A 51,159-nucleotide genomic window follows, 5' to 3' on the forward strand; every position below is an offset into this window, starting at 1 on the left:
GGAAGGGATGGGGGTCCGGGGGAAGGGAAACCCCTCTTGCAAGAGGGGTTTCCCTTCCCCCGGCCGCCGGAGGCAAATCAATGAATCAACCAGGCACATTCACTCTTAGGGCCACCGACGGCCAGGCCCGCCGCGCGTCCCTCGTGACCGCCCACGGCGTTATCGAGACACCGGTGTTCATGCCCGTGGGCACTGTAGGCAGCGTCAAGGCCGTCTCGCCCGAGGACCTCAAGGCCGTGGGCGCACAGATCATCCTGGGCAACACGTACCACCTCTACCTGCGCCCCGGCGACGAGCTGGTGGCCAGGATGGGCGGATTGCACCGCTTCGCGCGCTGGGACCGGCCCATCCTGACCGACTCGGGCGGCTTCCAGGTCTTCAGCCTTTCGGGGCTGCGCAAGATCACGGAACAGGGCGTGGAGTTCCAGTCGCATCTCGACGGTTCCAGGCACTTCTTCTCGCCCGAGAAAGTCGTATCCATCCAGAAGAACCTCGGTTCGGACATCATGATGGTCCTGGACGAGTGCGTGGCCTGGGGTCAGGACCGCGACTACACGGCCAAGTCGCTGGAGTTGACCACGCGCTGGGCGCGGCGCAGCCGCGAGGCCTACCCGCGCGGTTCGGGCGGCCAGATCATGTTCGGCATCGTGCAGGGCGGTTTTCACGAAGATCTGCGCGAGGAGAGCTTGGCCCAGCTGTCGGAGATCGACTTCGAGGGATTCGCCATAGGCGGGCTGTCCGTGGGCGAGTCGCCCGAGGAGATGCGCCGCCAACTCTACCATATCGGTCCCAAGCTGCCGGCGCACAAGCCGCGCTATCTCATGGGCGTGGGTGCGCCCATGGACATCCTTGACGGCATCATGGCCGGCATCGACATGTTCGACTGCGTGCTGCCCACGCGCAACGCGCGAAACGGCACGCTGTACACGAGCCAGGGCAAGGTGAACATCAAGCGCGCCGAATACCGCGAGGACGAACGGCCCCTGGACTCCAATTGCAACTGCTACACCTGCCGGACCTTTTCGCGGGCCTATCTGCGCCACCTGTACGTAACCCGCGAGCTGCTGTCCTACCGGCTCAACACCATCCACAACCTGGCATTCTTCCTGGACCTGGCCGCGGGCGCGCGCAAGGCCATCGAGGATGGGCGTTTCATGGCTTTTCGGCAGCAGTACGCGGACGTGTACGGCGAGCCGGGCAAGCAGGAGATGGAGGCGCAACAGTCGTGAAAATTCGGCCCTACACGCCGGAGGATGCGCAGGAGGTGCTGCGCATCTGGTACGATGCCTCGCTTATTTCCCACGACTTCGTGCCCGCGGAGTTCTGGGAGGCGGAGCGCGAGAACATCATCACCATTTATGTCCCCCTGGCCGAAACCTGGGTAGCCGAGGAGGCGGGCAGGGTGGTAGGCTTCATGGCGCTCATCCAGCACGTGCTGGGTGGGTTGTTCGTGGACCCGGCCCATCAGGGCCGAGGCATAGGCACGGCCCTGGTGACGTTCGCCAAGGCTCGCAAGGGGCCGCTGGAGGTGGATGTGTTCACGCAGAACGCAGGGGCCAGGAGCTTCTACGAGAAGCGCGGCTTCCGGCTGCGCAATGAGACCATCCACGGACCCACGGGTTGCCCGCAGTTGACCATGGTCATGGACCAGTAGGGAGAATGGGATGGATTTCGGGCTCGACTTGGCCACCCTGTTGACGGGTTTGGCCATCTTCTGCCTGCGCATCTGCGACGTGAGCCTGGGCACGGTGCGCACCATCAGCACGGTGCACGGCCGCACCAAGGTGGCCTTCTTCCTGGGCCTGGTGGAGATCACCATCTGGATCACGGTCATCTCCACGGTGGTCAGCAAGATCGCGGACAAGCCCATCCTGGGTCTGTTCTACGCCGTGGGCTTCTCCACGGGCAACGTGGTGGGCATAATGCTCGAACGCAAACTGGCCCTGGGCACGATGATCATCCGCGTCATCACTCCGGGCGAGAGCGGGCTGCTCACGGCCGAGCGGTTGCGCAACGCTGGCCATGCCGTGACGGTGTATCACGGCGAGGGCATGGCCGGGCCGGTGCTGACCCTATACATTGCCTGCCGCCGCCGCGACGTGGACCGCATCCTGGCCCAGGTCCGCGCCACGGACCCCAAGGCCTTCTACATCACGGAACAGGCCGGCAGCGTGAGCAAGATCTACCGGCCCACCATGCAGCCGTCCACGGGCTGGCGCGCAATCCTCAAGAAGAAATAGCTTCGGCCTGCCTTGTCTGCCCCGCGCAACGGGCTGGCGGCGAGAGGAAATGAATCCGCCGCCTTGCCCTAGGCGTGCCTTTGAGTGATAAGTAAAGACAGGAAGCATACTGCGTGCAACGGCAGGGGGTGGGCATGTTCACGCGCATTCTCGTCGCTTTAAAGTACAACGACACGGGCAGGCATGCCTTGAGTGTGGCCGCCGAGTTGGCCAGAATCCACGGCGCGGAGCTTATAGCCTTCCATGCCCTCGACTACCGGCTGTTGGCCGAGGGCGTGTCGGCGGCCGAGCGCGACCAGGCCTGCGACGCGGCCCATCGGCGCTTTGAGCAGGAATTCGGCCCGATCTTCCGGGAAGGCGGCACCAGCGACTTTGTCTGCCTGCCCGCGGACCCTGCCATGGCCGTGTGCCGCCTGGCCCGCGAGCGCAAGGCGGACCTCATCGTCCTCGGCTGCCACCAGCGCGGGCAGGGCTCTGGCCTGTCGCGCATGGACTACACGGGCATGACCATCATGGACAAGGCGCCTTGCCCGGTGCTGCTGGTGCCGTACAGCGACCAGCCGGCTTAGAGCATTTTGCTTTTGAAAATGCTCTGCTAGCCATGCGTCGGCATGGCTAGCCGCCGCGTAGGCGTAGGCGCAATTTACTTGCGCCGTCAACGCCGGAGCGGGCGTCTTAAAAGCAATCTGCTTTAGGGTCGAGCAGCTACCAGCTGACCGAGCGCATGATCTTTTGCACCCACAGGGAGTTCTCGACAGTCAGAAACAGGACGACGCTGAGGGCGATGAAGGTCAGCCAAAGCAGAGTGCGCGTCAGCCAGGGGACTTCGCGGCGCTTCTTCATCAGTTTCTTGCATTCCTTGCAATAGTGGCGGGAAACTTCAATGGGGTTTCCGCACTTGGGGCACGTCGTGAGAATATCGTTCATTGCGGTTCGAGCCTTTGATTCGTGTATGGATTGCGTGGGAGCTGATTCGCGGCGGCTGATCGGCAGGAGCCTCCGCTGGGGCCATGAGAAATCTTTTTCCTTCGTTTGTAAACAGCCCGAAAGGAATTTTTCCCTGGAACGCCCTGGAACAGAGAGGCGCTACGCGAATTCCTGCGGGCTAAGGACGCATTCCTTGTTCAATACCGCCTGCATATCTGCTATGGTCCGCCGAATTGTCATGGCGTAACCAGGTGGTAATGGATGAGAGACGAAAGCGGACAGCGGCAAGCCCCTGCTGGAGCGGGCACGGCGGGCCAACCTGCGAGGGCGGACCTTTCACACCTGTCCATCGGCAAGACGGCCCAACCTTTCCGGCGTGGTTCACGGAGAAAGCTCGTCGTCATTGTACTTCTGATACTGGCGCTCGGCGTTGCCGCGCTGTTCCTGACGGGAGTCTTTAATCCGGCGATCCCCGTGCACCTGGTCAGCGTAAGCAAGGTTTTCCCTTCCCAGTCCTTCACCGTGCTTAACGCCAGCGGCTATGTCGTGGCCCAGACCAAGGCCTCGGTGGCCTCCAAGATCACGGGCCTGCTGGTGAAGCTGAACGTGGAGGAGGGCCACAAAGTGCGCGAGGGCCAGGTGCTGGCCGTGCTGGAGAATGCCGACTACAGGGCCACCCTGGCGAGGGTCGAGGCGGCTCAGGCCGCGGCCCGGTTCGCCCTGCGGCAGGCCGAGGCCGATTTGTACAATGCACGGCTCATATATGAGCGCAACAGCCGGCTGGTGAAGCGCGGAGTCATATCCCAGCAGGAGTTCGATACCTCCGATGCGCGCTTCCGGCAGGTCAGGGCCGCGGTGTCGGTCGCCCGCGCTCAGATACGCGTTGCCGACGCCGCGGTGCTCGAAGCCAAGGTCAACCTCGACTACACATACATTCGCGCGCCCTTCGACGCAGTGGTGCTGACCAAGAACGCGGATATCGGCGACATCATAACGCCCATAGGCGCGGCACAGCAGGCCCAGGCCTCGGTGGTGACCATCGCGGACATGGATTCGCTCATGGTCGAGGCAGACGTGTCCGAATCAAGCATCGCAAAGGTCAAGGTGGGCCAGCCGGCCGAGATTCAGCTCGACGCCCTGCCAGACGAGCGTTTTCCGGGCCGGGTGCACATGATCGTGCCCACGGCCGACCGCAGTAAGGCCTCGGTGCAGGTCAAGGTGGCTTTTATGGAGCGCGACCCGCGCGTGCTCCCTGAGATGAGCGCCAAGGCGGCCTTCCTGTCCAGGGCGGTACGGCCCGACGAGCGCGAGCCCGTGGTGGCCGTGCCAGGAACGGCCGTAGTCGAGGTCGATGGCCGGGCCGCGGTTTTCGTGGCCCAGGACGACCGTGCGCGGTTGACCTCCATCGAAACGGGACGGACCTTCGGTGATCTTGTGGAGGTGCGCGCGGGTTTGTCCACGGAACAGCGCGTAATCCTGGAGCCTGGCGAAGGGCTGGAGGACGGAGCCAAGATCATGCCCCAGGAGAAGTAATCCGTGCATGCCATGCCGAAGGACATCATCGTCTCCGTGGAGCACGTCTTCAAGTCCTACCGCCGGGGCAGCCAGACCGTGCCGGTGCTGGAAGACATCACCCTGGCCATCGGCCGGGGCGAGTACCTGGCGCTCATGGGCCCCTCGGGCTCTGGCAAGTCAACGCTGCTCAACCTCATCGCCGGCCTGGACCGCCCGAACTCCGGGGCCATCATGGTGGAGGGCGTGGACATCACCAGTCTGCAGGAGTCGGACCTGGCGCATTGGCGCGCCGGGAGCGTGGGCTTCATTTTCCAGTTCTACAATCTCATTCCGGTGCTCACGGCCTTTGAGAACGTCGAGTTGCCGCTGCTGCTCACCAGGCTGTCCAAGCGCGAGCGGCGGGAACACGTGCTCACGGCTCTGTCTCTGGTGGATCTGGCGGACCGCATGGACCACTATCCCCGGCAGCTTTCGGGCGGACAGCAGCAACGCGTGGCCATCGCCAGGGCGGTGGTCACGGACCCGGCCCTGCTGGTGGCCGACGAGCCCACGGGCGACCTGGACAGGAAGTCCGCCGCGGCCGTGCTCGATCTCATGGACCAGCTCAACCAGGAACTGGGCAAGACGATCATTCTGGTCACCCACGATCCATCGGCGGCCAAGCGGGCAAGACGGCTGCAGTTCCTGGACAAGGGCGTGCTCAGCGATGCTCCTCAAGATACTCTTTAGGAACGCGCTACGGCACCGTCTGCGCAGCACGCTGACCGTGATCGGCGTGGCGGTGGCCATCCTGGCTTTCGGGCTTCTGCGCACGGTGGTCGATGCCTGGTACGCGGGCGTGGAGGCTTCCTCCAGCACGAGACTCGTCACGCGCAATGCGATCTCCCTGATATTCCCCATGCCCCTGTCCTACTACGAGCGCATAAGGCGCGTGGAGAACGTGGAGATCGTCTCCTACGGAAACTGGTTCGGCGCGTACTACAAGGAAGAAAAGAATTTCTTCGCCAACTTCGCGGTGCAGGCAGAAACCTATCTGCAAATCTATCCGGAGTTCGTGATTACCGAGGAGCAGAAGCACGACTTCCTGGCCGACCGCAAGGGCGCGCTGGTCGGCGCCAAGCTGGCCGAACGCTTCGGTTGGCGCGTGGGCGACACGGTCACGCTCATCGGCACCATTTTCCCGGGCAATTGGGAGTTTACCATCCGGGCTCTGTACCGGGGCCGGACGCGGAGCGTGGACGAGTTCCAGTTCCTCTTTCATTGGGACTACCTGAACGAAACTCTCAAGGAATCCATGCCCGACCGCGCCGACCAGGTGGGCTTTTTCTTCGAGGACGTGGAGACCCCCGAGTTCGCCGCGGCCACGGCCCGGGCCATCGACTCGCAATTCAAGAATTCCATGGCCGAGACGCTCACCGAGACGGAGAAAGCCTTTCAGATGGGCTTCGTGGCCATGAGCGAAGCCATCCTCATGATCATCCAGCTCGTATCCCTGGTGGTCATATTCATCATTCTGGCCGTGGCGGCGAATACCATGGCCATGAGCGTGCGCGAGCGCATGCGCGAGTACGCGGTGCTCAAGACGCTTGGCTTCGGCGGCCTGTGGCTGGCCACGCTCGTGCTGGGCGAGTCCATGCTCATCGCTGCCGCGGGTGGTCTCCTGGGTATCGCGCTGACCTTCCCGGCAGCGGCGGCCTTTAGGGAAGCCGTGGGCCAGTTTTTCCCCGTGTTCGTGGTCACGCGCCAGACAGTGCTGCTGGACGCCCTGGCGGCCCTGTCCGTGGGCCTGCTCGCGGCGGCGTTTCCGCTATGGACCGCTTTGCGAGTGCGCATCGCCGACGGTTTGCGGAGGATAGGCTAGGTGCGGCTGCTGCTTTTTTACAGCCTGCGCAACCTGCTCGCGCGGCGCATGACCACCGTGCTGACCGCCGGCGGCATGGCCCTGGTGGTCTTCGTCTTCGCGGCCATGCTCATGCTCGCCGCGGGCCTGGAGCAAACCCTGGTGGACACGGGTTCAATCGAGAACGCCGTGGTTCTGCGCAGGTCCTCGGAAACCGAGGTGCAGAGCTCCATCGAGCGCAGGGAAGCGGCAATCGCGGAGGTCCAGCCGGAAGTGGCCTTGGGCGACGACGGCAGGCCTTTGGCGGCCCGCGAGTCCGTCGTGCTGTTCACCCTGGAAAAGCGTAACGGCTCGCCGGCCAACGTGACCATCCGCGGCATCGACGAGCCCTCTCTGGCCCTGCGGCCTCAGGTGCGCTTGGTGGCCGGGCGGCCGCTGCGCTTCGGAGCCCAGGAGGTCATGGTCGGCGACAAGGTTGCCGGAAGCTACGCCTCGGCGGGGTTGGGCGACTCGCTGCGCCTCGCCCAGCGCGACTGGCGGGTGGTGGGAGTTTTCGATGCCGGCAACACCGCCTTCTCCTCCGAGATATGGGGCGATGCGGACCAGCTCATGCAGGCCTTTCGTCGTCAGGCTTATTCCGTGGTTGTCCTTGGCCTGCGCGACCCTGCCGGGCTGGACGCGCTCAAGGCCCGGCTGGAGGCCGATCCCAGGCTGCAGGTGGAGGTATTGCGCGAAGATGTCTATTACCGTGAGCAGTCCGAGATGATGGCCACGTTCCTGCGCATCCTGGGCATCGCCCTGACCGCCATCTTCTCCACGGGCGCAGTGGTGGGCGCCATGATCACCATGTACGCGGCCGTGGCCAACAGGGTGGGGGAGATCGGCACTCTGCGCGCCCTGGGCTTCGGCCGGGGCATCATCCTGACCGCCTTCCTGCTGGAGTCGGTCTTTCTGGGATTGCTGGGCGGGCTGGTCGGTTTGCTGGCGGCCTCGCTGCTTACGGTCATTGACGTATCCACCACTAATTTCCAGACCTTTTCGGAGTTGGCCTTTTCCTTCACCTTGGGCCTGGATACGATCCTGCAGGCCTTGGGCTTTTCCGTGTTCATGGGCTTTGTCGGAGGTGCGCTTCCAGCTTACAGGGCCGCGCGCATGGAAATACTGACTGCCTTACGTGAAGCTTGAGGCCCGTTTCTTGCTCTCTACCGGCCAAATGCAAGGCAGGGAATTGTTCCTGGACAAATCCGCAAGGCGCGTTACTCTTTCCACGTAGTTGTGGCAGCGGACACGACAGACATTTCCCGCGGAGTACGATGATCCCCAAAATCCTCTCTCTTCTTTTGGCTTTCCTGGCCGCATGGTTGCTCATGCCCGGTGATGCCCTGGCATGGGGTCCCGGCGTGCATATCGCCATCGGCAATGGCGTGCTCGGCGCGCTCAAGCTCATCGCCCCCTCCATTGCCCAGCTCCTGGCCGAGCATGGGCGGTCTTTCCTTTACGGCTGCGTGAGCGCGGACATTTTCATCGGCAAAGGCTCCGCCTTCAAGCCGGGCCACAGCCACAACTGGCGGACGGGGTTCGACCTGCTGCGCTCGGTGCGGCGGCCCGAACTCAGGGCCTATGCCTACGGCTACCTTACGCACCTTGCCGCGGACACCGTGGCCCACAATTACTTCGTACCCAATCTCCTGGGCACGCTGCCGCTCAGCGGCCGCCTTGGCCACGTTTATCTTGAAATGCAGGCCGACAGGCGGGTGAGCTGGTGCTCGGACCAGGCCATGGACATTTTCGATCTGCCGCTCAATGCAGCGGACCGCTCGCTGCTTCTGTCCATGGAACGCAATCCTTTGCCTTTCAAGATAAAGAAGCACCTGTACCGCAGCAGCCTCGTCTTCTGCAGCCAAAAGACCTTGCGCAGCTCCCTGAGCTTCGTGGACAACCATCTGGCCTGCACTCTGGGTCGCGAGTATCTGGGCGGCATGCTCGACCTGAGCGCCCGGGTGGTCCTGGACTTCCTGCGCGATCCGGAATTCTCGCCGGCTCTGGCCCTTGACCCCATCGGCAGTGACAACCTGGCGCGCGCGGGCCGCTTCCGGCGAAGGCAGAACATACTCTTCCGGCACAAGGGCTTCAGGCCCGTCTTTCCCGTGGATGCCGGCCTGCTCAAGCTGCCGGCCGCAGCCGGTATTCCCTGCTCATTTCCGCACGACCAGGCGATGTTTCGGGCCGTGTGCTGAGTGCGTCCCATTTTTCGGGACACTCTTCTAAAAGCCGCGCGAATGGAGTACCCTCACCGACAGAGTTGTGTCTTGTCCGCCATATGGCTTCCCTTTATATCCGGAGGTCTGCCGCATGACTGACGAAAAGAGACGTTTTCATCGCAGAAAACCTCAACATTACGAGTATGTGCTCTTTTCCACCGAGGAAGGGCAGAGGATGCTGTGCCCGTTGGAGGATCTGAGCGCCGGGGGCATGCGCATCGGCTGCTCGGGCGAGGCGGTGGCGAGATTGACCCCGAAGCTGCCGATATCCATTGACGATTGTCCGCAGAATCTGCGAAACGTGCTGCGCCGCATGCGCGGCGAAATTGTCTGGGCCATGGACGGCTCGCGCGGCGTCAGCTTTTACGATGATCTGTGCGTGACCAACCAGGAGCTGCACGCGCTCCTGGACGAGCCAAAGGCGCTGCCCTGGGCCGACTGGCCCGAGTAGGGCCAAGCTTCCGGCCCGTGTAGCCGGGCCACGCACAGCAACACGAGCCCGGAGGGCACATGGCCAAACACACGAACCGACTGGTCGGGGAGAAGAGCCCCTATCTGCTGCAGCACGCACACAATCCCGTGGATTGGCATCCGTGGGGCGAGGAGGCTTTCCGAACGGCGACCGAGCAGGACAAGCCGGTCTTTCTGTCCATCGGCTATTCCACCTGCCACTGGTGCCATGTCATGGAGCGCGAATCCTTCGAGGACGATGAAGTCGCGAAGCTGCTGAATGAAGCTTTCGTATGCATCAAGGTTGACCGCGAGGAGCGGCCGGACATCGACAATGTCTACATGACCGTGTGCCAGATGATGACCGGCCACGGAGGCTGGCCATTGACCGTGCTCATGACTCCGGACAAGAAGCCCTTCTTCTCCGGGACGTATTTCCCCAAGTCCAGCCTGGCAGGCCGGATGGGGCTTATGGAGCTGGTGCCCAAGGTGCAGGATTTGTGGCGCACCAGGCGAGAGGATCTGGTCCAATCCGCGGACAAGGTCACGGAAGCGCTGCGCGGCCTGGAGCGTCCTGCCGTGGGCGGCGAACTGGGGGACAGCGTGCTGTTCAAGGCCGAGCGGCAGCTTTCGGAGCGCTTCGACGAGGCTTTCGGCGGTTTTGGCGGGGCGCCCAAGTTCCCCACTCCGCACAACCTGTTGCTGTTGCTGCGCATGTTCCGACGCACCGGAAATGCCCGCAACCTTGCAATGGTCGAGAAGACCCTCACGGCAATGCGCCGGGGCGGCATCTATGATCACCTGGGCTACGGCTTCCACCGCTACTCAACGGATCAGCGCTGGCTGCTGCCACATTTCGAGAAGATGCTCTATGATCAGGCCCAGTTGCTCATGGCCTACGTAGAGGCCTACCAGCTGACGCGCAAGCCGATCTACAAGCGCACGGCCCAAGAAATCGTCGAATACGTGCGCCGAGACCTGCAGCATCCCGAAGGGCCTTTCTACAGTGCCGAGGATGCCGACAGCGAAGGCGAAGAGGGCAAGTTCTACGTCTGGTCGGAAAAAGAGATCCGTTCGGTGCTGGGCAAGAAGGCCGATCCGTTCATTCGCGCATACGACATCCTGCCCGAAGGCAACTTCCTGGATGAAGCCACCCACCGCCGTACCGGCGCCAACGTGCTGCACCTGCAGCGCCCCCTGGATATTCTGGCGAAAGAACTGGGCATGAGCGAATTGGAGTTGGAAACCACCCTGGCGGACCAGCGCCGGCTGCTTTTCCATGTGCGCGAGCGGCGCGTACGGCCGCTACGCGACGACAAGGTGCTGACGGATTGGAACGGGCTGATGATCGCCGCCCTGTCCATGGCGGCCAAGGCCCTGGATGAGGAGCTGTTCGTGCGAGCGGCGACCGCTGCCGCGGATTTCATCCTTTCGCGTATGCGCAAGGATGGCCGGCTTCTGCACCGTTTCCGCGACGGCGAGGTGGCCATAGAGGCGACGCTCACGGACTATGCCTTTCTGATATGGGGGCTTGTGGAACTGTACGAAGCCGGCCTGGATTCCCGTCACCTGGAGGCTGCGCTTGATCTGACCGAGATCATGAACAAGCAGTTCTGGGACCCGAAGGACGGTGGCTACTATTTCACCGCAGAATCGGCCGAGCAGTTGCTGGTGCGCCAAAAGGACCTGTTCGACGGCGCCATTCCCTCGGGAAATTCCGTGGCCATGCACGTGCTGCTCAAGCTTTCTCGGCTGACCGGGCGGCCGAACCTGGCCAATCGCGCGGCGGCCGTGGCTCGCTCGGCGGCACGGCAGGCGACCGAGCACCCCGTGGGTTTTACCCAGCTCCTGTGCGGCGTGGATTTCTCCATCGGCCCATCGGCCGAGGTGGTCATTGTCGGTAAGCGTAACGCGCCTGAGACGCGAGCCATGCTTCGCAAGCTGCACGCTTCGTATATCCCCAACAAGGTGCTCCTGTTGCGTGAAGAGGGTGACGAGCGCATGCCTGCCTTGGCCCCGTTCACGGCGGAGTTGGTCATGCAGGACGGCAAGGCCACGGCCTATGTGTGTCGTGGATTCTCCTGCGAGCTTCCAGTCACCGAACCGCAGGCCATGATGGAATTACTTGAATACTGAGCGCGATCCTGCGCCCAAGATAAAATCGCCCGCCCGGCAGCCTGCCTGGCGGGCGATTTTTTTATCGTAAGGGGTTGTCCGGATGATGGCGGAGGGCTTCAGCGACAGATTGACCGATACTGGCAAAGAAACTCGTGGAGGTTTTTGCAAACCTCGCAGAAACGTTCGAGCTTGTCCTCCACCTCGGGCGGCATGACGCAATCTGATTGCAGCAGATGTCGAAAATCCTCCTCCGATGCGCTTTCAGCCCACTCAAGCACTTCGTAGGAGACATCCTTTATGCACAGAAATGTGGATACGAATTCAAGTTTGTCCATTGCCGCCTCCATGCGGACAGTGCAGCATCGCTCGATTTGGCCAATTGTGGCTGAGTGCATGTTTCAGCGTCAAAAAATATGTTCTATTGGGTTGGAGACAAGGCTAGGCTGATACAGCATGGGTGATTTGCTGTAAATGATTAAATAGAATTTGCGTAATGCTTGAAAGAAAAAAGCGGCAGGACCTATCTGTGTTTGGTCCTGCCGCCTATCACTGCAGTTTAGAGCATTTTGCTTTTGAAAATGCTCTGCAAGCCATGCGTCGGCATGGCTTGCCGCTAGCTTCGGCGCAGGCGCAATTCACTTGCGCCGTCAACGCCGGAGCGGGCGTCTTAAAAGCAATCTGCTCTAGGATTTCCAGCCCAATGGCTTTTGCATCTCCGCCTGTTCCGGCGGAACATGGCTCGTCTTGTGCTCAATTACGCGCACGGTGCTCGCCTGCAGCCCCTCGTCTCCCTCAGTGGCTTCATAAGCAACTCCGGTGCCTATTTCCAACGTGTCGAAGTTCGCGTTGAGCAGGCTGTTGCGGTGGAAGTAGATGTCCTGCCCGTCAACGGTACGAATGAAGCCGTAATCCTGATCGGTAAAAAGCCTGTGCACAAAGGCGTTGGTCTGCTGTTCGGGGTGGAGTTTGGTCTTTCCCTTCTGCTGCGTGGCAAGCTCGCGCACTTGGCGATTCGCCGCATCGAAGGCTTCGCGTATCAGTGGGGGCAGATCCTCATGGAGTTTGGCCACTACGCCCTTGCGGTCCGCCGTGAGCGTATGCCCCGGCGGCACGAGCATGTTGATATGCACGCGGTAGATGTTTCCGGTTCGCTGCTGTTTCTGGTCCAATGCCACGACAACCCTGCAGCTGATCAGGTGCGGGCAGGCCTTCTCAAGCTTGGCGGCCTTCCTGCGGATCAGGTCATCGATGAAGTCGTTTTTGTCCACTTCGCGGTAGGTTACTTCCAGGGGCACTTGCATCCTGTCTCTCCTCGCGTTGCGGTTGCCCAAGGCGTGAGGCTGGAAACGGCTTTTGCCTCATTCTCCTTGTAGAGAATACCGCGCTGGTGCGTCAAGCCGGACAGCAGCGAAGCGAATGGGTAGGCTGATGACTGAATGGTCAGTCAAACATGAGGACCGATTAGGTCATCGCATTGACATGTTCATATGGTATTTGGAAATAAATATAGCAAATAATAAGAATAAATACTTGGCTGAAATTGCAGTATTCGGGGCCTGGACATGTTTTCGTAAGTTGATATAAGCGTGCCTGTAGCCAAAGTTAGTAATGTATTCAGTAGATCTGAATACATATTCAAGATGGTTCGTTCCGCAAGAGGCATACGCTTATGGAATGTCCTTGCATATGCTGTTCGCCATATCGATAGAAAGATGCACAGAGGGTAAGGCAGACAAGGCTGGCAGGGTCATGGGCACCAATCTGGCTCGCACAAGGCAAGCTTTTCGGAGGTGGAGGCAATGTTCAAGGATATGCGTTTAGGCCTGAAGATTGGCGGAGGTTTCGGGATCATCCTTCTGCTGGCGCTGGCCGTCGGTCTCGTGGGCTGGCGGGGGCTTACATATGTGGCCGACAGGGCCGGCAAGGCCAACGACATGAACCTTGTCGTCAGCAACACATATGCCATGCGCATGGATGTTCTGTACTATATGAATGAGCATTCGGATGAGCGCGTGGCTTCGTTCGAGAAGAATATTGCCGCGGTGCGCAGCGTGGCCTTGGCTTCCAGGGAAAAATACACCCAGGCCGCTAACCAGGCGCGCATTGACCAGATCCTGGCCTCCATCGGAGCTTACGAAACGGCTTTCTTTAAGTATGTCGCGGCGCAGAAGACCAAGGAACAGAATCTGGCGGGCATGCTTAAAATGGCGGCGGAACTGGAAGGCGCTGTTGTGGATCTTGGAGCAACTCTGTCGCAACAGGCGCACGGCAAGGCCCAGGTCGATAACGGCACGGTCAACGCCTTGAGCGCTGCCTCGGAAATCCATATCGCATTCTTGAACAGTCGGGGCCTGGCCAAGGACTATATCGCCAATGAACGGCAGGCTGATGCCGCCGCATGCCAGGATACTATCCTGGCTCTGATCGACAAGGCCGATCGGTTGTCTGCTCAGCTCCAGGGAGGGCAGCAGGCTGCTTTGCGCAAGGTGCTCGCAGCGGCCCGCAACTACAGGGACGGCCTGGTGGCCTATGCGGCTGCGGTCGACGCTCAGACAGGCGAGTTCAATGCAATGGTCGCGGCCGCCCGCAAAGCCATCGGGGATTGCGAATCCTTCAGGGTGGAACAGGAAGAGCGCATGGCAGCCGAGATCGTCTCCTCGCGCACCATGCTCATGGCGGGCGTGATTGCCGCCCTGCTGCTTGGCGTGGCCTTCGCCGTGTTTATCACCCGTATCATCACGCTGGCCCTGAACAAGGGTGTGAACTTCGCCGCCGAGGTTGCCCAAGGCAGGTTGGACACCAATCTGGCCATCGAGCAGCGCGACGAAATCGGCAAGCTGGCCGACTCATTGCGCGGCATGGTCGGCAAGCTGCGCGAAGTGGTCGGCGAGGTTGTCGCCGCCAGCGAAAATGTTGCAGGCGGCAGCGAGGAGCTGGCGACCTCGGCTGAAATGATTTCTCAGGGCGCCACGGAGCAGGCCGCGAGCATCGAGGAAATATCCGCAGGCACGGAGGAGATATCCTCCAGCATCGAGGAGATATCCGCCAGCATTGAGGAGGTCTCCGCCAGCATGGAGCAGATGTCCGCCAACATCCGCCAGAACACCGAGAACGCCCGCGTGACCGAGCAGACGGCCGTCAAGTCGGCCGAAAACGCGCGCAAGGGCGGCCAGGCCGTGGCCGAGACGGTGCGGGCCATGAAGGACATCGCCCAGAAGATATCCATTATTGAGGAGATCGCCCGCCAGACGAATCTGCTGGCCCTCAACGCGGCGATTGAAGCCGCACGGGCCGGAGAGCATGGCAAAGGCTTCGCCGTGGTGGCCGCGGAAGTGCGCAAGCTGGCCGAACGGAGCGGAACGGCCGCGGCGGAGATTCGCGACCTGTCGGGTGGCAGCGTGGCCGTGGCCGAGGATGCCGGCCGCATGCTGGAGCTGATGGTTCCGGACATTCAGCGCACGGCAGAGCTGGTGCAGGAAATATCCGCAGCCAGCCGGGAGCAGGATGCCGGCGCCGAACAGGTCAACACGGCCGTCCAGCAACTGGACAAGACCATCCAGCAGCTCAACGGGGCCATCCAGCAGCTCAGTGGAGCCATCCAGCAGCTCGACACGGTCATCCAGCAAAATGCCTCGGCCGCCGAGGAAATGGCCTCCACATCCGAGGAACTCTCCAGCCAGGCAGAGCAGCTCCAGTCCACCATCAGCTTCTTCAGCCTGGGCGGCAACGGCGCGGGTATTGGCAGCGGCATTGTGCGCAAGTCTAATCAAATCAAGGTCCAGGCCGCGATGGCCTCGCCCCAGAAAGGCGGCAACGGCAAGTCCGCGCCGCGCCCGCTGGAAAAGGCCAAAGCAGCCAAGCCGAACGGTGTCCTGGTGCGCCTGAACGAGGATAAGGATGAGGAATTCGAGCGCTTCTAGCAGCCTGCGCAAATAGGATAGCATAATGAAGGGCCTCTGGAGTAATTCTCCAGAGGCCCTTCATTCATAATACTAACAGATGAAGAACAGAGAAAAGCGGGTGAAGCCTACGCAGGTACGCGTTCCGCGCGCAGCGCTTCCATGAGCGCCTCGTCCACTGAAGGGTGCGGGAACACGGTGCGTTCAACTTCCCTGGCTGTCCAGCCTTCGCGAACCATGACCGCGGCCAGGGTGACCAGGTGGGAAACGCCGTGGCCCACGCCGCAAGCGCCCACGACAGTATCTCCGGACCAGACGATCTTGACGAATCCACTGGTGGCCCCATGGGCCTGGGCAATGGGGTTGGCCACGAGTTGGAAGCGGGAGATCAGGGCCTCCTTGCCTTCGGCCTTGAGCTCGTGGGCCATGCGGCCCGCGCGCATGGTTTCGGGCGAGCCGTAAATGCACGAGGGCACCACGCCGGGATCAAAGGGCTTGCGGGTCCGGCCGGCGGCCAGGCGCGCCACGTAGCGTCCCTGGGTCTCGGCAGCGTGGGCCAGCATGAAGCGGCCGTTCACGTCGCCGACGGCGAAGACCGTGGGCGCGGCGCGCAGGAATGTATCGGTCGCCACGAAGCCTTGCGCTGTGGTGCGACAGCCGGCTGTCTCCAGACCAAGCCCATCACTCACGGGCTTACGGCCCACGGCCACCAGGGCCTTCTCGGCGCTGATGAGATCGCCGCTGCCCAGGGTCACTTCGGCCCGATCCTCCTTGGCGCTCAGGCCGCGCACTTTCGTGCCGGTCAGAATGTTCCAGCCCTTGCGCCGGAAGATCTTGCCAAGCTCGACGCTGACTTCCGGGTCTTCCTGGGGCGCAAGCCGCTCGGCCGCGTCGATGACCGTTATGGACGTGCCCAGGCGGTGGAAGACTTGGCCAAGCTCCAGGCCGATGTAGCCGCCGCCGATGATCATGAGCGAGCGGGGCGGCCTGCCCTGATCCAGTAGATGATCCGAATTGAGGATAGTCTTGCCGTCGGGCTCCAGGCCAGGCACGGCCAGAGGCTGACCGCCCGTGGCCAGCACGGCGTGACGGAACTCAACGCGCTGCTCGCCGTCGGCTTGGACCAGCGCTACGTTCGGGCCGGTAAGCCGGGCCTCGCCCATGAGCAAGGTCACGCCCAGTTGCTGGAGCTTGACCATCATGCCCTTGCGTGTGGCCGAGAGGATCTTGCTCTTGCGCGTCTGCAGCGCGCCAAAGTCCACCTTGACCTCGCCCGTGGCAAGCTTGAGCCGGGCCTGGGCGTCCAGTTCGTCGACAGCGGCCGTGGCGCCCAAGAAGAGCTTGGTGGGAATGCAGCCCACGTTGAGGCAGGTCCCGCCCAACACGTTCTTCTCGGCCAGCACGACCTTGAGGCCGAGCCCGACGGCTTCAAGGGCCGCGGCATACCCGCCCGGCCCCGAACCAATGATGAACAGGTCACATATCATCGGTCAGCACCATGCCTCTGGCGGCCAGGGTTTCGTCCAGGCGCGTCACGGGCAAGGTTGTGGGAGCGGCCTGCACCGATGCCGGGTCGGACTCGGCGCGGGTCAGTATCTCGATGAGATCATCCACGAAGCGGTCCAGGGTTTCCTTGGACTCGGTCTCCGTGGGCTCGACCATGATGCATTCCTTGACGATGAGCGGGAAGTAGATGGTCGGCGCGTGAGTGCCCTTGTCCAGCAGGGCCTTGGCGATATCAAGGGCGCGCACGCCCTTCGCGGCCTGCTGCACGGCCGAAGCCACGAACTCGTGCATGCACGTGCGGTTGTAGGGGATCTCCAGGTAGTCTTCCAGCCGCTTGCGCAGGTAATTAGCCGACAGCACGGCGTTCTCGGACACGCGGATGAGTCCTTCGCGGCCCAGGCGCAGCATGTAGGCGTAGGCTTTCAGCACTACGCCGAAGTTGCCGTAGAAAGGGGCCACGTAACCGATGGACTTGGGATAGTCATAGTCCAGGAAGTACTGGCCGTCCTCCAGCTTCACCACGCGCGAGATGGGCAGATAGTCCAGGAGGCGCTGGGACACGCCCACAGGGCCGGAGCCGGGGCCGCCGCCGCCGTGCGGAGTGCCGAAGGTCTTGTGCAGGTTGAGGTGCACCACGTCGAAGCCCGCGTCGCCCACGCGCATCTTGCCCATGATGGCGTTGAGGTTCGCGCCGTCGTAGTAGAGCAGGGCGTCCACTTCCTTGAGCGCGGCCACGATCTCGGGCAGGTGCCGCTCGAACAGGCCCAAGGTGTTGGGACAGGTCATCATGAGCGCGGCAACCTCATCGTCCAGGGCGGCGCGCAGCACCGCCGGGTCCACGATGCCGTCCTTGGACTCGATGGTCACCACCTCGTAGCCGGCGAGGGCCGCCGAGGCCGGGTTGGTGCCGTGGGCCGAGTCGGGGCAGATGATCTTGGTCTTCTTGTTGCCCTTGTCGCGGTGATAGGCCGCGATGAGCATGACGCCGGTCAACTCGCCGTGAGCGCCCGCCATGGGATGCAGGGTGAAGCCGGCCATGCCGGTGATCTCGCACAGCAACCGCTCGGATTCGTGCATGACTTCCAGGGCGCCCTGGCAGAAGCGTCCCGCGCCCTTGAGCTGCGGCAGCACCGGGTGCAGCCCGGCGAAACCCGGCAGGGCGGCCACGTACTCCGTGAACTTGGGGTTGTACTTCATGGTGCAGGAGCCAAGAGGGTAGAAGTTGGAATCCACCCCAAAGTTCTTGCGCGACAGCTCCGTGAAGTGACGCACGGTGTCCAGCTCGCTCAGGTCGGGCAGGCCCGTGGTCCCGGCCCCTCCACGCAGCAGGGCCGGATCGATATAGGCGCTCACGTCCTGGGCCGGCTGCTCGGGCCACACTCCTTCGCGGCCGGGCCGGGATTTGGCGAACACGGTCTTCATAGGATGCCTCCCAACAGCTCGGCCATGACGCCGATCTCCTCGCGCGTGCGGCGCTCGGTGACGGCCACCAGCAGCACGTCGTCCATTCCTTGGTAGTAGCGACCCAGTGGGAATCCGGGCACGAAGCCCTTGGCGCTGAGCTTGTCGATGGCCTCCAGGGCGCTCATGGGCAGCCTTATGGCGAACTCGTTGCCGAAGGAGCCCTTGTTGAGCAGCGTCACGCCGGGCAGCTCCGTGAGACGCTTGGCCGCGTAATGCGCACGCTCCACGCACAGGGCAGCCGTGCGCCGCAAGCCTTCGTCGCCCAGCAGGCACATGTGCACCAGGGCGCGCATGGCGCACAGAGCCTGGTTGGAGCAGATGTTCGAGGTGGCCTTCTGGCGGCGGATGTGCTGCTCGCGGGCCTGCAGGGTCAGCACGTAGCCCGTGCGGCCCTTGGTGTCCTTGGTGCGGCCCACGATGCGGCCGGGCATCTGACGCACCATGTCTTTGGTGCAGGTCATGATGCCCAGGTAGGGGCCGCCGAAGCTCATGGGCATGCCCAGGCTCTGGCCCTCGGCCACGGCGACGTCCGCGCCCATGGCCCCGGGCGTCTTGAGGATGGCCTGCATGACCGGGTAGGCCGACACTATGGACAGGGCTTTTTTGGACTTGGCGTGGGCGAACAAGTCCGTGCAGTCCTCGATGGAGCCGAAGAAGTTCGGGTTCTGCACGATGACCGCGGCGGTCTTTTCATCCACGGCGGCCTTGAGGGCCTCGATGTCCGTCTCGGCTCCCCGACCCGGCACGTTCACGAACTCCAGGTTCAGGTTGCACGTGTACGAGGCGAGCATGGTGCGGTAGATGGGGTTGACCGTGCCCGAGACCACTACCCGCGTGCGCTTGGTGGCGCGCACGGCCATCATGATGGCCTCGAACAGGGCCGTGCCGCCGTCGTACACGCTGGCGTTGGCGCAATCCATGCCCAGAAGCCTGGTCACGGCGGTCTGGTACTCGAAGATGGCCTGCAGTGTGCCCTGGCTGGCTTCGGGCTGATAAGGCGTGTAGGCGGTGTAGAACTCTCCACGGGAAGTCAGGGCGTCCACGGCGTGCGGGATGTAATGGTCATACACGCCGGCGCCGATGAAACAGACCAGGTCGGACCGGTTTCTGGCCGACAGGTGCTCCATGTGCTTGACCACGGCCATCTCGCTACGGCCTTTGGGCAGATCGAAGCGCTTGGGCCGCATGTCCGGGCCGATCTCGGTGAAAAGGTCCTCCACCGAGGCGGCGCCGATGACCGCGAGCATCTCGCGCACGTCTTCGGGCGTATGGGGAATATAGGGCATCGTATGCTCCTGGTGCTCCGGAATGCTCCTGGAATGGGCCGGCGAAGCCTAGTGGCCTACGGCGACCTGGGCGTATGCGTCAGCGTCGAGCAGGCCTTGGGGCTGGCTCGAAAGCTCGATGCGGATCATCCAGCCTTTCCCGTACGGGTCCTGGTTGACGAGCTCCGGGGACGCGGCCAATTCTTCGTTCACGGCCACGACTTTGCCGGAAACAGGAGCGTACAGCTCGCTGGCGGCCTTGACCGATTCCACCGAGCCCATCTCCTTGCCGGCCTCCACGTTGGCGCCCACGGCGGGCAGTTCCACGAAGGTCAGGTCGCCCAGTTGCTCTTGGGCGAAGTGGGTGATGCCAACGACGGCTTCTCCGCCCTCGATGCGAGCCCATTCATGGCTTTGGCTGTAAAGCAGTTCCTTGGGAATCATGAGCTATCTCCTGCTGGTATTGAACGGGTCTGCGGGCGCAACGAGCGCGCCGTGAAGGACCTTGCTGTAACCCCTGGTCCGAAAAGGGGCAAGAGCTGCCTGGACCTTGATTTGGCCGCCGCTAGCAGGTAAGCGGTGCTGGCGATCCGACAGATCCTTGCCAGGCTTTCGATGCACAAGGGGAACGCGTGTTTTTCTCCCTGGCCAAACGCCAACGAACCGGTTCGGTGACCATGACTCAACAAGCCGTCGCCCGCGAACGGCTGCACATCGACGTGTGTGGCAGGACCTGGGCCATTGAGCGCCTGGGCGATCTTGAAGCCCTGTGGGCAAACCTCGGTCATGGCGAGTTCGGCCAGGACGAGCGCATTCCCTATTGGAGCGAGCTGTGGCCAGCCAGCATGCTGCTTTGCGGATGGCTGGAGGAGAATCGCCAAGCCATCAGCGGCAAGGTCTGCCTGGACCTTGGCTGCGGCCTGGGGCTCACGGCCATTGTGGCCGCTTCCTTCGGCGCGCGGGTCCTGGGCATGGATTATGAGCCGGAAGCCCTGCGCTACGCCCGCGAAAACGCGGTCATCAACGACGTGAGCCAGCCTCTGTGGACGGCCATGGATTGGCGCGCCCCGGCGCTCAAGCCGGGCAGCATCGACTTCATGTGGGGCGGAGACATTATATACGAAAGACGCTTTTTCGAGCCCCTGCGTGAACTGTTCGCCTATGCCCTGGCTCCGCAAGGCCGCATCTGGCTCGGCGAGCCGCAGCGCAGCGTGTCCCTGCCGGCTTGGCAGTGGTTGGCCGACAACGGCTGGAACGTGCGCAAGATCGTCACTCGACCGGTGCCGACCGAGGGCTATACCGTTACAGTTAATCTGTGGGAGCTGTCCAAGGCAGATTGCTTATAAGACGCCCGCTCCGGCGTTGACGGCGCAAGTGAATTGCGCCTACGCCGAAGCAAATGGCAAGCCATGCCGACGCATGGCTTGCCGAGCATTTTCAAAAGCAAAATGCTCTAAACAGCTCTGAAGCGCCACGCTCCAAGGAGGACGCATGGGCAAGACAATCCGCTTCGGCGTATCCCTTGATTCCGATTTGTTGGACCAGTTTGATGCGCTCATCGAGGAACACAAATACGAAAATCGTTCCGAGGCCATTCGCGACCTGATCCGCAACAAGCTGGTGGAGAAGGAGTGGGAGGACACGGACAGTCCCCTGGCCGGCACCTTGTCCCTGGTTTTCGATCACCACCAGAGCGATCTGGCCCAGAAGCTCACCGAGATCCAGCACGACTACCACGACCTCATCCTGTCCACCCTGCACGTGCATCTGGATCACCACAACTGTCTGGAAGTGCTCGTGCTGCGTGGTCCGGGCAACAAGATCCGCGACCTGTCACTGCTGCTCATCTCCACCAAGGGCGTCAAGCACGGCAAGCTCGGCCTGACCACCACGGGCCAGGGGTTATCCTGATGGCCGGCCAGACGCCTCCCACAATGCAGGACGTGCAAAGCGCGCCGGCCGAGGTGGCCCTGTCCATCGACCGCGTGGGCGTCAAGCATCTCATGCTGCCGCTCGTCGTGCGCGACAGAGCCCAGGGCGTGCAGCATACCGTGGCCCGCGTGGATTTGGGCGTGGATCTTCCCGCGGCCTTCAAGGGCACGCACATGAGCCGCTTCGTGGAGGCCCTGGAAAATTGGAAGGAAGAGCTGGATTATCATTCCTTCAAGGCCCTGCTCACGGATATCCGCCAACGGCTGAGCGCGCGTAAGGCCTACGTGGTGTTTCGCTTCCCGTACTTCCTCAAGCAAGCCTCGCCCAAGAGCGGCAGCCCCGGCTGGATGAGCTACGAATGCACCCTCACGGGCGAGATGGCTGGCGAGACCATGGTCTTCACCCTGGCCGTGGATGTGCCGGTCATGACCGTTTGCCCCTGCTCCCTGGCCATCAGCGACCAGGGCGCCCATAGCCAGCGGGCCATGGTTCGCGTCATGGCTCGCTTCACGGGCTTCCTCTGGCTGGAGGACCTGATCGAGATCGCCGAGGCTTCTGCTTCCTCCCCGGTCTACACGCTGCTAAAGCGCGAGGACGAGAAGCACGTCACCGAGTCCGCCTTTGCCAAGCCCACCTTCGTGGAGGACGTGGTGCGTGGTGCGGCCCAGCGCCTGGACCGTCATCCCCAGGTGAATTGGTATCGCGTGGAGGTGGAGAGCTTCGAATCCATTCACGCCCACAGTGCCTTCGCCTCCATCGAAAAAACGAAGTAAGTGTTATCCATTCTTAGTGGATGTATTGCATGGTCTGGTGTCGTAACCTGCTGTAATGTAATGTTTTATTGTTAGGCCCGAATTGTGCACATTGTACAGAGCAAGCCTTTCCCTTTCTCGACAGCTATTCGTAACAAGGTTGGCGTAGAAGGCTTAAGCGACTTTAAGTATCGAGGCGGCTATGAACATCTCTCCCAGTCTGCAGGCCTTGGATGCCGTGGCTATCCAGCTCATGGTCACGGCCAACAATGTCGCCAATGTTAATACCGAGGAATTTCGTGCCGCAAGGGTAGACCTGGAAGATGGGTATCATGGACAGGGCGTACGGGTGGCGGACATACGCCGCCGTAGCGACCAGGGTCCGCACATCCCAGACAATCCTGAGCGGCTCGCTGCCGCAGGATATGCCACGGCCGCCGAAGGGTGGGTCCAGGGAAGCAACACCGACTTGGCAGTCGAGCTGACCCAGCTTATGCGCGAGGAGGCGACCTATACGGCCAACCTCCGTGTAATGCGTACTGCGCACGAGATGGCAGGTAATATTATCGAACTCACTGCATGACCTGGCAAAAGCTTGTAACGGATATTAATAGAAAGCAATCTGCTCAGTGCGGTTGAATTAATTGTTCAAGCAGTGTTAGTCATTATATTGACAGTGTTCCCGTAATAGACATAGAAGTATAACGAATCCGCTCCGCCTTATATTTCAGTTCAATTTGGAGTCTTCATGAATCTCAACCTCGCGGGCATCATCGGCGAGAGCCCGGTGCTCAAGGACGTGTTCAAGGTGCTGGCCAAGGTTGCACCCACGGACTCCACTGTACTGGTCACCGGAGAGTCGGGCACGGGCAAGGAGCTGCTCGTGAGGGCGCTGCACCGCAACAGCCGACGTACCGAGAAGCCCTTCGTACCCATCAACTGCGGGGCCATCCCCAAGGAACTTCTTGAGTCGGAGCTGTTCGGGCACGAGAAGGGCGCCTTCACGCATGCCATTCGCACTCGGCCGGGCCGTTTCGAGATGGCCGACGGCGGTACTGTTTTCCTGGACGAGATCGGCGAAATGGATCTTTCCCTGCAGGTCAAGATCCTGCGCGTGCTTCAGGAAAAAGAGTTCGAGCGCGTCGGCGCCACCAAGACCCAGAAGGTCGATGTGCGACTCGTGGCCGCCACCAATCGCGACCTGGAAGGCGAAGTCGCTGCCGGCCGCTTCCGTGAGGACCTGTTCTATCGCCTCAACGTCATACCCATGCATCTGCCGCCCCTGCGCGAAAGGGGCAGGGATGTAATGATCCTGGCCACGCATTTTCTGGCCAAGTTCTGCGAGATGAAGCAGCGTCCGCCCCTGAGCGTCGCTCCAGACGCGGAGGAATTGCTGTTGCGCTACGAATGGCCCGGAAATGTGCGTGAGCTTGTCAACTTCATGGAGCGTGTGTCCATTCTTTGTGAAAGTGACATACTTCGTCCCGCGGACTTGCCCGAGAAGATGTGGCGGAGCGCTGGGATGGACCGGCCTGAGCCTGTCCGTTCCGAATCCCGCGTTGGGTTCGATTGGCCTACCCTCGAAGATATGCGGAATAAGTCAATGGATCTCAAGGACTTCCTTGATTCCATCGAGGATCGGCTGCTTATGGAGGCCCTGACCAGGGCCGAGGGTGTCAAGAATCAGGCTGCGGAGATTCTCGGCATCAAGCGCACCACGCTCATCGAAAAGCTCAAAAAAAAGAAGCTGGCCAACTAATTCCCGCGTCGCGGCCGCCCGGGCTTCGCGTACGCCATCTGCAATTGTTTGTGCACACATTTTGCTTGTCCGGGCTCCATGAGGTCGAAATCCGTGGCCATACTGAACAGGCTGCCATGCCTGATATTGTGCGTACTGCTCGGAGGCATCCTGCCAGCGCGCCTGGAAGCCGTGACCTATTCGGCAGTCTCCAGCGGCGAGGTTGAGCGGCTTGTACTCACCTTCCCGTCGGGCGTTCCAGCTTTCGCCGTATCCCGCACAGGCGAGCGCGAGGTCATCCTTCGTTTTGACGAGACGGCCTGGGCGCGGGAGAAGCGACCGGCAGACTCGGAGGTCAAGGGACGGCTCATCCGCTTCCTGCACCACGTGACCGGCGGCGTGCGCGTCACCATGGCCGACATGGCTTTCGGTTATGTCGCCGAGGAGGGCCCTGGAGCCAACCAGCTCCAACTGACCGTTTTCGTGGACAGCATGGGCAGCCAGTGGACCGCAGCGGACCGAACCCAAGTGGCTCTGCGCCAGCCCAGACCTCTGGATGCGCCTGAACCAGACCAGTCGCCCCGCCCTGACGGCGGGCAGAGTTCACCGGCCAAGGTCGTCACAGCCAAGCCCGCCGACAATGCCGCACCCGCGGCTTCCAAGCCGGTTGAAAAGATTCCTGCCGCGACCGCTGAAGCGCCAGCTCTTCCTGGGCCGGCGATCGTTTCCGCCAAACAGGCCGGTCCCGCGCCCGCGACCGAGACGGCAAGCATTGCGCCTGAAAGGCCGCAAGCTAAGGCCCAGGCCACTGATTCGACTGTTCCGACCGCGGGCAGACCTTTCTTTTCCGTGCCCTATTCCCTGCGCGCTCCGATTCGCTCCGTGGGACCTGAAGAGGCCACGACCTACAGCACCACGCCGGTTATCGGCCAGGGGCCCAAGGTGGCCATGAACATCGCTCCTGTACGGGGCCAGGCGAAGCAGCCCGAGGCTTCCGCCGGCTCCACGGCTGCCGCTCCAGCCGTTCCGGCTCCCCCGGCTCCTCCGGCTCCTCCGGCTCCCTCATCTCTCAAAGATGCGCCTGCCCCTCAAGCTGTTCCAGCCGCGGGTCAGCCCGGGAACGAAACCAAGCCCGCCGTGCAGGCATCTCCAGTTCCACAAGCCAGCTCGACGGCCCCGGAAGGCCAGACCGCCAAGCCTGTGACAGAACCTGCGTCAGGCACGGAACAGGCCGAAGGCGTGGCCAACGACAAGACGGCTGCCACAGCGGCCAAGGATACGGACGATACCGGCCCAGTGGATGAAAAGGGCAAGCCGATCCTGACCCACGAGGAGCTGTACCAGGTGGCGGTGCGGCATTTCATCAACAGCGAGTACAAAGAGGCCATCGAAGTCTATAAGCAGCTGCGCGCCAACCCCGAGGTCAAGGGGAATATGCGCGAGGAAGTGCTGCACAATTTGGCTCAGGCCTCGTACAACCTTTACCGCGACACCTTGCGCGACCACTTCCACGAGGTCGTGGGCGCCTTGGAGGCGGCCATCAACTTCAAGCCCGACTCCGAGAAGGTGCCGCAGGCGCTCCTGCAGCTCGGACTGGCCCATCTGCGCGTGGACAACATCCCCGAGGCCAGCGCCTATTTCAAAATCCTGACGGAGAAGTATCCCCAAGACTTGAATGTCCCGTACATCGATTTTTACTGGGGCGATTACTACTACCGTAAAGGCAAGTACCGCGAGGCGGCCGACGCCTATCAGGTCGTGGTCCAGGACCATCCCGACTCGCCCATTATCCGCGATGCGTCCTTGGGCTTGGCCCGCTCCCTGGAAAAATTGGAGTATTACGAGCAGGCCTATCAGATCGTGGACTTCATCGATAAGCGCTGGCCCCGTTTCTACATCGAGGATCCCGAGTTCCTGAGGCTGTCCGGCGAACTGGCCAACCGGTTGCAGAAATTCGGCGAGGCCAAGGACGACCTCTGGAACTATTACAACATGCAGCCTGCCGCCACGGGCAACGACGTGATCCTGGCCCGCATCGGCGACATATATCTGCGAGCCGGCCAGCGCAACGCGGCGCGTGATATCTACCGCACCGTGGCCGCTCGCTACCCCGAGGACGAGGGTGGCCTTGTGGCCAAGATGCGCCTGGCCGAAGAAGGCATTTACGACAGCCCGACACTGGATCAGATGTACAAGGTATTCGACAGGCCGTTCAACCTGCGGCCCGAGGAGATCTATACACAGATCGTCCGCAAGTACCCCAAGAGCGCCTTGGCGCCTTTGGCCCAGCTCAAGCTGTCCATGTGGCATCTTTTCAGCAATCGCTATTTGGACACCCTGGCCGACGTGAACACAATGCTGCGGCTTTTCCCGAGCAGCGAGTTGACGCCCAAGGCTTTGGACGTTGGGCTCAAGGCTTTCGAGCAGAATGCCCGGCATATGGCGCAGGAGGAGAACTTCGCGCGCATCGTGGACACATGGGATCGCTATCCCTTCCTCGCCAAGCGTGGGGACTCCCTTAGTCCGCAGACCAGGCTTCTGGTTGCCACGAGCATGAGTTCGGTGGGCCGCCCGGGCGACGCCCTGGAGATCGCCAAGCCGCTGCTGGCGGGCGCCATGCAGGGCGAAAGCTCCCAAGGCGCCATGATGTTGGCCGTGCACATCTACCTGGAAGAGGAAGCCTGGGGGCAGATCGAGGCCATGTCCAAAGTGGTCGAGAAGTGGAACCTGCCTCCGGAGCGTCGCCGTCAGTTCGATTTCTCCCTGGCCCTGGCCCTGGAAAATCTGGGCAAGCCAGAATTGAGCCTGCCCATCTGGACCAAGCTGGCTGCGGATATGCAGCTTGAAACCGAGCAGCGCGGCTATGCCTTGTATTACATGTCGCGCGCCGCGGCCCAGAAGGAAGACTTCCGCAACCAGTATCTCTACAGCCACGAGGCTCTGAATCTGTTCCTCCAGTCCGGCCGCGACAAGGAGAAGGTCAAGGACTGCCTCCTCTCCCTCGTGGAGGTCTGCCGCAAGGTTAACCAGTTGGAACAGGCTCTGCACTGGGCCTTGGAATACGACAAACGCATCACGGATGCCGACCCTGAATGGCCCGCCTCCCGTTTCCGCCTGGCCGAGATTCATCGCGGCCTTGGCAACGACGGCGAATGGAGGCGGAATTTGAACGAACTCATCAAGAAGAAGCCCGACAGCCTTTTTGGCCGCATGGCTGCATCCACATTCGAATCCATGGCCTTGGAGCGAAAGGTGGACCGCTACCGCCCCGAAATCGACGAGGCCGCAGGGCGTTAACGTCCCTGGAAGAACGGTTGTGCGGCCAAGAAGGTCCGCCCCTCCGTTCCTTGCATGCACGCCCGCAAGCTGGTTGAGGTCTCACATATCCTTCGGCGCTGCCCCGGCCCCCTGAAAGGCCGGGGCAGCGCCGTTTCGTTGCATGGATGGCAGTCTTCGCGTGTAAGCCCGGCGACAGCGCGTGCTGGACTGTACGATCGTGCGAACTGTCGCCTATCCCGCTTCCCCGGTCCGATGCTTTGCGTTAGTATTTAAGCAGCGCCATGCATTGCTCAAGGAGGTGTTCCATGAACCGCAGACCCGTGGTGGCCGGGCAGTTCTACCCAGGCCAGGCCGACCAGCTCGAATCCATGGTCGGCGAATACCTGTCCAAGGCGGGCGCTAAGGCCCAGGAGCACACCATCCTGGCCATGACGCCCCATGCCGGCTACGTTTTTTCCGGCTCCGTGGCAGGCCAGACACTGGGGCGAGCCAACCTGGCCAAGACCGTCCTGCTTTTGGGGCCGAATCACACGGGCATGGGCAGTCGTTTCGCCGTGTGGAGCGATGGGATATGGGAATTGCCCGGCGGCGGCCTGAACGTGAACGAGGGCTTGGCCAAGGCCATCATAAAGGCCGATGCGCGGCTCGTGGCCGACCAGACCGCCCATGTCCGCGAGCATTCCCTGGAGGTTGTGCTGCCGTTCCTGCGCGCCATCGATTCGGAAACGACCATCATACCCATCGCGGTGGCTGAGCCAAGGCTCGAGGTATTGCTGGAGGTGGGCGCGGCCATTGGCAGGGTGCTGGCGAGCTGGAAGCATCCCGTATCAATGGTCGTCAGCTCGGACATGAGCCATTACGTGACCCATGAGGAGGCCAAGCGCTGGGATTCCATGGCTCTTGAGCCTATCCTGGCCCTGAATCCGTCCGAGGCTTACCGTGTTGTGCGCGAGAGCGGCATATCCATGTGCGGCATCATGCCCATGACCGTGGGTTTGACCGCGGCCGAGTCATTGGAAGCCAGCAAGGCCGAGTTGGTGGCCTACGCGACATCGGGCGAGACCAGCGGGGACTATACCCAGGTGGTGGGCTACGCGGGCGTGCTCGTGAGTTGATTCGCGAGGAGAGCGGCCTTGTACCTTGGGATGTGCCTTATAGCGTGGACGAGGCTCAGCGTCTGATCCACGATTCCGAGGCTTTCAGCCGCATGGCCAGCGGCGCGGCTGGACGAGGCGCGCTGGGTGCGGCTGCCGGCGCGAGCCTGGGCGCTCTCCTGGGGCTCATCGGCGGCGGCGACAACATCTGGAAAGGCGCGGCAATCTCACGGCTCATCCTGCTATAGATCGTCCGATTCAAACGTATCGCAGGAATTGAGGTCGCCGGACGTGAAGCCGTGCATGAACCAGCGCATGCGCTGCTCCGAGGAGCCGTGGGTGAAAGAGTCTGGCACGACCTCGCCCCGGCTCCTGCGCTGCAGGGTGTCGTCGCCGATCTGGCTGGCTGCATTGAGAGCCTCGTCGATGTCGCCCTCTTCGATGATATTCCGCTCGCGGTCGGCGTAGTGGGCCCATAACCCGGCGAAGCAGTCGGCCTGCAGCTCAAGCATCACCGAGAGCCGATTAGCCTGGGACTCGTCCATGCGCTGCTGCGCTTCACGCACCTGCCCGCTCAGGCCCAGGAGGTTCTGCACGTGATGGCCGACCTCGTGGGCGACGACGTAGGCCCGGGCGAAATCGCCGGGCGCGCCCAACTGACGGCTGAGCTGCTCGAAAAAGCCAAGGTCCAGGTAGACCTGACTGTCCAGCGGGCAGTAGAAGGGTCCTACGGCCGAGCTGGCGGTGCCGCAGGCCGATTGCACAGCATCCGTGAACAGTACGAGCGTGGGCTTGCGATACGTCCCGCCATTCCTCTGGAAGATCCCGCCCCAGACGTCCTCGGTTTCGGCCAGGACCACGGACGTGAAGTCGGCCAGCTCCTGCTCCTCGGCCGTGGGCGGGCGGTTGTCCTGCGTGGCCACGGGGCTGCCCGGCCCGAGGATAACGCCCGGATCGACGCCCAGGAACATGGCCAGCAGGGCCAGCACGACCATGCCGATGCCCCCGCCGACGATGCCTGCCCGGCCGATGCGCATGCCGCGCCGATCCTCGATGTGCTCACTACGCCGTCCGGTCTTCCAGCGCATGTGCTCCTCCTGCCTAGAGTATCTGTCGTCCGCTAAGGGCGAATCGACGACTGGAAGCATAGCAGCGCAGTAGTGTGGAGGGAAAGGCGTTTTCGATGCGCGAGTTGTAGCTCTCATGGTGTGGTTTGGTGCTGCATCGCCCGGCACTTTGACGGGGAGATGGGAGCCTAGGCATTCTATTTCTGGCCGAAGCTGGTCAGGGAGCGAGCGGTGTCATCTCGTAGGCGATGTGCTTAAGGTGAAACGAAAAGGCCGGGAGCATAACGCCCCCGGCCTATCATTTGTCTATCCGCTAGCCCTGCGGGCAGCTGGATCTATCGGCGTCCGCCGCCGCCTCCGCCGCTGCGTCCACCACGGTCGCCGCCGCGTCCGCCACGGTCGCGGTCACCGCCACGGCCTCCGCCGGAAGGGGCGGAGAAAGCGCCCAGGTCAACTTCCTGGCCAGCCTGCTCCATGAGCCAAGCCTTGCGCGACAGGCGCACTCGGCCGTTGGGCTGAACTTCCACGACCTTGACCGTGACTTCCTGTCCCGTGGACAGGAGGTCGGCGACGTTCTCAACACGGTCCACATCAAGCTGCGAAACGTGCAGCAGACCTTCCACGCCGGGCATGATCTGCACGATGGCGCCGCAGTCGATGATCTTGGTCACGGTGCCTACGTAGTTCTTGCCCACGTCCGGGGTCTGATCGTAGTAGAGCACCATTTCCCGCGCCTTGACCATGGATTCCGAGGTGGGCGCGAAGATCTGGATGCGGCCCGAGTCCTCGATGTCGATGTCCGCGCCGGTTGCCGCGGTGATGGCCTTGATGTTCTTGCCGCCGGGTCCGATGACTTCGCGGATCTTCTCGGGGTTGATCTGCACCACATCGTACTGCGGAGCCAGCTCGGACAGGTCCGTGCGCGGCGCCGGCAGGATCTTGGCCATCTCCTCAAGGATGAGCATGCGGGCTTCCTTGGCCTGGGCCAGGGCGCGCGCGAGCACTTCCTGCGGGATGCCCGCAATCTTGATATCCATCTGGATGGCCGTGACGCCCTCGGCCGTGCCGGCGACCTTGAAGTCCATGTCGCCCATGGCGTCTTCGTCGCCGAGAATGTCGGTCAGCACGAAGTAATCGTCATCGACTTTGGCCAGACCCATGGCGATGCCGGCAACCGGGGCCTTGATGGGCACGCCGGCGTCCATGAGCGCCAAGCAACCGCCGCAGACCGCGGCCATGGACGAGGAGCCGTTGGACTCCATGGTCTCGGCCACCACGCGGATGGTGAACGGGAATTCGCCGTCGGCGGGCAGAACGGGCTTGATGGCGCGCTCGGCGAGGTTGCCGTGACCGATCTCGCGGCGCGACGGGCCGCGCAGGAAACGGGCCTCGTTCACGCAGAAGGGCGGGAAGTTGTAATGCAGCATGAAGCCCTTGGTGATCTCGCCCGTAAGCGTCTCGATGCGCTGCTCGTCGCGCGAGGAGCCCAGGGTGGCGATGGCCAGGGACGATGTCTCGCCGCGCTTGAACAGGGCCGAGCCGTGAGTCTGGGGCAGCAGGCCGACTTCGATGGACAGCGGCCGCACCGTGGTCAGATCGCGGCCGTCGATGCGCACGCCCCTGCTCTTGATGCGCTCGCGCATGATTTCCTTCTCGAGAGCCTCCATGGCTTCAGGAAGGTCCTTCTTGATCTTGTCGGCATTTTCCGGGTCACGCTCGGAGAGGATGCGCAGGACCTCGTCCTTGACCTCGGAGCGGGCTTTCTTGCGCTCAAGCTTGGCGGCGATGGACAGCGCGGCATCGAATTTGGCCTTGCCCAATTCGCGCACGATGCTCATGAACTCGGTTTTTTCGGCTGGCGGGGTGAAGGCGATCTTGGGCCTGCCAATCTTCTCGCGCAGTTCGTCCTGCAGATCGAACAGCGGAATGATCATCTTATGGCCGAAGGCGATGGCCTCGGCCAGCAGGTCCTCGGACATGAACTCGGCGCCGCCCTCAACCATGACCACGGCGTTGCGCGAGGCGGCCAGGACCATGTTCAAGCTGGAGAGCTCGGTGATGTTCTGGTAGGTGGGGAAAGCGACGAATCCGCCGTTCACGTAGCCCACGCGCGTGCTGGCCAGGGGACCGTTGAACGGGATCTTGGAGATGTGCAGGGCGGCCGAGGCGCCGGTTACGGCGAGTACGTCCGGGTTGACGTTCTTATCCGCGGACAGGACCGTGGCGATGATCTGCACCTCGTCGCGGAAGCCCTTGGGGAAGCTGGGGCGCAGCGGCCGGTCGATGAGCCGGGAGACCAAGGTCTCACGATCGCTGGGACGGCCGATCTCGCGGCGGAAGTAGCCGCCGGGAATGCGGCCCGCGGCATAGGACATTTCCTGGTAGTTGCAGGTCAAGGGAAAGAAGCCCTTGTCCTCGGGCAGAGCCTGTGTCACGGCCGTGACCAGGACCACTGTATCGCCGGAACGCACGAGCACCGCGCCGTCAGCCTGATTGGCGAAACGGCCCGTCTCCAGCTCGATGTCGATGCCGGCGACGTTTGTCGATATTCGGATGGGTTCGAATGGCTTAAGCATGCATGAAACCTCGCGAGTTGACGCGTGTACGGTAACCCCCCAAGGTTCTAGCTGGACTGCGACGAGGGTCCTTCGGGTTGTATCCGAGAGAAGGGCGCCCGGCGACAGCCAACTAAAACAAAGCTAGGGGGCATGCGGAGAGGCCCCGCGTATGCGGGGCCTCTCCGTTGGCCTACTTGCGGATGCCGAGCTTCGCGATCAGGTCGCGATAGCGCTGCACATCCACTTTCTTAAGATAGTTAAGAAGCTTGCGGCGCTGGCCGACCAGCTTCAGCAGACCCGTACGCGAGTGGTAGTCCTTGGTATGGGTCTTGAAGTGGCCGGTCAGGTACTCGATGCGGGCCGTCAGCAGGGCGACCTGCACCTCGGGGGAGCCGGTGTCTCCCTCGTGCTTCTTATGTTCCTCGATCACTTGGCTCTTCTGAGCAGCTGTCATTACCACAGCGGTATCCTCCGATTAGGGATCATTGTTATTTAAATGCTGCCTCTATCATATAGCGGCGCTAGAACAATCCCCGCAAAATGACCCACTTGAGGCGTCCTTCCAGGTGACGGGCCTCGGCCAGGGCCAACGGCTCTCCAGCCTCGGAGAGCAGGGCCTTGACGCCGGGGCTCGCGGATTTGGCCAGATCCGGGGCTACGGGGATGCGCATGCCGTTGCGCACTCCTTTTGCCTCGTCCGGGCCAAGCTCCACCTGGAGCCAACCCTTCAGGACCTCGGCTATGGGCAGGACCCTGGCTCCGAACCCTTCGGGGTCGGACAGGGTCTCCTCCAGGCCATGGGCCTGGCCGAGACTGAATGGCTCGCTCTCCTCACGGGTCAACGCGGTCATTGTCGCGCCGCACCCAAGTCGCTTCCCCAGGCTGTGGACCAGGGAGCGTACATAGGTTCCTGCGGAACAGGCCACCCTGAAGGCGACCTCGGGCGGTTGCACCATGAGCGCTTCCGCCGTGTAAACCGTCACGTCTTTTTCCTTGACCGGGACTTCCTCTCCGGCGCGGGCCAACTCGTACAGGGGACGCCCCTGGTGCTTGGCTGCGGAATAGGCCGGCACTTCCTGCAGCGAAGTGCCTTTCCAGTCAAGGACGGCCCGGCGGATCTCTTCGGGATCCAATCCATCGCAAGGCCGTTCTTCGACAACTTTACCCTGAATGTCGTAGGTATCAGTGGCCAGCCCTAGACGCAAGGCTCCCTGATAGGTTTTGCGCGCGCCCAGGAGATGCGTCGCCAGGCGGGTAGCCTTGCCAAGAAGCACCACGAGCACGCCCGAGGCAAGAGGGTCCAGGGTTCCGGCATGGCCGATGACCGGCTGTCCCAATTCGCGTTTGATGCGGTTGAGGCAATCGGTGGACGTGGGGCCTGACGGCTTGTTGAGCACCAGCACCCCGTGGAGCTGGCGCGTATCCTCTCTGCGCCTGCGGCGGCCCATGCTAGAGAGTCTCCGCAAAAGTGCGCAGGGCTTGGACGAGGCTGCTTTCGGCCTCGGACATGGATGCGAAAATAGTCCCGCCGGCTGCATTCTTGTGCCCGCCGCCGCCGAAGGACGCGGCCATGGGCTGAACATTCACGTTGCCGGACGAGCGAAGGGAAAACTTGATCTCTTTGGGACCGTCCTCGCGCAGGCTGGCGGCAACGGCCACACCCTTGATGCGCCGCACGGTATTGATAATGCCGTCCGTGTCCTGCATGCCGGTGCCGGTTGCATCCAGATCCTGGCGGGTGATGGTCACCAAGGCGATCTTGCCGCTATCCAGAAGCTGTGTGCGGCTCAGAACGCGGCTCCAGAGCTGAATGCGTTCCAGGGGCTGTTGATTCTGCAGCTTGGCGTTGAACTGGCCGGGCTTGAGGCCCAGGCGCACGATCTCCGCGGCCAACTCCAGGACGCGGGCCGTGGTGTTGTCGTAGCTGAAGCTGCCCGTATCCGTGGTCAGGCCCAGGAACACGGCTTCGCCAAGGGAGCCTTCCAGGGGAAAGCCCAACTCCCGCGCGATCTGAGCGGCCATCTGGCTGGTGGAAGCCATGGAGGTGTCCACCCAGTTGACGGAACCGAAACCCGGATTGCCCAGGTGGTGGTCTATGTTGATGAGCCGCTGGCGGTCCACCCAGGTCATAAGCGCATCGCCGGCTCGGTGCAGATCTCCACAATCGAGTGTGATGGTCCAGCAGGCAGGGCAGTCGGGAATGGACGTCGCGATGGGCGCCGGCAGGCTCAGCCATGCGAAGTCGCGAGGCAGACCGGATTGGTTGTACAACGTGAAGCGCTTGCCCAGGCGCTGCAGCACGAAACCCACTGCAGCCATGGACCCGATGGCGTCGCCGTCGGGATTCACGTGCGCGGTGACCAGGAAGTCGTCTTCCGTGCGCAGGATGTGGGCGATGTCCTTACTCGGGATGCTCATAGACCATGGTCTCGAGGAATTCGTCGAAGCGGAAGCGCAGTTCCGGCACTTTACGCAGCTTGAGCCGCTTGCCCAAGCGGGTGCGCAGGAAGCCCTTGGCTTTCTCCAGAGCCTTGTCCACGTCCTCGCGGGGGTGCAGCTCCGCTGAGTAGGTCACGAAGACCTCAGCCACGGAGATGTCGGCATTGAGGCGCACGCCGCTCACGGTAATCAGCTCGAGCCTGGGATCCTGGACCTCTTCGGCCAGCAGGTTGCCGAGCTCGCGCATGATCTCTTCGCTCAAGCGCACGGATCGTCTTGATGTGGCGTGCTTCATTGGTATCCTCAGACGAACCGGCCGGGTTAGCCCCGGCCGGTAGTCATGTCTATCAGTCGCTGAAGTACTCGGTGGAGCAGTCCACCAGATCTTCGGTGGATGCAGCCTCGACCATGTTGAGCGCCTTGGTCAGTCGCCCTTGCACAGCCTGGGTATCGGGTCCGCAGGTGACCACGCCGAGCACTAGTCGCGTGTGGCTGTCCTGGGACTCGATCTCGCTCACGGACACGTTGAACTTGTTGCGCAGCTTCTGCTTCATGCTGTTGGTGAAGCTACGCTTGCCCTTGAGCGAATCATTGTCATGCAGCGCGAACTCCAGGCGCAGTACTCCTATCATCATCCTCTAATATCAAACCTCTTCTACAGCGTGGCCTTGGTCTCCACGTGCTCGAAAGCCTCGATGACGTCGCCGATCTTGATGTCGTTGAAGTTCTCAAGACCCACACCGCACTCGTAGCCCTTGGCGACTTCCTTGACGTCGTCCTTGAAGCGCCGCAGCGACGAGAGCTTGCCCGTGTAGATTACCACGCCGTTGCGCAGCAGGCGCACGCTCGCATTACGCAAGAGCTTGCCGTCGGTGACGCCGCAGCCGGCCACAGTGCCCACCTTGGGCACGCTGAAGGTGTCGCGCACCTCGGCCTGGCCAAGGTACTGCTCGCTGATGACCGGCGCGAGCATGCCGGTCATGGCATCCCGGATCTCGTCCACGAGCTTGTAGATGACGTCGTAGTAACGCATCTCCACCTTCTCGCGGTCGGCGATCTCGCGGATCTTGGCCGTAGCACGGATGTTGAATCCGATGATGATGGCATCCGAGGCAGAGGCCAGCAGGATGTCCGATTCGGAGATGGCGCCCGCGCCGCTGTGTACGATATCGATCTTGACCGCCTCGGTGGACAGCTTGCGCAGGGACTCGGAGATGGCCTCCAGGGAGCCCTGCACGTCGGCCTTGAGCACGATGTTGAGCGTCTGGAGCTCGGCATTGGGCTTGGACAGGAGGAAGGACTCCAGGGTGACCTTGGTCTCCTTGGCCAGGGTGCGCTCGCGCTGCTTGATCTGGCGAGCCTCGGCGATGCGCCGGGCCACCTTTTCGTCGGCAACGGCCACGAACTCGTCACCCGCATCAGGCACGCCGTCGAAGCCTTGGACTTCCACCGGAATGGCCGGACCGGCATCGTTTATCTTGCGGCCGGCGTCGTCGAACATGGCGCGAACCTTGCCGAAGCGCAGACCGCATACGAACGAATCGCCCTGGCGCAGGGTGCCTTCCTGGATGAGCACGGTACCCACGGGACCGCGACCCTTGTCCAGCTTGGCTTCGACGATGTGGCCGCGAGCCGGCTTATTCGGGTTGGCCTTGAGATCGAGAACCTCGGCCTGCAGCAGGATCATCTCCAACAGTTCGTCAATGCCTTCCTTCTGCTTGGCAGATACGTAGGCATAAATGGTATCACCACCCCAATCCTCGGGCGAGAGACCGAGATCGGCCAGCTCGCGCTTGACGCGGTCGGGGTTGGCTCCTTCCTTGTCCATCTTGTTCACGGCTACCACCAGAGGCACGCCTGCGGCCTTGGAGTGGCTCACCGCTTCGCGGGTCTGCTCCATGACGCCGTCATCGGCTGCCACCACGAGCACCACAAGGTCGGTGACCTGGGCTCCGCGAGCGCGCATGGCCGTGAAGGCCTCGTGGCCCGGCGTATCCAGGAAGACAATCTCGCCGCGCGCGGTGGTCACATGGTAGGCGCCGATGTGCTGGGTAATGCCGCCAGCTTCGCCATCCGCGACCTTGGACACGCGAATGGCGTCCAAGAGCGAGGTTTTGCCGTGGTCGACGTGGCCCATGATGGTTACTACCGGGGGCCTGGACAGGAGCGTCTCGGCTGCGTCCGGCTCGGTCGGCAGGAGATAGGTGTCTTCCGAGAAGCCGACCTTCTCCACTTCGTAACCGAACTCCTGGGCCACAACCGTGGCCGTATCGATATCCAGGGCCTGATTGATGGTGGCCAGCACGCCGAGACCCATGAGCACACGGATGATCTCGGGCGCTTTAATGCCCATCTGATGGGCCATGTCGGAGACGCGGATGGCCTCGTCGATTCTGAGCTTGCGCTTGGCTGCCTTCATGGGCGCCGTACCGGTCAGCTCAGGCTGCATGAGGCCGCGGGACTTCTTGCCCTTGCGGACCTTGCCGCGTGTGGGACGGTCGCCGAGATCGGCCACGGCGGCCTTCTTCTGCTTCACGTCGGCACCGCGCGCGCCGTCAACGACCTCGCCGCCAAAGTTGACGACTCGCTTATCCTTTTTGCGCCGCCTGCGCGCCTCCTCGGAGGTGGGGACCGTTTCGGTCGGAGCTCCACCAGGCCTTGCGGGCCGGAATGGAGGACGCGGGCCGCCGGGACCGCCGGGACCGCTGGGACGTCCGGGGCCACCAGGACCACCGGGGCCACCAGGCCGGCCTGGACCACCGGGTCCGCCGAATCCACCGGGCCGTCCAGGTCCACCGGGACCACCGGGCCGGCCAGCTCCTGGGCGCAGGTCAGGTCGAAGGTCAGGCCGCAAATCAGGGCGCAGATCAGGCCTCAAGTCGGGGCGCAGATCGGGCCGCTCGGGGCGTTGCCCCGGCTGAAAACGCTGCCCAGCCTGAGGACGCTGATCGAGCTGCGGTCGCGGCTGCGCCGGCTGCACGGGCTTCGCCGGGGCCGGCTCCGGCCTGGCGATAATCCGCACCTGAGGACCGCTGAACTTTTCTTTCTCCGTGGGGCGCTTGGGCTTGCGCTTGCGACGGCCGTGCTCGTCGAGCTGGCCTTCCTCCGTTTCCACCTGTGTGCCGGAGATATGGGCCTGCACAGGTGCTTCTTCAGGACCGGCGACTTCGGGAGCGCGTTTGTCGCTGGCCATGCCGGCAGGAGCTTCACCACCGGACAGATCTTGATCCTCTTGCCCCAGCGGAGCGCCTGTGAGGATTTCCGAAGGTGCTTCCTTGGGAGTGAACGACGATGTATCCGCGCCAAGGTCAGGATAAATATCATCCTTGGGCCGGGGCTTGACGTCGGGAGCGGGCTCGGGGGCGACTTCGGGTTCGGCTACGCTGAACGCCTGGTTCTGCTCGGGGGTTAGAATAATCTTGGCATCCGCGAAAGTCGTCTCCAATGGGGGCTCCTGGGCCGGCTCCTCGGGGGCGGGAGGAGTCTGCGCGATTTTTGGCTCGGCTTTGTGCTCGACCGCCTCGGGGGCTTCGGCAGCGAGCTCTTCGTCCGCCTCGATCAAGCCTTCCTCGCCTTCGGCCTCCTCGGGAGCGCCGGGACGAGCCCGCTTGCGGCGGCGAACAACGACTCCAGGCTGGATCTCCTTGCGGATGACTTCCGTGGACGGACGGCCACCAGAAAGCTGTGAACGGATCTCCACGACCTGCTCGTCGCTCAGGCTGCTCATGAGGCTCTTGACTGGAATGTCCAGCTCCCTCAGCTTGTTGAGCAACTCTTTGTTGCCGATGCCCAGCTCGGCCGCCAGGTCTTTTACTTTCATCTTATCTGCCATGCGCAACCCCCTTGCATTTCTTCTGCCTGGCCCTGTAGCCAGCTAGCCGTCTTTCGCATGCCTCGTCCGAGCAGACATAATAACCGCGCCCCTGCATGGTCTGCTTCGGATCGTGGACGAGCCCTGGCTGCTCCTGGGCGCCGGCCCCGCATGCCACATGACGCTTAAGTTCCCGCTTTGGGAAGCGTCTGCGGCATATCACGCACATGCGTACGGGTGTGCTCATCTCTGCGTGCATTATAAAACACTAATCAGGGCGGTCCATCATGCAACCGCCCCGACGGTTATTCCTCTTCTATTCTCTTGCCGGACTCACTTGCGGCCGGACTTTCCTCATCTTCGTGCTCCGCGCCCGAGGCCAACAACTCGGCCTCGGCCTGGGCTTCCGTCTCGGTCAGGTCTTCGACCTTGTCCAGGGTGACATCCCCGGCCTCCTCGGAGAGGATTGAGTAGTCGCCCGGCGTGGGTTCCTCGGCGGCATCGGCCTGCACATCTTCCCCTATCTCACCTTCGGTCATGTCCGCAGGGGTGGCGTAAGCGGAAGGAGCCAGCAGCTTGATGGCCGCATGCAGGTCGTTGATCTTGGATTCGCTCATGCCGCGGATCTTGAGCAGATCCTCATCCTCGGCGCGGGCGACTTCTTCCAGAGAGTCGAAACCGGCTTCCAGGAAACGCTCAATGTTGATTTCGACAACATTGGCGACCTGCTCAAGCGTTTGACGTGCGGCGTGAAGCTCGCCGTATCTGCTTTCGGTAAAGATGTCGATCTTCCAACCCAGGAGCTTGGACGCGAGCTTGACGTTCTGGCCCTTGCGGCCGATGGCCAGGGTCAACTGGTCATCCGGCACCACCACTTCGAGCAGGTTCTCCTCCTCGTCCACGGTGATGCGCGTTATCAGCGCCGGAGACAGAGCATTGCGCGCGTAGTCGGCAATGTCCGGCTTCCAGACAACGATGTCGATGCGCTCGCCGCGAAATTCCTGAACGATATTCTGGATGCGCGAACCGCGGATGCCCACGCAAGCGCCGACCGGATCCACGTCGCGATCACGGGACATGACGGCCACCTTGGCCCGACTGCCCGGATCGCGGGCCACGCCCATGATCTTGACCACGGAATCGGCCACTTCGGGCACTTCGCGGCGGAACAGGGCGGACATGTATTCGGGATGCGAGCGCGAGAGGATGACCTGCGGTCCGCGGCCTTCCTTGAGCACGTTGATTATGTAGCCCTGTACGCGGTCGCCGCGCTTGTAGCGCTCCTTGGGAATCTGCTCCTCGCGGGGCAGGAGCGCCTCGGTGCGGCCCAGGTTGATGATCCAGCCCGAGCGGTCGCGGCGCTGAATGATGCCGCTGACGATCTCGCCCATGCGGTCTTTATACTCTTCGAAAATGATTTCCTGCTCGGCGTCGCGCATGCGCTGGATGATGACCTGCTTGGCCGACTGGGCGGCGATGCGGCCAAGATCCTCGATATTGAGCTTGAAGCCGATATCATCGTCCATCTGCACGCCGGGGTCGTGCTGGCGGGCGTCTTCCATGGAGATCTCGGTGTTGGGGTCCTCGACCTCATCCACCACGACCTTGTAATGGAAGACCTCGATCTCGCCGGTGTCCTCGCTGAAGTTGACCTCTATGTCGAGTTCATCACCATACTTGCGTACGACCGAGGATCGGACGGCCTCTTCAAGGGTATCCACGAGCAGGTCGCGATCGATACCCCTGTCCTTGCTGATCTGGTCGATGGCCTTCCTCAGTTCACTGCCCATGGCGTACCTCCGATGTGCATGCGGCGGAAGATCGTCATGCCTTGGATTTGCCTTGCGTTTTTTTCTTGTCAGCATGCTTCCAGGGATCTTCGACGATCAGCCTGGCCTTCTTCACATCTTCCCACCGAAGATTGAAGAGCTGACCCTCCGCCTCTACGGCGATGGAGTCCTCGCGGACTTCCTTGAGGATACCACGAAATTTTCTACGGTCACCCAGCGGAACGCTGGTCCGTATCTCGACTTTTTCTCCCATGTAATCCCGCATCTGCTCCGTGGAAAAAAAGGATCGCTCGAAGCCGGGAGATGAGAGTTCCAGTCGATATGTGCCGGGGATGAAATCCTCGACGTCCAGAACGAGCCCGATGTTGCGGCTGGCCTCCGCGAGCTGCTCCACGCTGACGCCCGTGGGCGACTCCACGTAGACGAGCACGGTTTGGCCACGGCCATCCAGGACTATTTCGACGCCCCAGAGACTGAGCCCCATAGGCTCTATAACAGTCCTGGCTGCCTGGGCTATGCGGTTAGTGATTTCGGTTGTGACTGCCATGTCCGCTCCGCTGTGAAAATAAAAAAGTGGACCATGCGGCCCACCTCGAAACGAACGCCCCATGGGGCAAATTGTTCTGAGGCTTTGGCTGGAGCGGGCGACGGGGGTCGAACCCGCGACATCAAGCTTGGGAAGCTTGCACTCTGCCAGCTGAGTTACACCCGCTCAAAGCACAGGACAGCCTAGGGACCTTTTCGCCGAATGTCAACTCAACGAAAGGCTCCCCACGCCCGAGTCCCTAGTACAAAGCCTTTGGGTTCAGGGCACCGTCATGGCTGTTGCCATCTAACAACAGTATCCTCCAAATGCAAGGGGGAACAGAAAAAATTCTTTTAGCGCATGCTCCTTGCATAATAGCGAAACTCTCTGACGCAATCTACTTCGAGACAATCCGGCCAAGCTCATTTCTGAAGGATATTCGGTTAACCCCTGCCAGGGGCACGCTTGGCGCGAAGCCTGCGTTCAGTTGGATCCATTTTGAATACCTTGTCATAAGTTAGTGATTGTACTGGTGCTTTCAACGTTGGCGTATGACTTGCTAACGTCTGTCCAAGGGAGGTGTCCGACATGCAGGAAGCCATATACAGCGCCGTGTTCGGGGCTCTGTCCAGCGAACATCGCATGAATATCATCAGTAACAACCTGGCTAACGTGAGCACCACGGGCTACAAAACCGACAGTGTAACCTTCAAGGACGTGTTCGTCCCGTTCGCCCACGACTACATCCTCGACTCAAAGGAGCACTTGCGCGCAAAGCCCCTGTGGCCGGATGCCGATGTCATCGCCAAGCCGCGCCTGGCCGAGCACAAGACCGACTTCGCGCAGGGGTCTCTACGCAAAACAGGCGATCCCCTGGATTTAGCCATCCAGGGTGACGGGTTCTTCAAAATCCTGACGCCGGATGGCGTGCGCTACACCCGCAATGGTCATTTCAATGCCATGCCGAATGGTCAAATCGTCGACAGCAACGGCAATCCGCTGCTGGGCACCGACGGCCCCATCTTTCTGTCCGGAAGCGGCGTGGTGGAGATCGATCCCGCCGGCAACGTCAGCGAGGGCGGAGCGCAGGTGGGCACCATAGCTCTGGTGCGTTTTGACAACCCGCGGGGCGTCATCAAGGACGGCCAGAATCTCTACAAGCTCTCCGAGGACTTTGAGGCCAATGAAATGGCTGTGTCGCCCGGCATGCCAGAAATAACGACAGGCAGTGACGGCACGCCTCAGACCAGGATTTCGCCGGTCATCCAGCAGGGCTTCCTGGAGTCCTCCAACGTGGAGATCGTCACGGAGATGGTGCGCATGATCGAGGTCAACCGAGTGTTCGAGGCCTATCAGAAGATCATGCGCGGCTCCCAGGATATGGATAGTTCGCTTATCAAAAGCATGGGCAAATCTGTTTAACAGCGGAGGATATATCTCATGATGCGTTCGCTTTGGACGGCCGCCACGGGCATGGTCGCCCAGCAGATGAACATTGACACCATCTCGAACAACCTGGCCAACGTGAACACCATAGGCTTCAAGAAGAGCCGGGCCGAGTTCGAGGACCTCATGTACCAGACCATGAAGATTGCCGGCACACGCACCGAGGGCGGCAACGTGACGCCGGTGGGCATCCAGATGGGCATGGGCGTCAGGCCCATGACGGTGCACAAGTTCTTCACTCAGGGCGATTTCCAGAATACGAGCAATCCGCTGGACATAGCCATCGAAGGCGACGGCTTCTTCCTGGTGGATTTCAACGGCACCGAAGCTTTCACCCGCGCCGGAGCCTTCAAGCTCGATAATGAAGGCAGGATGGTCACGGCCAACGGCTATCTGCTGCAGCCGGAGTTCACGGTGCCGCCCGAGACCGTCAACGTGGTCATCAGCGAGCAGGGCCATCTGGCCGCCCTGGATCGTCAGGGCAACGAGCTGTCCTCCACGGACCTCCAGCTCTATACCTTCCAGAACAACGCCGGCCTCAACGCCATCGGCCGCAACCTGTTCATCGAGACCGAGGCCTCGGGCCCGGCCACGGCAGGAACTCCGGGCGAGGAGAACGTGGGCACCCTGGCCCAAGGTTTCCTGGAAGGCTCCAACGTTGAGCTGGTGGACGAGATGGTCGGCATGATCATCGGCCAGCGCGCCTTCGAAGTGAACTCCAAGGCCATCAGCACCTCGGACACGATGCTGCAGACCGCCATCAACGTGAAGCGTTAGGGCCGCGCGGAGGGAGCGCAGACGTGCAGATGTTTTCGTTCACGGCCATGGCCCCGAAGCTGGCGATTGTCCTTGCGATTGCGGCGGTTCTCGTCGTCGTGGCCGGGGCGTCGGCCATCGATTGGGGACTGTCCATCAAGACCAGCGCCTGCGCCCAAGGGAGCAAAATCCTGCTGGGAGAAATCGCCACGCCCTACGGTCCCATACCCGCCGGGACATGGGAGAAGCTGGCGCGCATGGAGTTGTGGCCATCGCCGGAACGGGAAGGGCGCTCCGAGGTATTCTCGCGCCGCATGCTCGCGGAGCTGCTGCGCGAACATCTCGGCGAACTCGCCGTGCGCTGCTCCATTCCTTCGGGGCTGACTGTGCAGCGCGGCGGCGCGCTGCTGGACAAGTCGGCGCTGTTCGCGCGGGTGGAGGAGTATCTCCGGCCCAAACTGGCGCTCATGGGCGGCAGGGCGGAACTGGCGGGCTTCAACGCCCCCGAGGTCGTGTCTCTGGACGAGGGCTACGCCCGATTGGAGATCGAGCTTCTGGACAAGCTCGCCGCCGGCCGGGTCAACTTGCGCATCAAGGCCGTGGCCGGCGACGGCAGGCTCGTGCGCCAGGTGGCGGCCAACGTGTTTGTGGACCATTGGGTGGCCGTGGCCTGCGCTTCCAGGCCAGTGAATCCAGGCGAGGCCATCACGCCGGACATGGTCACCTTTCAGGAAAAGAATCTGGCCTATTTCCGTGGCGCCCCTTGGGACGGCAAAGGCGGTCCCTGGCAGGTCAAACGGCCAGTGGGAACGGAACAGCCTTTCAGTTTGGACATTCTGGAGCCCGTCCCTCTGGTGGTCAAGGGCTCTACGGTTAATCTGGTTTACCAGGGCCGGCACGTGCAACTGGCCATCCAGGCCGAGGCCATGCAGGCCGGCGGCTTGGGCGAAACCATCCCGGTGCGCAACATTCATTCAGGCAAGCTCGTGCAGGCCGTAGTCATGAGCAAGGATACGGTAGCGGTGCGCTGAAGCCGCTCGATATCGTAACGGAGGTTTAGAGATCATGCGTGTGCTCGTACACTTGGCCGTGTTCCTCGTAGCGGCGTCCTTGCCCCTGGTGGCCTGCGCCCCCGGCAAAAAGACGCCGACTGCCATGCCCGTGCTGACCCAGCCTGTGCCGCCACCGCCAGTGTCGCAAAACAACCCGGGCTCGCTGTTCGATGCGGGGCAGAACAGCCTGCTTTTCGAGGACGACCGTGCGCGCAGGGTGGGCGACATCGTGCTCGTGCGCATCGTGGAAACCTCCAGCGGCTCGCATACGGCTGATACGACCTCGGACAAAGATTTGAGCTACCAGGCCGGTGTTACAAACTACTTCGGCCGCAGCAAGGTCGGGATCGCCGGTATCAATTTTCCGGGAACGGTGGGGACCGATCCAATGATCGGGGCCAATACCACTTCGAAGTTCAGCGCCTCGGGCGAAACATCCCGGGAATCGGACCTTACGGCAGCCGTGGGCGCGCGGGTCATCCGCGTGCTTCCCGACGGCCTGCTGCAGGTCGAAGGCGCGCGGCAGATGCGCATCAATGACGAGACGCAGATCCTCGTGGTGCGGGGGCTCGTGCGCAGCAGGGATATCGGACCGGACAACTCCATCTCCTCCAGCCAGATGGCCAACGCCGAGGTCGAGTATTACGGCCAGGGCGTGCTGGCCGACAAGCAGAGGCCAGGCTGGATAGCCCGCATCCTCGACAACATTTGGCCCTTCTAAGGTTTGCGGAGCGCAATACTCATGCGTAGGAAAAACATCTCCCTGGCCGCGGCGCTCGCCGCCTGCATGCTGCTGACCCTGTTCGCCACATCGGCGCAGGCCACGCGCATCAAGGATATCGCCACCTTCAAGGGCGTGCGCAGCAACCAGCTCGTAGGCTACGGCCTGGTTGTGGGCCTGGCCGGCACGGGCGACAACCGCGGCTCGGCGTTCACCATTCAGTCCATGGTCAACATGCTCGAACGCATGGGCGTGCGCGTGGAACAGGAAAATCTGAAGCCCAAGAACGTGGCCGCGGTCATGGTCACGGCCAACCTGCCATCCTCGTCGCGCCCAGGCGCGCGCCTGGACGCGACGATATCCTCCCTGGGCGACGCCAAGAGCCTGCTCGGCGGCGTGCTCATGCTCACGCCAATGCGCGGCGTTGACGGCAACGTCTACGCCCTGGCCCAGGGCCCGCTCACCGTGGGCGGGTACAGCGCCGGCGGCGAGGCTGCCTCGGCCACGTCCAACATCCCAACCGTGGGCATCATTCCGCATGGGGCCACGGTGGAGCGCCAGGTGCCCTTCGAGTTCAACAACCAGGACATAATGACCATCAACCTGAACATCGCCGACTTCAGCACCACCCAGCAGGTGGTGGATAGCATCAATCGCACCCTGGGCGGGCCTTACGCCAGGGCGGCGGACATCTCCACCATCGACATGACCGTGCCCGAGCGTTTCCAGGGCAACCTGGTGCCGCTCATGGCTTCGCTGGAGAACCTGCAGGTCACGCCCGACGCCAGGGCCAAGGTCGTGGTGGACGAGAAGACCGGCACGGTCATCGTGGGCCAGAACGTGCGCCTGAGCCGCGTGGCTATCTCCCACGGCAGCCTGCAGATCATCATCTCGGAGAGCGCCAACGTGAGCCAGCCCCAGCCGTTCAGCCAAGGCCAGACCGTGGTGGTGCCCGAGACCGAGATCCAGGTGCGTGAGGAGAATAACAGGCTCGTGCTCATGGAAGGCGCCACACTCCAGGAATTGGTGGACGGCCTCAACTCCATCGGGGCTACTCCGCGCGACCTGATTTCCATCCTGCGGGCGCTCAGGAGCGCCGGAGCGCTCATGGCCGAATTGGAGGTGATCTAATATGTCCGACCAACTCTTTCCCGGCATGATGAACGAGGTCCAAGACCAGACCGAGCTGTCGAATTACGCCAAGCTTGCAGCCCAGAGCCAAGCGCTACGCCGGCGCTTCGAGTCTCCCAACCAGGACAAGGCCAAGCTCAGGGAAGCTACCCAGGATTTCGAGGCCATCTTCATCGGCAAGCTGTGGGAGCAGATGCGCAACACAGTGCCCAAGGAAGGCTACCTGCACAGCAAGCAGGAAGACTTCTACCTGTCCATGTTCGACCAGGAGCTGTCGCGCAAGCTCGCGGGCTCGGGTGGAATCGGCATCGGTGACATGCTTTACGAGCAGCTCAAGACGCAACTCGTGGAGAAGAGCAAGTCCGCCACTCCGGGTGCGCCGGTGGAGATCAAGCCGCTGCCGGAGGTTGAGCAGGCCAAGCTCAAGACCCGCTCCGAGCCGTCCACTCCGGTCGCGGAGCAGGGCGCTGCCGATCCGGCGGTCCTGCCCCGTGACGAGATATTCCGACGCATCGATCACCTTGCGCTGGAAATCGAAAGCCAGGCGCGGCTCGAAACGGAACAGGCCAAGTCCGCAGGCTTCCCTTTGCCGCACATCGACTGGCCGATCGAAGGCCGGACTGTTTCCCAGTTCGGCTTCGCGGCTCCCACCAATCGCCTGCCGTCCGGTTCCCGCAGCGGCGTGGAGATTGCCGCGCCGGCCCTGTCCAGCGTCTCCGCCTGCCTGGAGGGCGTGGTCACGGCCGTGGAGCGTCGGCCGGACTTGGGCCTTGTGGTGGAAATCGAGCATGGCGACGGACTGCGCAGCGTCTACGGCCATCTGGAGAACGTGCAGGTGAGCCAGGGACAGCGCGTCACCGCTGGCAGAGAAATTGCTCAATTAGCCCCAGAGTATGGCAAAAACGTCCCACGCCTGTACTTCGAGGTCAGGCAGGGCAATATCGCGCTAAACCCGGAACTCCTGCGTACGGCATAGAATCGACAAGGCTGGCAGGGGGCTGGGAGCGAGAGGGGAGTTGAGCAATGAAGCGCCGCATCCTGGACAGCCTGAACCGGCAGAAGAACGCATTGAGCCTTTTGGCTTCGCTGCTCGGGGAAGAATTTTCCTACCTGCGCCAGGGGAACCCCCAGGCCGTGTCGGGCATCGAGTTATCCGTTCAGGACCTCCTGCGCCAGATAACCAGCGAGCGAGTGGAGATGAAGTCCATGATCCAGGCCGTGGCGCCCGGCGCCGCACGCCTGACGGCCTTCATCCAGACCCTGCCCGAGGCCGAACGGCCCGAAGTGGCGGCGCTGCTCGAAGAGCTGGATCGCCGCGAGCAGAACTGCGCGACCCTTGCGGCCAAGAACTTCGAACTGGCCCTGGCGCTGCACGATCAGAGCAGGAAGCTGCTCACCTTCCTCCACGGCAAGATCAATCCCGAACAGAAGGAAACCTATACGGCGCGCGGCAAGTTCCCCAAAACCAAACGCGGAGCCGCCATCCTGCAGGGGAGGCTGTAAATGTCCGGCATCAACAATATCATGGATATCGCCCGCAAGGGCCTCTTCGCCTCCCAGGCGGCCATCGAGGTCACGGGCCAGAACATATCCAACGTGAATACCGTGGGCTATTCCCGCCGCTACGTGCGGCTGGAAGAGAGCCTGCAACTTGACTACAGGCCCGGCCAGATCGGCATGGGCGTGGAGGCGGCCGAGGTTCTGCGACACTTCGACCGCTTCATCGAGACGAACTACCTGGACAAGTCCACTATGCAACAGCGCTACGATACGCTGTTCGGCAGCCTGAAATCCGTGGACAGCCTGCTTTATGAGTCTGACAAAGTCGGCGGAATAAGCAGCTCCCTCACCCAGTTCTTCAGCGACTGGCAAAAGTTGACCACCGAGACTGACAATTACGCGGTGCGCGAGACGCTCCTTGCCGATACCGACAACCTGCTTAGCGTCATTCATCAGGCCGACGCGCAGATGACTCGCATGCAGCAGCAGGCCAACGAGTTCATCCAGCAGGACGTGAACGACATTAACCTGATCCTGGACAAGATCGCCGGCATCAACGGGCAGCTCAAGCAAGTCGAGATTCCGGGCCAGAATAACGCCAACGCCCTGCGCGACGATCGCGACAGGCTCGTGCGCGAACTGGCCGGCAAGCTCGACATCAACGTCATCACGCGCGGCAACGAGCAAGACTTTACCATCACCACCAAGGCCGGTCACACCCTGCTGCAGAACGATCAGACCTTCAGCCTGAAGTTCGAAGGGCCGCGGGTCACTAGCAGCTTGGTTGCGGGTTCCACGTTTGGCGCGGATGGCAAGCTTTACTTCGATGGCATGGATGACTTCGAGTACACCATTGATTTCGTGAGCGCCGGAACGGCGGGTTCCGAGTATTCGGGCGACCCGGCCACGGCAGCCATGTTCCGTGTGTCCTTGGACGGCGGCAAGACTTGGCTCAAGGATGAAAATGGAGTGGAACTGCAATTCCCGGCCGGCGATGAGGCGCACTTGGTTGAAGTGCGCGGGGTGAAGATATGGTTCGGTCAGCAGGGCTCCTCCTTGACCCCCCCCTCCAATGGGCCCGAAGTCGGAGATGACTTCATCGTAGCACCCAAATCCGGTGTGTACTGGTACCAGGACACCTCGACCTCCGAGAACATCACCCCCCAGATTTACGCCAACGGCGAGGACAACAACCGCCGCATCACCGGCGGCAGCCTGGCCGGCTTCTTCAACTTCCGCGACAACTACATCGGCCAGTACCGCGATAAGCTCGACGCCTTGGCCAAGGAGCTCATCTGGTCCGTGAACTCCATCCACAGCGAAGGCGCGGGTTTGAAGAAGTTGTCCGAAGCCACGGGCACATACCAGGTCTTCGATTCGACAGTGCCCCTGGTCAATGACACCTCGGGATTGTTCTTTCGCGACAAGCTGCAGAGCGGCAACTTGCAGTTTTATGTGTACGACGGCACCGGAGCGATGGTGGGTACGCAAAGCCTTGATTTCTCGGCATACGGCATCACGCCCGGCAATCCCAATTTCGACCCCGAGAACCACAGCCTGGAGGACGTCCGGGATGCCTTCAACGACGCCTTCAACGGCATGTTCCCGCCGCCTCCCCCCGCCGTGCCCGTGCAGGCTTCGATCGTGAATGGCTCGTTGCGCATTGCCTCTGGCAACGGTCATACTTTCGGCTTTGGCCAGGATTCCACCGGCCTGCTGGCCGGCCTGGGCATCAACACGTACTTCTCGGGCACCGACGCCACTAGCATTGAGATCAACTCGGCCGTGGCCAGCAACACTTCGCTCATCAACGCCGGCCACTACAACGGCGCTGGCGAGATCAACAAGGGTGACAATCTCATCGCTTTGGACATCGCCGCCCTGAAGGACACGAAGCTGGACATCCACACCGACTTCGGGGGTACGTCTCACCAGACGCTCTCGGAGTTCTACAACGCGCTGGTATCGAGCGTGGGCGCGGATACGTCAGGCGCGCAGTTCAATTTCTCCTACCAGAATTCACTGGCCCAGGATCTGGATGCGCAGCAGCAATCCCTGTCCGGCGTGAACCTGGACGAGGAGATGAGCAACCTCATCAAGTTCCAGCACTCTTACACGGCCGCGGCAAAGCTCATCTCCACCGCGGACCAGATGCTGCAGACGTTGCTGGGCCTCAAGCCCTAAGGAGGACGAAGGCATGATTCGCGTCTCGCAACAGATGCTCTTCACGAATTACGTATCGAATATGAATTCGTCGTTGAGCCAATATATGGATCTGAACATGCAGGCTGCGTCGCAGAAACGCATCAACAAGGGTTCGGATGACCCGGCCGGCATCTATCAGGTGTACAACCACCGGGAAACGCTGAGCTCCATCGATCAATACCGGAGCAATATCGGCACGGCCCAGGGTTGGCTCAAGCAGGCTGATGACACTATTCTCCAGATGAACACGATCGTCACCAGGCTCAAGGAGTTGGCCGAGCAGGGTTCCACGGGCCACCTGACCGACGACAACCGCGAGCAGATCAGCTACGAAGTGCGCGAGATGTATAACCAGCTCATCACGCTGGCCAACCAGCGCTTCGAGGGCAAGTCCATCTTCGCCGGCCACAAGACCGAGGAGTCGGCCTTCGAGGCGGCCATGTGGATGCGCGGCAATGACAATGCCGACTTGAACGGCGTGGATTTCAAGGTCGAGGGCGACGCTCCGAAGACCGTGGTTATACAGATGCTGGATGGCGACGGCGTGACGCCTTTGGCCTTGGGTGATTTGTTCCGGTATTCAACCGACGGCGGAAAGACCTTTAGCGCTCCAACCGCTGTAGTTCCTGATGCCAACGGCGATTTCCTGCTGGACATGGGCGGGGTGAGGGTGACCATCGACGCGGCCACGCCTCCCCAGTTCACGGCCGTGAGCGCGACAGACACCAACGACACCTCCGGCTCCTGGATGTGGGTTTATCCCACGGCCCAATACATGGGCGACGACAAGGACGCCATCGAGGTGGACGAATTCGGCGCAGGCGGTATCACGGGTAGCGCCTCGGGCGTGTTCAACAAGAATACCCTCGTGCGCGTGGATGGGTACAATGGAACGGATACCATCACTTATTCCTACAGCACTGATGGCGGCTCGACCTGGAAGCAGAACAATACGGCCCCGGCCCAACCCACGGACACGACGGCCATGATGACCGTGCCCGGCGGCACCCTGACTCTGACCATGCCCACGGACGTGAACACCGACGTAGCTACCGGCCAGCAGTTCTCCATCCGCCCCCGCACGGCTGACATCTCCGTGGACATCTCCCAGAACGAGTCCGTGGTGATCAACGGAATCGGCAAGGATATCTTCGGCGGCATCTATCAGGACCCAAGCGCTGCAGCGCCGAGCCTCGTTTTCGGCAACGACCGCGACAAGAACCTGTTCGACACCGTGGGCCGGTTGCTGTCCAGCCTGGAGACCAACAACCAGGACGGCTGCCAGGACGCTCTGGAACACTTGCGCACGTCCAGCGAGCATCTGCTGAATCAGGTTGCCAGCTACGCGGGCCGCGAAAACAGGCTGGTGGTGGCCAAAAGCGTGCTGACCAATCTGGAATACAACGAAGAGGAGCGCCTGAGCGCGGTCGAGGACGTGGACGTCACGGAACTCATGACCAAGCTTGCGCAGCAGCAAATCGGCTACGAGGCCGTGCTCAAATCCTCTTCGAGCATCATGAAGATGTCGCTCATGAACTTTATCTAGAGCAGATCGCTTATAAGACGCCTGCTCCGGCGTTGACGGCGCAAGTGAATTGCGCCTACGCCTACGCGGCGGCAAGCCATGCCGACGCATGGCTTGTAGAGCATTTTCAAAAGCAAAATGCTCTAGGGCCTGTTAACGCTATCTGAGCGCCTCTACAATTAGTGCCAAGGTGAGAAAGCCAAGGTACATGACATCGAGCTTGTCGTAGCGGGTAAAAATGCGCCTGTAACCTTTGAGTCGTCTGAATAGACGCTCTATCTCATTGCGCTTTTTGTACAGCTCCTTGTCATATTCCCAGGGTTCCAAGCGATTGGGGTTTGGAGGAACCACG

48 protein-coding genes and 1 tRNA gene are annotated in these 51,159 nt (G+C 62.0%); 29 read left to right on the top strand and 20 right to left on the bottom strand.

Annotated elements, in window-relative coordinates:
• Positions 1 to 80: 80 nt before the first annotated feature.
• The 4 genes from tgt (at position 81) to H585_RS0115465 (ending at position 2,809) form a co-directional block, all read left to right on the top strand.
• A complete protein-coding gene (tgt, locus tag H585_RS0115450; protein WP_027368484.1) occupies positions 81 to 1,229 on the top strand; it encodes a tRNA guanosine(34) transglycosylase Tgt in 1,149 nt (382 codons plus the stop codon).
• Positions 1,226 to 1,654 (top strand): GNAT family N-acetyltransferase, encoded by a 429-nt coding sequence (locus H585_RS0115455; protein ID WP_027368485.1) that lies wholly within the window; start codon positions 1,226 to 1,228, stop codon positions 1,652 to 1,654. Before tgt ends, H585_RS0115455 begins: the two co-directional genes overlap by 4 nt.
• A gap of 10 nt (positions 1,655 to 1,664) precedes the next feature.
• Entirely contained in the window at positions 1,665 to 2,240 is a 576-nt protein-coding gene (locus H585_RS0115460; protein ID WP_005984407.1) for a DUF2179 domain-containing protein, read from the top strand.
• Between the two features lie 134 nt (positions 2,241 to 2,374).
• Positions 2,375 to 2,809, top strand: coding sequence for a universal stress protein (locus tag H585_RS0115465; protein ID WP_027368486.1), 435 nt, complete (start codon positions 2,375 to 2,377; stop codon positions 2,807 to 2,809).
• Positions 2,810 to 2,945: 136 nt separating this feature from the next.
• On the opposite strand, the gene H585_RS24040 is transcribed toward H585_RS0115465, so the two are convergent.
• The gene (locus tag H585_RS24040; protein WP_463668994.1) at positions 2,946 to 3,083 is read right to left on the bottom strand and encodes a hypothetical protein; all 138 of its coding nucleotides are present in this window, start codon (positions 3,081 to 3,083) and stop codon (positions 2,946 to 2,948) included.
• A 345-nt stretch (positions 3,084 to 3,428) separates the two neighbouring features.
• On the opposite strand from H585_RS24040, the gene H585_RS0115475 reads away from it, so the two are divergent.
• From H585_RS0115475 to H585_RS0115505, 7 genes are all read left to right on the top strand, one after another.
• The gene (locus H585_RS0115475; protein WP_027368488.1) at positions 3,429 to 4,700 is read left to right on the top strand and encodes an efflux RND transporter periplasmic adaptor subunit; all 1,272 of its coding nucleotides are present in this window, start codon (positions 3,429 to 3,431) and stop codon (positions 4,698 to 4,700) included.
• A 12-nt stretch (positions 4,701 to 4,712) separates the two neighbouring features.
• Positions 4,713 to 5,411 carry an ABC transporter ATP-binding protein gene (locus H585_RS0115480; RefSeq protein ID WP_034628264.1) on the top strand — a complete coding sequence of 233 codons (699 nt, stop codon included), beginning with the start codon at positions 4,713 to 4,715 and terminating at the stop codon, positions 5,409 to 5,411.
• Complete coding sequence (locus tag H585_RS0115485; protein WP_014261644.1) at positions 5,389 to 6,543, top strand: ABC transporter permease; 1,155 nt, start codon at positions 5,389 to 5,391, stop codon at positions 6,541 to 6,543. Before H585_RS0115480 ends, H585_RS0115485 begins: the two co-directional genes overlap by 23 nt.
• The gene (locus H585_RS0115490) at positions 6,544 to 7,707 is read left to right on the top strand and encodes an ABC transporter permease (protein ID WP_014261643.1); all 1,164 of its coding nucleotides are present in this window, start codon (positions 6,544 to 6,546) and stop codon (positions 7,705 to 7,707) included.
• A 128-nt stretch (positions 7,708 to 7,835) separates the two neighbouring features.
• Positions 7,836 to 8,759: a zinc dependent phospholipase C family protein gene (locus H585_RS0115495; protein WP_027368489.1), complete on the top strand. Its 924-nt coding sequence runs from the start codon at positions 7,836 to 7,838 to the stop codon at positions 8,757 to 8,759.
• A gap of 115 nt (positions 8,760 to 8,874) precedes the next feature.
• On the top strand, positions 8,875 to 9,234 hold the full coding sequence (locus H585_RS0115500; RefSeq protein WP_027368490.1) for a PilZ domain-containing protein: 360 nt from the start codon (positions 8,875 to 8,877) through the stop codon (positions 9,232 to 9,234).
• A gap of 59 nt (positions 9,235 to 9,293) precedes the next feature.
• Complete coding sequence (locus H585_RS0115505) at positions 9,294 to 11,369, top strand: thioredoxin domain-containing protein (RefSeq protein WP_027368491.1); 2,076 nt, start codon at positions 9,294 to 9,296, stop codon at positions 11,367 to 11,369.
• Positions 11,370 to 11,467: 98 nt separating this feature from the next.
• Here H585_RS0115505 and H585_RS0115510 read toward each other — a convergent pair whose 3' ends face one another.
• Entirely contained in the window at positions 11,468 to 11,686 is a 219-nt protein-coding gene (locus H585_RS0115510; protein WP_027368492.1) for a hypothetical protein, read from the bottom strand.
• Between the two features lie 348 nt (positions 11,687 to 12,034).
• Positions 12,035 to 12,652 (bottom strand): HPF/RaiA family ribosome-associated protein, encoded by a 618-nt coding sequence (locus tag H585_RS0115515; protein WP_027368493.1) that lies wholly within the window; start codon positions 12,650 to 12,652, stop codon positions 12,035 to 12,037.
• Positions 12,653 to 13,150: 498 nt separating this feature from the next.
• Here H585_RS0115515 and H585_RS0115520 point away from each other — a divergent pair, with 498 nt between their 5' ends.
• Entirely contained in the window at positions 13,151 to 15,271 is a 2,121-nt protein-coding gene (locus H585_RS0115520; protein ID WP_027368494.1) for a methyl-accepting chemotaxis protein, read from the top strand.
• Between the two features lie 107 nt (positions 15,272 to 15,378).
• Here the strand turns inward: H585_RS0115520 and H585_RS0115525 are convergent, their stop codons facing one another.
• The 4 genes from H585_RS0115525 to gcvH are packed head-to-tail and all read right to left on the bottom strand — an operon-like array spanning position 15,379 to position 19,929.
• Positions 15,379 to 16,737 carry a dihydrolipoyl dehydrogenase family protein gene (locus H585_RS0115525; RefSeq protein WP_027368495.1) on the bottom strand — a complete coding sequence of 453 codons (1,359 nt, stop codon included), beginning with the start codon at positions 16,735 to 16,737 and terminating at the stop codon, positions 15,379 to 15,381.
• Positions 16,727 to 18,178, bottom strand: a complete 1,452-nt coding sequence (gene gcvPB, locus H585_RS0115530; protein WP_014261635.1) for an aminomethyl-transferring glycine dehydrogenase subunit GcvPB — start codon at positions 18,176 to 18,178, stop codon at positions 16,727 to 16,729. Before gcvPB ends, H585_RS0115525 begins: the two co-directional genes overlap by 11 nt.
• The gene (gcvPA, locus tag H585_RS0115535) at positions 18,175 to 19,506 is read right to left on the bottom strand and encodes an aminomethyl-transferring glycine dehydrogenase subunit GcvPA (protein ID WP_027368496.1); all 1,332 of its coding nucleotides are present in this window, start codon (positions 19,504 to 19,506) and stop codon (positions 18,175 to 18,177) included. The genes gcvPB and gcvPA overlap by 4 nt, the downstream gene beginning before the upstream one ends.
• Positions 19,507 to 19,554: 48 nt before the next feature.
• Positions 19,555 to 19,929, bottom strand: a complete 375-nt coding sequence (gene gcvH / locus H585_RS0115540) for a glycine cleavage system protein GcvH (protein WP_027368497.1) — start codon at positions 19,927 to 19,929, stop codon at positions 19,555 to 19,557.
• A 188-nt stretch (positions 19,930 to 20,117) separates the two neighbouring features.
• Between gcvH and H585_RS0115545 the strand changes: the two genes are divergently transcribed.
• The 8 genes from H585_RS0115545 to H585_RS0115580 all read left to right on the top strand — a co-directional run bounded on the left by H585_RS0115545 (position 20,118) and on the right by H585_RS0115580 (position 28,528).
• The gene (locus H585_RS0115545; RefSeq protein ID WP_027368498.1) at positions 20,118 to 20,831 is read left to right on the top strand and encodes a class I SAM-dependent methyltransferase; all 714 of its coding nucleotides are present in this window, start codon (positions 20,118 to 20,120) and stop codon (positions 20,829 to 20,831) included.
• A 145-nt stretch (positions 20,832 to 20,976) separates the two neighbouring features.
• Complete coding sequence (nikR, locus tag H585_RS0115550; protein ID WP_005984369.1) at positions 20,977 to 21,396, top strand: nickel-responsive transcriptional regulator NikR; 420 nt, start codon at positions 20,977 to 20,979, stop codon at positions 21,394 to 21,396.
• 23 nt (positions 21,397 to 21,419) lie between these two features.
• A complete protein-coding gene (gene folE2, locus H585_RS0115555; protein ID WP_027368499.1) occupies positions 21,420 to 22,190 on the top strand; it encodes a GTP cyclohydrolase FolE2 in 771 nt (256 codons plus the stop codon).
• A gap of 181 nt (positions 22,191 to 22,371) precedes the next feature.
• Entirely contained in the window at positions 22,372 to 22,752 is a 381-nt protein-coding gene (locus H585_RS0115560) for a flagellar basal body rod C-terminal domain-containing protein (protein ID WP_027368500.1), read from the top strand.
• Positions 22,753 to 22,917: 165 nt separating this feature from the next.
• Complete coding sequence (locus H585_RS0115565; protein ID WP_014261630.1) at positions 22,918 to 23,928, top strand: sigma-54 interaction domain-containing protein; 1,011 nt, start codon at positions 22,918 to 22,920, stop codon at positions 23,926 to 23,928.
• Positions 23,929 to 24,021: 93 nt separating this feature from the next.
• Positions 24,022 to 27,204 (top strand): tetratricopeptide repeat protein, encoded by a 3,183-nt coding sequence (locus tag H585_RS0115570; RefSeq protein WP_027368501.1) that lies wholly within the window; start codon positions 24,022 to 24,024, stop codon positions 27,202 to 27,204.
• 287 nt (positions 27,205 to 27,491) lie between these two features.
• On the top strand, positions 27,492 to 28,301 hold the full coding sequence (amrB, locus tag H585_RS0115575; RefSeq protein ID WP_027368502.1) for an AmmeMemoRadiSam system protein B: 810 nt from the start codon (positions 27,492 to 27,494) through the stop codon (positions 28,299 to 28,301).
• Positions 28,302 to 28,345: 44 nt separating this feature from the next.
• Positions 28,346 to 28,528, top strand: a complete 183-nt coding sequence (locus tag H585_RS0115580; RefSeq protein ID WP_027368503.1) for a hypothetical protein — start codon at positions 28,346 to 28,348, stop codon at positions 28,526 to 28,528.
• Here the strand turns inward: H585_RS0115580 and ypfJ are convergent.
• The 12 genes from ypfJ to H585_RS0115635 form a co-directional block, all read right to left on the bottom strand.
• Positions 28,523 to 29,368: a KPN_02809 family neutral zinc metallopeptidase gene (gene ypfJ, locus H585_RS0115585; protein WP_027368504.1), complete on the bottom strand. Its 846-nt coding sequence runs from the start codon at positions 29,366 to 29,368 to the stop codon at positions 28,523 to 28,525. The genes H585_RS0115580 and ypfJ overlap by 6 nt on opposite strands.
• A gap of 314 nt (positions 29,369 to 29,682) precedes the next feature.
• Positions 29,683 to 31,923 (bottom strand): polyribonucleotide nucleotidyltransferase, encoded by a 2,241-nt coding sequence (gene pnp / locus H585_RS0115590; protein ID WP_027368505.1) that lies wholly within the window; start codon positions 31,921 to 31,923, stop codon positions 29,683 to 29,685.
• 172 nt (positions 31,924 to 32,095) lie between these two features.
• Positions 32,096 to 32,365, bottom strand: a complete 270-nt coding sequence (gene rpsO / locus H585_RS0115595; RefSeq protein WP_014261624.1) for a 30S ribosomal protein S15 — start codon at positions 32,363 to 32,365, stop codon at positions 32,096 to 32,098.
• 61 nt (positions 32,366 to 32,426) lie between these two features.
• Positions 32,427 to 33,353: a tRNA pseudouridine(55) synthase TruB gene (gene truB, locus H585_RS0115600; RefSeq protein WP_027368506.1), complete on the bottom strand. Its 927-nt coding sequence runs from the start codon at positions 33,351 to 33,353 to the stop codon at positions 32,427 to 32,429.
• Position 33,354: 1 nt separating this feature from the next.
• Positions 33,355 to 34,323 (bottom strand): DHH family phosphoesterase, encoded by a 969-nt coding sequence (locus H585_RS0115605; protein WP_027368507.1) that lies wholly within the window; start codon positions 34,321 to 34,323, stop codon positions 33,355 to 33,357.
• Entirely contained in the window at positions 34,307 to 34,639 is a 333-nt protein-coding gene (gene rbfA, locus H585_RS0115610; RefSeq protein ID WP_027368508.1) for a 30S ribosome-binding factor RbfA, read from the bottom strand. The genes H585_RS0115605 and rbfA overlap by 17 nt, the downstream gene beginning before the upstream one ends.
• A 52-nt stretch (positions 34,640 to 34,691) precedes the next feature.
• On the bottom strand, positions 34,692 to 34,979 hold the full coding sequence (locus tag H585_RS0115615; RefSeq protein WP_005984347.1) for a DUF503 domain-containing protein: 288 nt from the start codon (positions 34,977 to 34,979) through the stop codon (positions 34,692 to 34,694).
• 20 nt (positions 34,980 to 34,999) lie between these two features.
• A complete protein-coding gene (gene infB / locus H585_RS0115620; RefSeq protein WP_027368509.1) occupies positions 35,000 to 38,176 on the bottom strand; it encodes a translation initiation factor IF-2 in 3,177 nt (1,058 codons plus the stop codon).
• Entirely contained in the window at positions 38,166 to 38,414 is a 249-nt protein-coding gene (locus H585_RS22695; RefSeq protein ID WP_014261620.1) for a YlxR family protein, read from the bottom strand. The genes infB and H585_RS22695 overlap by 11 nt, the downstream gene beginning before the upstream one ends.
• Positions 38,415 to 38,460: 46 nt before the next feature.
• Positions 38,461 to 39,945 carry a transcription termination factor NusA gene (gene nusA / locus H585_RS0115625; RefSeq protein ID WP_027368510.1) on the bottom strand — a complete coding sequence of 495 codons (1,485 nt, stop codon included), beginning with the start codon at positions 39,943 to 39,945 and terminating at the stop codon, positions 38,461 to 38,463.
• 34 nt (positions 39,946 to 39,979) lie between these two features.
• Positions 39,980 to 40,492 (bottom strand): ribosome maturation factor RimP, encoded by a 513-nt coding sequence (locus H585_RS0115630; RefSeq protein ID WP_014261618.1) that lies wholly within the window; start codon positions 40,490 to 40,492, stop codon positions 39,980 to 39,982.
• 89 nt (positions 40,493 to 40,581) lie between these two features.
• Positions 40,582 to 40,657: transfer RNA gene (locus H585_RS0115635), tRNA-Gly, on the bottom strand.
• Positions 40,658 to 41,059: 402 nt separating this feature from the next.
• Between H585_RS0115635 and flgF the strand changes: the two genes are divergently transcribed.
• Genes flgF through flgL form a run of 9 tightly spaced genes read left to right on the top strand, consistent with a single transcriptional unit; the run spans position 41,060 to position 50,828 of the window.
• Positions 41,060 to 41,893 (top strand): flagellar basal-body rod protein FlgF, encoded by an 834-nt coding sequence (flgF, locus tag H585_RS0115640; RefSeq protein ID WP_027368511.1) that lies wholly within the window; start codon positions 41,060 to 41,062, stop codon positions 41,891 to 41,893.
• Positions 41,894 to 41,911: 18 nt separating this feature from the next.
• A complete protein-coding gene (gene flgG / locus H585_RS0115645; protein WP_005984337.1) occupies positions 41,912 to 42,694 on the top strand; it encodes a flagellar basal-body rod protein FlgG in 783 nt (260 codons plus the stop codon).
• A 29-nt stretch (positions 42,695 to 42,723) separates the two neighbouring features.
• Positions 42,724 to 43,704, top strand: coding sequence for a flagellar basal body P-ring formation chaperone FlgA (flgA, locus tag H585_RS0115650; protein ID WP_237707752.1), 981 nt, complete (start codon positions 42,724 to 42,726; stop codon positions 43,702 to 43,704).
• A 34-nt stretch (positions 43,705 to 43,738) separates the two neighbouring features.
• A complete protein-coding gene (locus H585_RS0115655) occupies positions 43,739 to 44,446 on the top strand; it encodes a flagellar basal body L-ring protein FlgH (RefSeq protein WP_027368512.1) in 708 nt (235 codons plus the stop codon).
• A 21-nt stretch (positions 44,447 to 44,467) separates the two neighbouring features.
• Entirely contained in the window at positions 44,468 to 45,577 is a 1,110-nt protein-coding gene (locus H585_RS0115660) for a flagellar basal body P-ring protein FlgI (RefSeq protein WP_005984331.1), read from the top strand.
• A gap of 1 nt (position 45,578) precedes the next feature.
• Positions 45,579 to 46,553 carry a peptidoglycan DD-metalloendopeptidase family protein gene (locus H585_RS0115665; RefSeq protein ID WP_014261614.1) on the top strand — a complete coding sequence of 325 codons (975 nt, stop codon included), beginning with the start codon at positions 45,579 to 45,581 and terminating at the stop codon, positions 46,551 to 46,553.
• A gap of 47 nt (positions 46,554 to 46,600) precedes the next feature.
• Complete coding sequence (gene flgN / locus H585_RS0115670; RefSeq protein ID WP_027368513.1) at positions 46,601 to 47,080, top strand: flagellar export chaperone FlgN; 480 nt, start codon at positions 46,601 to 46,603, stop codon at positions 47,078 to 47,080.
• Positions 47,081 to 49,261, top strand: a complete 2,181-nt coding sequence (gene flgK, locus H585_RS0115675) for a flagellar hook-associated protein FlgK (protein WP_027368514.1) — start codon at positions 47,081 to 47,083, stop codon at positions 49,259 to 49,261.
• Positions 49,262 to 49,274: 13 nt separating this feature from the next.
• Positions 49,275 to 50,828: a flagellar hook-associated protein FlgL gene (gene flgL / locus H585_RS0115680; protein ID WP_051183181.1), complete on the top strand. Its 1,554-nt coding sequence runs from the start codon at positions 49,275 to 49,277 to the stop codon at positions 50,826 to 50,828.
• 138 nt (positions 50,829 to 50,966) lie between these two features.
• Here flgL and H585_RS0115685 read toward each other — a convergent pair.
• Positions 50,967 to 51,159: transposase (locus tag H585_RS0115685; RefSeq protein WP_027368516.1), on the bottom strand; the 193-nt coding region annotated here is incomplete at its 5' end.

This window comes from Desulfocurvibacter africanus subsp. africanus DSM 2603 (assembly GCF_000422545.1).
Taxonomy (GTDB): domain Bacteria; phylum Desulfobacterota; class Desulfovibrionia; order Desulfovibrionales; family Desulfovibrionaceae; genus Desulfocurvibacter; species Desulfocurvibacter africanus.

Excerpts from the sequence above, each read along its gene's own strand:
- H585_RS0115505 (WP_027368491.1), top strand. The coding sequence starts at position 9,294 with ATGGCCAAACACACGAACCGACTGGTCGGGGAGAAGAGCCCCTATCTG.
- gcvPA (WP_027368496.1), bottom strand. The coding sequence starts at position 19,506 with ATGCCCTATATTCCCCATACGCCCGAAGACGTGCGCGAGATGCTCGCG.
- gcvPB (WP_014261635.1), bottom strand. The coding sequence starts at position 18,178 with ATGAAGACCGTGTTCGCCAAATCCCGGCCCGGCCGCGAAGGAGTGTGG.
- H585_RS0115655 (WP_027368512.1), top strand. The coding sequence starts at position 43,739 with ATGCGTGTGCTCGTACACTTGGCCGTGTTCCTCGTAGCGGCGTCCTTG.
- H585_RS0115515 (WP_027368493.1), bottom strand. The coding sequence starts at position 12,652 with ATGCAAGTGCCCCTGGAAGTAACCTACCGCGAAGTGGACAAAAACGAC.
- flgF (WP_027368511.1), top strand. The coding sequence starts at position 41,060 with ATGCAGGAAGCCATATACAGCGCCGTGTTCGGGGCTCTGTCCAGCGAA.
- H585_RS0115630 (WP_014261618.1), bottom strand. The coding sequence starts at position 40,492 with ATGGCAGTCACAACCGAAATCACTAACCGCATAGCCCAGGCAGCCAGG.
- H585_RS0115660 (WP_005984331.1), top strand. The coding sequence starts at position 44,468 with ATGCGTAGGAAAAACATCTCCCTGGCCGCGGCGCTCGCCGCCTGCATG.
- flgK (WP_027368514.1), top strand. The coding sequence starts at position 47,081 with ATGTCCGGCATCAACAATATCATGGATATCGCCCGCAAGGGCCTCTTC.
- H585_RS0115510 (WP_027368492.1), bottom strand. The coding sequence starts at position 11,686 with ATGGACAAACTTGAATTCGTATCCACATTTCTGTGCATAAAGGATGTC.
- nikR (WP_005984369.1), top strand. The coding sequence starts at position 20,977 with ATGGGCAAGACAATCCGCTTCGGCGTATCCCTTGATTCCGATTTGTTG.
- gcvH (WP_027368497.1), bottom strand. The coding sequence starts at position 19,929 with ATGATTCCCAAGGAACTGCTTTACAGCCAAAGCCATGAATGGGCTCGC.
- nusA (WP_027368510.1), bottom strand. The coding sequence starts at position 39,945 with ATGGGCAGTGAACTGAGGAAGGCCATCGACCAGATCAGCAAGGACAGG.
- H585_RS0115500 (WP_027368490.1), top strand. The coding sequence starts at position 8,875 with ATGACTGACGAAAAGAGACGTTTTCATCGCAGAAAACCTCAACATTAC.
- flgA (WP_237707752.1), top strand. The coding sequence starts at position 42,724 with ATGTTTTCGTTCACGGCCATGGCCCCGAAGCTGGCGATTGTCCTTGCG.
- H585_RS0115495 (WP_027368489.1), top strand. The coding sequence starts at position 7,836 with ATGATCCCCAAAATCCTCTCTCTTCTTTTGGCTTTCCTGGCCGCATGG.
- H585_RS0115665 (WP_014261614.1), top strand. The coding sequence starts at position 45,579 with ATGTCCGACCAACTCTTTCCCGGCATGATGAACGAGGTCCAAGACCAG.
- tgt (WP_027368484.1), top strand. The coding sequence starts at position 81 with ATGAATCAACCAGGCACATTCACTCTTAGGGCCACCGACGGCCAGGCC.
- amrB (WP_027368502.1), top strand. The coding sequence starts at position 27,492 with ATGAACCGCAGACCCGTGGTGGCCGGGCAGTTCTACCCAGGCCAGGCC.
- flgN (WP_027368513.1), top strand. The coding sequence starts at position 46,601 with ATGAAGCGCCGCATCCTGGACAGCCTGAACCGGCAGAAGAACGCATTG.
- H585_RS0115560 (WP_027368500.1), top strand. The coding sequence starts at position 22,372 with ATGAACATCTCTCCCAGTCTGCAGGCCTTGGATGCCGTGGCTATCCAG.
- H585_RS24040 (WP_463668994.1), bottom strand. The coding sequence starts at position 3,083 with ATGAAGAAGCGCCGCGAAGTCCCCTGGCTGACGCGCACTCTGCTTTGG.
- H585_RS0115605 (WP_027368507.1), bottom strand. The coding sequence starts at position 34,323 with ATGAGCATCCCGAGTAAGGACATCGCCCACATCCTGCGCACGGAAGAC.
- H585_RS0115565 (WP_014261630.1), top strand. The coding sequence starts at position 22,918 with ATGAATCTCAACCTCGCGGGCATCATCGGCGAGAGCCCGGTGCTCAAG.
- H585_RS0115520 (WP_027368494.1), top strand. The coding sequence starts at position 13,151 with ATGTTCAAGGATATGCGTTTAGGCCTGAAGATTGGCGGAGGTTTCGGG.
- H585_RS0115525 (WP_027368495.1), bottom strand. The coding sequence starts at position 16,737 with ATGATATGTGACCTGTTCATCATTGGTTCGGGGCCGGGCGGGTATGCC.
- rbfA (WP_027368508.1), bottom strand. The coding sequence starts at position 34,639 with ATGAAGCACGCCACATCAAGACGATCCGTGCGCTTGAGCGAAGAGATC.
- H585_RS0115485 (WP_014261644.1), top strand. The coding sequence starts at position 5,389 with ATGCTCCTCAAGATACTCTTTAGGAACGCGCTACGGCACCGTCTGCGC.
- folE2 (WP_027368499.1), top strand. The coding sequence starts at position 21,420 with ATGCAGGACGTGCAAAGCGCGCCGGCCGAGGTGGCCCTGTCCATCGAC.
- H585_RS0115460 (WP_005984407.1), top strand. The coding sequence starts at position 1,665 with ATGGATTTCGGGCTCGACTTGGCCACCCTGTTGACGGGTTTGGCCATC.
- H585_RS0115480 (WP_034628264.1), top strand. The coding sequence starts at position 4,713 with ATGCCGAAGGACATCATCGTCTCCGTGGAGCACGTCTTCAAGTCCTAC.
- flgG (WP_005984337.1), top strand. The coding sequence starts at position 41,912 with ATGATGCGTTCGCTTTGGACGGCCGCCACGGGCATGGTCGCCCAGCAG.
- H585_RS0115475 (WP_027368488.1), top strand. The coding sequence starts at position 3,429 with ATGAGAGACGAAAGCGGACAGCGGCAAGCCCCTGCTGGAGCGGGCACG.
- truB (WP_027368506.1), bottom strand. The coding sequence starts at position 33,353 with ATGGGCCGCCGCAGGCGCAGAGAGGATACGCGCCAGCTCCACGGGGTG.
- ypfJ (WP_027368504.1), bottom strand. The coding sequence starts at position 29,368 with ATGCGCTGGAAGACCGGACGGCGTAGTGAGCACATCGAGGATCGGCGC.
- infB (WP_027368509.1), bottom strand. The coding sequence starts at position 38,176 with ATGGCAGATAAGATGAAAGTAAAAGACCTGGCGGCCGAGCTGGGCATC.
- pnp (WP_027368505.1), bottom strand. The coding sequence starts at position 31,923 with ATGCTTAAGCCATTCGAACCCATCCGAATATCGACAAACGTCGCCGGC.
- H585_RS0115465 (WP_027368486.1), top strand. The coding sequence starts at position 2,375 with ATGTTCACGCGCATTCTCGTCGCTTTAAAGTACAACGACACGGGCAGG.
- H585_RS22695 (WP_014261620.1), bottom strand. The coding sequence starts at position 38,414 with ATGCACGCAGAGATGAGCACACCCGTACGCATGTGCGTGATATGCCGC.
- flgL (WP_051183181.1), top strand. The coding sequence starts at position 49,275 with ATGATTCGCGTCTCGCAACAGATGCTCTTCACGAATTACGTATCGAAT.
- H585_RS0115615 (WP_005984347.1), bottom strand. The coding sequence starts at position 34,979 with ATGATGATAGGAGTACTGCGCCTGGAGTTCGCGCTGCATGACAATGAT.